This is a genomic window from Microseira wollei NIES-4236, from assembly GCF_020521235.1.
Classification (GTDB): Bacteria; Cyanobacteriota; Cyanobacteriia; order Cyanobacteriales; family Aerosakkonemataceae; genus Microseira; species Microseira wollei.
Genome location: NZ_BLAY01000085.1, coordinates 1 through 42949 on the forward strand (window position 1 = coordinate 1; position 42949 = coordinate 42949).

At 45.7% G+C, this 42949-nt stretch carries 42 protein-coding genes and 1 CRISPR repeat array; of the genes, 18 read left to right on the plus strand and 24 right to left on the minus strand.

Translation table 11 applies throughout. The features are described from left to right. The coding region (locus MiSe_RS25675; protein WP_226586035.1) for a hypothetical protein at nt 1–303 on the plus strand (303 nt) is incomplete at its 5' end. Nucleotides 304–462: 159 nt separating this feature from the next. Here the strand turns inward: MiSe_RS25675 and MiSe_RS25680 are convergent. The 4 genes from MiSe_RS25680 to MiSe_RS25695 form a co-directional block, all read right to left on the minus strand. After that, nucleotides 463–1146 carry a response regulator transcription factor gene (locus MiSe_RS25680; RefSeq protein WP_226586037.1) on the minus strand — a complete coding sequence of 228 codons (684 nt, stop codon included), beginning with the start codon at nt 1144–1146 and terminating at the stop codon, nt 463–465. A 136-nt stretch (nt 1147–1282) separates the two neighbouring features. Then, nucleotides 1283–1966 (minus strand): L,D-transpeptidase family protein, encoded by a 684-nt coding sequence (locus tag MiSe_RS25685; protein ID WP_226586040.1) that lies wholly within the window; start codon nt 1964–1966, stop codon nt 1283–1285. A gap of 178 nt (nt 1967–2144) precedes the next feature. Then, nucleotides 2145–3257: a phospho-N-acetylmuramoyl-pentapeptide-transferase gene (gene mraY, locus MiSe_RS25690; RefSeq protein WP_226586042.1), complete on the minus strand. Its 1113-nt coding sequence runs from the start codon at nt 3255–3257 to the stop codon at nt 2145–2147. 75 nt (nt 3258–3332) lie between these two features. Beyond that, complete coding sequence (locus MiSe_RS25695) at nt 3333–3584, minus strand: DUF3134 domain-containing protein (protein WP_226586044.1); 252 nt, start codon at nt 3582–3584, stop codon at nt 3333–3335. Nucleotides 3585–4212: 628 nt separating this feature from the next. Between MiSe_RS25695 and MiSe_RS25700 the strand changes: the two genes are divergently transcribed. Then, nucleotides 4213–4797 carry a PAP/fibrillin family protein gene (locus MiSe_RS25700; protein ID WP_226586045.1) on the plus strand — a complete coding sequence of 195 codons (585 nt, stop codon included), beginning with the start codon at nt 4213–4215 and terminating at the stop codon, nt 4795–4797. A 352-nt stretch (nt 4798–5149) separates the two neighbouring features. Here MiSe_RS25700 and MiSe_RS25705 read toward each other — a convergent pair whose 3' ends face one another. Further along, nucleotides 5150–5722 carry a Uma2 family endonuclease gene (locus MiSe_RS25705; protein WP_226586046.1) on the minus strand — a complete coding sequence of 191 codons (573 nt, stop codon included), beginning with the start codon at nt 5720–5722 and terminating at the stop codon, nt 5150–5152. A 182-nt stretch (nt 5723–5904) separates the two neighbouring features. On the opposite strand from MiSe_RS25705, the gene MiSe_RS25710 reads away from it, so the two are divergent. The 3 genes from MiSe_RS25710 (at nt 5905) to MiSe_RS25720 (ending at nt 8157) form a co-directional block, all read left to right on the plus strand. Next, nucleotides 5905–6570, plus strand: a complete 666-nt coding sequence (locus MiSe_RS25710; protein ID WP_226586047.1) for a GNAT family N-acetyltransferase — start codon at nt 5905–5907, stop codon at nt 6568–6570. A 53-nt stretch (nt 6571–6623) separates the two neighbouring features. Then, entirely contained in the window at nt 6624–6950 is a 327-nt protein-coding gene (locus MiSe_RS25715) for a hypothetical protein (protein WP_226586048.1), read from the plus strand. 82 nt (nt 6951–7032) lie between these two features. After that, nucleotides 7033–8157: an RpnC/YadD family protein gene (locus tag MiSe_RS25720; protein WP_226586049.1), complete on the plus strand. Its 1125-nt coding sequence runs from the start codon at nt 7033–7035 to the stop codon at nt 8155–8157. A gap of 39 nt (nt 8158–8196) precedes the next feature. On the opposite strand, the gene MiSe_RS25725 is transcribed toward MiSe_RS25720, so the two are convergent. The 6 genes from MiSe_RS25725 to MiSe_RS25750 form a co-directional block, all read right to left on the minus strand. Beyond that, nucleotides 8197–8493: a hypothetical protein gene (locus MiSe_RS25725; protein WP_226586050.1), complete on the minus strand. Its 297-nt coding sequence runs from the start codon at nt 8491–8493 to the stop codon at nt 8197–8199. A gap of 199 nt (nt 8494–8692) precedes the next feature. Then, a CRISPR array of direct repeats spans nt 8693–11641; the repeat unit is 37 nt; unit sequence GTTTCAATCCCTAATAGGGATTTAAGTATGTTGCAAC. A 58-nt stretch (nt 11642–11699) separates the two neighbouring features. Continuing rightward, nucleotides 11700–11876: a hypothetical protein gene (locus MiSe_RS25730; protein WP_226586052.1), complete on the minus strand. Its 177-nt coding sequence runs from the start codon at nt 11874–11876 to the stop codon at nt 11700–11702. A 24-nt stretch (nt 11877–11900) separates the two neighbouring features. After that, nucleotides 11901–12554, minus strand: coding sequence for a YdcF family protein (locus MiSe_RS25735; RefSeq protein WP_226586054.1), 654 nt, complete (start codon nt 12552–12554; stop codon nt 11901–11903). 60 nt (nt 12555–12614) lie between these two features. Then, nucleotides 12615–13127, minus strand: coding sequence for a MogA/MoaB family molybdenum cofactor biosynthesis protein (locus tag MiSe_RS25740; protein ID WP_226586056.1), 513 nt, complete (start codon nt 13125–13127; stop codon nt 12615–12617). A 152-nt stretch (nt 13128–13279) separates the two neighbouring features. Next, nucleotides 13280–13618, minus strand: coding sequence for a photosystem II reaction center protein Psb28 (psb28, locus tag MiSe_RS25745; RefSeq protein ID WP_226586058.1), 339 nt, complete (start codon nt 13616–13618; stop codon nt 13280–13282). Between the two features lie 33 nt (nt 13619–13651). Then, a complete protein-coding gene (locus MiSe_RS25750; RefSeq protein WP_226586061.1) occupies nt 13652–14323 on the minus strand; it encodes an iron-sulfur binding domain-containing protein in 672 nt (223 codons plus the stop codon). Nucleotides 14324–14482: 159 nt separating this feature from the next. Between MiSe_RS25750 and MiSe_RS25755 the strand changes: the two genes are divergently transcribed. Further along, complete coding sequence (locus MiSe_RS25755; RefSeq protein ID WP_226586063.1) at nt 14483–14644, plus strand: hypothetical protein; 162 nt, start codon at nt 14483–14485, stop codon at nt 14642–14644. 7 nt (nt 14645–14651) lie between these two features. Here the strand turns inward: MiSe_RS25755 and dtd are convergent, their stop codons facing one another. Further along, nucleotides 14652–15107, minus strand: a complete 456-nt coding sequence (gene dtd / locus MiSe_RS25760; protein ID WP_226586065.1) for a D-aminoacyl-tRNA deacylase — start codon at nt 15105–15107, stop codon at nt 14652–14654. Nucleotides 15108–15173: 66 nt separating this feature from the next. Further along, nucleotides 15174–16340 (minus strand): CobW family GTP-binding protein, encoded by a 1167-nt coding sequence (locus MiSe_RS25765; protein ID WP_226586067.1) that lies wholly within the window; start codon nt 16338–16340, stop codon nt 15174–15176. A 351-nt stretch (nt 16341–16691) separates the two neighbouring features. Between MiSe_RS25765 and cysS the strand changes: the two genes are divergently transcribed. The 5 genes from cysS to MiSe_RS25790 all read left to right on the plus strand — a co-directional run bounded on the left by cysS (nt 16692) and on the right by MiSe_RS25790 (nt 22738). Then, nucleotides 16692–18194: a cysteine--tRNA ligase gene (gene cysS, locus MiSe_RS25770; protein WP_226586068.1), complete on the plus strand. Its 1503-nt coding sequence runs from the start codon at nt 16692–16694 to the stop codon at nt 18192–18194. A 335-nt stretch (nt 18195–18529) separates the two neighbouring features. Next, nucleotides 18530–18892 (plus strand): hypothetical protein, encoded by a 363-nt coding sequence (locus tag MiSe_RS25775; protein ID WP_226586069.1) that lies wholly within the window; start codon nt 18530–18532, stop codon nt 18890–18892. Between the two features lie 429 nt (nt 18893–19321). Next, nucleotides 19322–20257 (plus strand): bestrophin family protein, encoded by a 936-nt coding sequence (locus MiSe_RS25780; RefSeq protein WP_226586070.1) that lies wholly within the window; start codon nt 19322–19324, stop codon nt 20255–20257. Between the two features lie 59 nt (nt 20258–20316). After that, nucleotides 20317–20511 carry a hypothetical protein gene (locus tag MiSe_RS25785; protein ID WP_226586071.1) on the plus strand — a complete coding sequence of 65 codons (195 nt, stop codon included), beginning with the start codon at nt 20317–20319 and terminating at the stop codon, nt 20509–20511. 322 nt (nt 20512–20833) lie between these two features. Beyond that, nucleotides 20834–22738, plus strand: coding sequence for a CASTOR/POLLUX-related putative ion channel (locus MiSe_RS25790; protein WP_226586072.1), 1905 nt, complete (start codon nt 20834–20836; stop codon nt 22736–22738). Between the two features lie 134 nt (nt 22739–22872). Here MiSe_RS25790 and MiSe_RS25795 read toward each other — a convergent pair whose 3' ends face one another. Beyond that, entirely contained in the window at nt 22873–23772 is a 900-nt protein-coding gene (locus MiSe_RS25795) for an ion transporter (protein WP_226586073.1), read from the minus strand. Nucleotides 23773–24254: 482 nt separating this feature from the next. Here MiSe_RS25795 and MiSe_RS25800 point away from each other — a divergent pair, with 482 nt between their 5' ends. Beyond that, nucleotides 24255–25445, plus strand: coding sequence for an AI-2E family transporter (locus MiSe_RS25800; protein WP_226586074.1), 1191 nt, complete (start codon nt 24255–24257; stop codon nt 25443–25445). Between the two features lie 166 nt (nt 25446–25611). Continuing rightward, entirely contained in the window at nt 25612–26811 is a 1200-nt protein-coding gene (locus MiSe_RS25805) for a homocysteine biosynthesis protein (protein ID WP_226586075.1), read from the plus strand. Between the two features lie 338 nt (nt 26812–27149). Here MiSe_RS25805 and MiSe_RS25810 read toward each other — a convergent pair whose 3' ends face one another. From MiSe_RS25810 to MiSe_RS25820, 3 genes are all read right to left on the minus strand, one after another. Next, nucleotides 27150–27371, minus strand: coding sequence for a hypothetical protein (locus tag MiSe_RS25810; protein ID WP_226586076.1), 222 nt, complete (start codon nt 27369–27371; stop codon nt 27150–27152). A gap of 236 nt (nt 27372–27607) precedes the next feature. Next, nucleotides 27608–27862, minus strand: a complete 255-nt coding sequence (locus MiSe_RS25815) for a hypothetical protein (protein ID WP_226586077.1) — start codon at nt 27860–27862, stop codon at nt 27608–27610. 175 nt (nt 27863–28037) lie between these two features. Next, nucleotides 28038–28220 carry a hypothetical protein gene (locus tag MiSe_RS25820; RefSeq protein WP_226586078.1) on the minus strand — a complete coding sequence of 61 codons (183 nt, stop codon included), beginning with the start codon at nt 28218–28220 and terminating at the stop codon, nt 28038–28040. A gap of 60 nt (nt 28221–28280) precedes the next feature. Between MiSe_RS25820 and MiSe_RS25825 the strand changes: the two genes are divergently transcribed. Then, the gene (locus MiSe_RS25825; protein WP_226586079.1) at nt 28281–29804 is read left to right on the plus strand and encodes a transposase; all 1524 of its coding nucleotides are present in this window, start codon (nt 28281–28283) and stop codon (nt 29802–29804) included. Here MiSe_RS25825 and MiSe_RS25830 read toward each other — a convergent pair. The 3 genes from MiSe_RS25830 to patR form a co-directional block, all read right to left on the minus strand. Beyond that, a complete protein-coding gene (locus tag MiSe_RS25830) occupies nt 29748–30497 on the minus strand; it encodes a hypothetical protein (protein ID WP_226586080.1) in 750 nt (249 codons plus the stop codon). The two genes, MiSe_RS25825 and MiSe_RS25830, sit on opposite strands and share 57 nt — an antisense overlap. Before the next feature lie 626 nt (nt 30498–31123). Next, a complete protein-coding gene (locus MiSe_RS25835; RefSeq protein ID WP_444980551.1) occupies nt 31124–31522 on the minus strand; it encodes a hypothetical protein in 399 nt (132 codons plus the stop codon). A gap of 99 nt (nt 31523–31621) precedes the next feature. Then, complete coding sequence (gene patR / locus MiSe_RS25840) at nt 31622–32722, minus strand: heterocyst master regulator PatR (protein ID WP_226586082.1); 1101 nt, start codon at nt 32720–32722, stop codon at nt 31622–31624. 363 nt (nt 32723–33085) lie between these two features. On the opposite strand from patR, the gene MiSe_RS25845 reads away from it, so the two are divergent. Both MiSe_RS25845 and MiSe_RS25850 read left to right on the plus strand, forming a co-directional pair. Next, entirely contained in the window at nt 33086–33943 is an 858-nt protein-coding gene (locus MiSe_RS25845; RefSeq protein ID WP_226586083.1) for a tetratricopeptide repeat protein, read from the plus strand. A 178-nt stretch (nt 33944–34121) separates the two neighbouring features. Further along, on the plus strand, nt 34122–35060 hold the full coding sequence (locus MiSe_RS25850; protein ID WP_226586084.1) for a tetratricopeptide repeat protein: 939 nt from the start codon (nt 34122–34124) through the stop codon (nt 35058–35060). 793 nt (nt 35061–35853) lie between these two features. On the opposite strand, the gene MiSe_RS25855 is transcribed toward MiSe_RS25850, so the two are convergent. Continuing rightward, entirely contained in the window at nt 35854–35994 is a 141-nt protein-coding gene (locus tag MiSe_RS25855; RefSeq protein ID WP_226586085.1) for a hypothetical protein, read from the minus strand. Nucleotides 35995–36032: 38 nt separating this feature from the next. Between MiSe_RS25855 and MiSe_RS25860 the strand changes: the two genes are divergently transcribed. Then, nucleotides 36033–38894, plus strand: a complete 2862-nt coding sequence (locus MiSe_RS25860; protein WP_226586086.1) for a Calx-beta domain-containing protein — start codon at nt 36033–36035, stop codon at nt 38892–38894. A gap of 300 nt (nt 38895–39194) precedes the next feature. On the opposite strand, the gene MiSe_RS25865 is transcribed toward MiSe_RS25860, so the two are convergent. Further along, nucleotides 39195–39809 carry a TMEM165/GDT1 family protein gene (locus MiSe_RS25865; RefSeq protein ID WP_226586087.1) on the minus strand — a complete coding sequence of 205 codons (615 nt, stop codon included), beginning with the start codon at nt 39807–39809 and terminating at the stop codon, nt 39195–39197. Nucleotides 39810–40258: 449 nt separating this feature from the next. Then, nucleotides 40259–41278, minus strand: coding sequence for a glycosyltransferase family 2 protein (locus MiSe_RS25870; protein WP_444980550.1), 1020 nt, complete (start codon nt 41276–41278; stop codon nt 40259–40261). A gap of 160 nt (nt 41279–41438) precedes the next feature. Between MiSe_RS25870 and MiSe_RS25875 the strand changes: the two genes are divergently transcribed. Continuing rightward, entirely contained in the window at nt 41439–42449 is a 1011-nt protein-coding gene (locus MiSe_RS25875) for a glycosyltransferase family 2 protein (RefSeq protein ID WP_226586090.1), read from the plus strand. A gap of 103 nt (nt 42450–42552) precedes the next feature. Here the strand turns inward: MiSe_RS25875 and MiSe_RS25880 are convergent. Beyond that, the coding region (locus MiSe_RS25880; RefSeq protein ID WP_226586089.1) for a hypothetical protein at nt 42553–42949 on the minus strand (397 nt) is incomplete at its 5' end.

Below are 42949 nucleotides of genomic sequence, written 5' to 3' on the forward strand. Positions count from 1 at the left end.
CCTGCCGTGCCCCTAGCAAACCGATGGTGCTGGATTGGCTTCGCTGGTGGCGGCACGGCAAGCATCAAATCTGCGCTTGTAGATCGTTTTCTCCTGCCGTGCCCCTACCAAACCGATGGTGCTGGATTGGTTGCACCTATTGCGAGCGTCAGATCTGGCGCGCGCAACTGCATGGCCTACCTTTTTTTGCTGGCGATTCTGCTTGAGAGACGCACTCGCGTGCAGCGAAGCTATCGCGGAGCGCGAATCGCGCTTGAATTCCAAACGCTCCGAGTCTGGCAAAGCAGTTACCCATACCTATAGGATACTGTTATTGATTGGCGGTCTGACCCTTCATCTTGGCTTTTTAAGTTAATCAAGCACTGATATACCGAACCTAAGACGCAGATGGAGAAGGTGAGGAAGATATTACTGCCTCACCTTTTCCATCTCCTCCGTCTCCCCCCAAGCGGATTCGGTTCATCAGTTAGTTAATCCGTGTTCCAGGGCGTAGCGTACTAACTCGGTGCGGCTGTTGGTGCCGGTTTTGCTGAACAAGCGGCTGACGTATTTTTCGACGTTGCGGACGCTGGTTTCTAGGCGACGGGCAATTTCTTTGTTCATTAACCCTTCTGCCACTAAATTGAGAACGCTTTGTTCTCTGGGTGTGAGGTCTATTTTTATCGGTGGGTTGGTTTGCGCGATCGCTGGTCTTTGTTGCAATTGTGCCTTAATTTCTGCCAGCTGACGCGCTATTTCTTCCAGGTTAGTACCTTCCCCTGTATTATCAGTACCAGATCGACGTTCGAGCAAGTTTTCTACAATCGCTACCAACTCATCAGGGTCAAACGGCTTGGATAGATAAGCATCGCATCCCGCGTTATACCCTTGAATGCGGTCTTTTGTCATGCCTCTAGCTGTTAAAAATACTACTGGCAGCGACTTGAAACGGGGATCTTCCCGCATTTGCTTGAGAAACTGATAGCCGTCCACTTGAGGCATCATGATGTCTGTAATCACCAATTCCGGCGTATTCTTTTGCAATTTATCCCAGCCTTCGTTGGCGTTACTAGCAACATCGACAGTAAAGCCGCTATCTTCCATATAAGCTTGGACGGCTTCCCGCAGTCCGGGTTCATCATCCACCACTAACAAATGTGCCGACATCTCTTGTCACCTTTCGATTTCACTACTACTTTTCAATGTAGCGAAATTTAACGACTGTCTAATGCTTCTGCGCGGCCTGGAAGGTTTATCTTCAAGACTGGTACAACTACCTACCTCTTGGATAATCGGGTTCTAACTAGGGAATGATTTCTACTTCTGTTCCTTTTTGCACGAATTGGTACAACTCATCCACATCTTTGTTTTTTAACGAAACGCACCCTAATGTCCAATTTGACTTCTTTTTTATCAATGCATCATCGGGTGTGCCGTGAATTCCGATTTCGCTGCCAATTGAGTCATTCCATTTTATTTTCCCATCTCCCTTGGCTTTGAAATGTTTCCTCCAAGAATATTTTGTCGGATAATCCAACCAGATAAACTTTGACCATGCGGCGTGGGGATAAAGGTCTTTTATTTTAAATTTCCCTTCGGGTGTTCTTTTATCTCCTGCTTTCAATTTATCGTCTACTGGATTTGATCCGAACACTACCGGATAGGATTTTATTGGCTTTTTATCGTAAAAAAATGTCAGTCTATACTTAGATTTTTCCACCAAGATTGAGCTTTTATTTTTATCTATTTTATCTGTACCTAAAATCTGTTTTATTGGCTTGTCATAATTTAAAAAAGAGCGGGGTGCAATGGTTGTAGAATCGTTATCGGTACAACCATTCAAGCACAGGACATCCCAGAGATCGGTTAAAGGTGGAAGATAGCCGATGCGGTAAAGTGGGAAGTACAGGCAACAGGTAGCGATCGCAAAAACGCCCAGGCCAATTAAATTGTTTTTAACCTGGCCTGGGCGTTTTTTGACATTCATTGCCATGAATCGGTTTCTTGTACAACAATCCCTAAATTAATTTTGCAGCTGTAGGGAACATTCTAGTTTCAAGAAACCCGGTTTTTTAGAAAAACCGGGTTTCTGGTCAATTAAAATTCTTCTACACCTTGCCCCTACTATGGGTTATTGTAGTTTTATTTTATACCAATTACTGCTTTCAACGCAGAACAAAACTGAGGAGCGCCAGCAGTCCGTTGATGGCGTAAAAGGTAGCAACGACTTTAATTTCTGACCAGCCGCTCAGTTCGAGATGGTGGTGGAGCGGTGCCATTTTAAACAGTCGCTTACCGATGCCGTTGCGGCGTTTGGTGGCTTTGTAGTAACTCACCTGTGCCATGACGGACAAGGTTTCTACAAAGAAGATACCGCTGAGGAGGAATAAGCTCCAAAGGCTGTTGCTGACTAAGGCGACGGATGCTAATGCGCCTCCCAGTGCTAAAGATCCGGTATCGCCCATAAATACTCTAGCCGGGTTGCGGTTATGGGCGAGGAAACCCAAGCAAGCACCGCTCATGCTGGCGCAGAATATCGTTAATCCGGGGTTGGTGGGAGCGACGATCGCACCGAGTCCTAAAAGAGCGATCGCGCTGGTTCCTCCTGCGAGTCCATCGACGCCGTCGGTGAGGTTGGTGGCATTACTTTCTGCTACTAGGACAAATGCAGCTAAAGGCCAAAACAGCAGCCCCAAGGGTAAAACCATCCCGAAAGGTAAGGCGATGTTTGCGATTGTTGGGGGTTGGCTAACTAGCAGCCACAAACAAAATAGCGCGCCAAACCCTATTTGCAATGCCAGTTTGGTGCGGGGCGAAATTCCTTTGTTCGATTTGCGGCGCAGGATTTGCCAGTCATCTATCCAGCCGATGAATCCATAACTTAAGGTCAAAACCGATACAGCCACTACGGGGGCGATGTTAGTGATGCCGAGGGTGAAAGCAGACCACACCAGGGCGATTGCTACCGCAGTTGGGATAAAAAAGACACCCCCCATTGTGGGAGTGCCTCCCTTTTTTAAGTGGGATTGGGGGCCATCTTCGCGAATAATTTGTTCGGCTTTGAGCCTCCGCAAGAAGGGCACCACTCGATAACCCAACCAGGCGGTTGTCACGGCAGAAACCAGCAAGGGTAAGGTGAGGGAAGCATCTTGCCACAAAGAGCGGCCGGCGATCAAATCGAGAATCAGAGCGACTACACTGAGTGCTACACAGAGCAATAGGGCTAATCCGGCTCCCGTCAGGTTAAAAGACCTACCAGACGATAATTTTGCATCCACGGTAATATTCCACTCCACACACCAGTTTTCACGCGCCCGACGACGGCATCGGTATAAAATTAACGCTGGCTGGGATTAGTCGTCATCCACGCCCGCATCGTCATCGAAGTCATCGTCGTCGTCGAAGCCAACATCGTCACCTCCCATCAGGTCTGAGATTTCCTCATCGGCTTCATCGAGATATCCTGCCTCAAGATGAGCTTCATCGCGAGCCAAGAGGCGACCTGTGGATTCTAACCAGTCGAGAATCGATGATTCGTGTTTCTGGGGAATCACGGCAGCTGGCTGATCTAGGGGTTGTTCCCGTAAGGAAGGATTTTTGTACATACTTAAGTAGCGTTGCAGCTGATCGTTTCCGCCGCATATTTATCGTTCACTAGAAGTGTACCAAAACTGTTTGCGATCGCAGTACTTATAAAGTAGAGTTATCCATCATGAAAACCCGCTCTTGACTCCCGCTATAAACGCTAGTTTTAGCGGGAGAGGAAAGCTCTGCGGGATGTCGCTTTCCTTGGAGGTTTGAAAACCCCTACCGCCTTGGATTTACTGACGACGTTCGACACGAGAGCATTTGCCTTTTGTCTGGACAGTTACAGACTCGTGTTTTCAACATGTACGGATATGGGCAACAGCTATTAGCTGCACACTTCCCAAAAGCGAGTAAGGTTTGCCTCGCCAATGTTAACGGTCGGTACTTTCCGAACAGCACTGACACTGACCCAACGCACCTGTTTAACCGTTCGGTTACAGAGCTACAGACGGGCACGCATCCGTAGGTGTGAACGTGAACACTTGCCGTTAACGTAGTCCGCGTAGGACTTAGGCTGGTCAACGTGGGCTATCTTTCAAGCCCTCAGCATAGTCAGAGACTTGCTGACGGGTTGTTGACACTTTTAGGTCATGCTGGCAAGGATTATCCTGGAATTGGGCTGCTTTTGTAAAGAGGTAATGGATCGTGATTGGCAAAAGTGAGTTATTGGAAGCGATCGCGGGCAAAAATCGCGGCTTATTGGCAACAGCCGCTGATAAACCAGCAATTTTGTCTCTTATCGCTCAATTAGAAGACCGCAACCCTACTCCACGTCCTACTGAAGCTGCGGATTTATTAGAAGGTGACTGGCGATTGCTCTACACTACGAGTCGCGGTATTTTAGGCATCGACCAACTGCCGTTATTCCAACTCGGTCAAGTTTATCAATGCATCCGTACTAAAGAAAGCAAGGTTTACAACATTGCCGAAATTTACGGACTGCCCTATTTAGAAGGTCTTGTGAGCGTTGCTGCCGAGTATGAGGCAGTTTCAGAACGCCGGGTCAAGGTTACATTTAAGCGCTCGCTCTCCGGTCTGCAACGCTTAATCGATTATCAATCCCCTAGTAATTTTATCGAGCAGATCGAATCAGGTAAAAAATTTACCGCCCTCGATTTTACCATCGAGAGTCGCGAGCAACGAGGTTGGCTGGATATCACCTATCTGGATGAAGACTTGCGAATCGGGCGGGGGAATGAGGGTAGTGTGTTCGTTTTGACTAAAGTTTAAATTGCTAATTGCTAATTGCTAATTGGTGATTAGTTATGGGAAGTATGAAGGATAAAAATGTGATACTTCATAGTTTTTGACAACAGGACTTACGCAAACACCAAAGTTTCTCTCGTAGCAAGAAACCGGGTTTCTCTGAAAAATCCTGGCTTTGAAACTAGAGATCGTAGCAAGAAACCGGGTTTCTCTGAAAAATCCTCGCTTTGGAATTAGAGATCGTAGCAAGAAACAAAGGTGATAGGTTCGTCGTGGGTAAGTCCTGGGCTAGAGAAAAGCGATCGCATACCATGTTACCTCCACAAACTCCAAAAGCGAGATGCCTACGGTACTAAGCGAACGCACATAATCTGATTCACCCCAGCGGTAAATTTAAAACAAATCCAGGTAACACATCTTCTCCCGATAAACTAACCGGAAACTGTAGAATTTCTACCTCGCGATCCGGGCGATAAATTTCCACCTGTTGCGCTTGTGGGTTAATTAACCAACCCAAGCGCAATCCGCTATTAAGATATTCCTGCATTTTCTCCTGAAGCGGTTTCAGTGCGTCTGTGCGCGAGGGCAATTCAATGACAAAATCGGGACAAAAAATTGGTGGAAATTCTGCTTTTTGTTGCTCGGTTAAAGCTTCCCATTTTTCTAAGCTAACCCAAGCAACATCGGGAGAGCGATCTCCGCCATTTGGTAAGCGAAAAATTGTCGAAGAACTAAATACTCTTCCCAGTTGTGTTTGATTATTCCACAACCAGACTAAGCTAATTAAATCGGCTTCTCGATTGCCGCTGACTCCTCCGACGGGTGACATAATAATTAGTTTTCCTTTAGCTGTCCGTTCAAATTGCCAATCTCGGTTTACCTGACACAGATGGTAAAACTGTTCGTCGGTCAAACCTACACTTGCCAAATTTAACACTACTGTTGTCATTGTCTCGACCTCCGCTATAGTCTATCGCTTTTTATTTTAGGCGCTTACTGCTGCGACTGTGCATAGTGTGGAGAGTGCCTTCGCGCCAGCGTTGCAAAGCAATATGGCATCATGTACAACCTGTAAATAACCAACTCTCAAAAACCAGATATCCTAAAAAAGGAAGTATTTGTTTAATTGTGATGACAAACGATACTAATGATGGGGATGTCCCCACAAACGTATATATCGACGTCCGCGAAATGGATATTGATGACCTTGCCCATGTCTATCACTTGGGAGAAGATGTATTTACCAGCGACTTGTATCCTTATATCTATCGCACTTGGGATGAGTGGGAGGTAATTGGACTTTACAATACCGATCCGGAATATTGCCTGGTTGCCGAAATAGATAATCAACTGGCAGGATTTATTTTGGGAACCGTCATCACCAAAGGAAACTGGACTTATGGTTATATTATGTGGTTAGGTGTCAATCCTAACTTTCAGCGTCGAGGTGTGGGAGATAAATTGGTAGATAAGCTAGTCGAACGCATGATTGAAGATGGTGTGCGTTTCATGATGGCTGATACCGATCCGGCGAATACTCCAGCGGTAAAGTTTTTTACGCGCAAGGGATTTGGCAATACTCGCCAGCATATTTTCTTGTCGATGAATTTGAGCAAGCACGAGTATTATGGTAGACTAATTGCTTACGAAAGGGAGAAAGTTGAACGGGCGGCTTATAAGCGATCGCGTCGTCGTCCCTCCGCCAATAAACCCCAAGAAATTGTCAGCGAAGCTGCTACTAAAGTCATCGGCACCGATACCGCATCTGAAAACTCGAATATACCGCCAATTTCCTGACAGATCCCCCCCTGCCCCCCTTGCCAAGGGGGGTGTTTAACAGCAAACATCATATGCCGAATCAACAATCCCAGTGGATACTTTCTCCAACCATTAAACCGCCAGAATGGTTTATTGCAGCTGTTAGACAACAAGCATCGGACTTATGTGGAAATTATGCCGCCCAACTTTTATGGCATCCCAATATTCAAGATGCTACCGGAAAAAAGTTACAATATATTAAGACTGAGTTTCACCTTTGGGATGAATCCTTAAAGATGGGGTTTCCCGGTACTTGGTGGATACAGTGCGATGCAATTGTAGAAATCGATTTTAATTCTGATGAAAAACCCTATAGCCCCTATCCGCGAAGAACAATTACGCAGTCAATTTTTCTCTGAAGTTCATGTGGCGAATATTCAATCGTGGTTTCAATCTCTGATCTAGTTTCAATCTTACAAAAAATATGGCGATCGCAGGAAAATGACCCGAATAATTTACGATCAATTTGCTAAAGATTATTTGTCGGAACTACTAGCGCCTTTAGGAACAGTTAGTTGCAATCGCAACGTCAGTTCAGAAGTGCGCGAAATAGATGTTTACTTCACCCCATCATCTCCGATACAGGATTACGCGAAAAGCTTGGGCATCTTGGGAAGAATGGCAGCTACAACTGCTCTGTTTGAACCGTTTCGCAATCCTGTTACCGTCGGCGAGGTTGGTAGTTGCTTGAGTAAATTATTAGATGTCAAAGGAGAATTAGAACGCAAAGCAAGAAGAGAAAATACTCGTCTTGAAGAATCAGAATTACCTAAGTTATGGATATTAACGCCAACGGCATCAAAAAAATTGCTCAATGGGTTTCGTACCATTCCAGATGAACAAACCTGGGGCAAGGGTATCTATTTTTTGGCGGAATATTTGCGGACAGCCATAGTAGTTATTCATCAATTGCCAAAAACTACCTCAACTTTGTGGCTGCGAATCTTAGGGAGGGGGCGGGTGCAACAGGAAGCGATCGCGCAGTTGACTGCTTTGTCAGTAGATAATCCAGTCCGCGAGATTACGCTAGAATTATTGTACGCGCTGCAATCTAACTTAGCAGTAAATCAAGAACAAGAATTAGATCTGGAAGATCGGGAGTTAGTTATGGCGATCGCACCCTTATTTAGACAGCAATTACAAGCCGCAGAACAACGAGGCATTCAAGAAGGTAGACAAGAAGGCAGACAAGAAGGACAGCGATCGCTATTAGAAAACTTCTTCCTTGTGAGGTTTGGTGAATTAGATGCAAAATTGTCTGCTTTTTTAGTCCCGGTGTCGGCTTTACCTAGTAGGGAATTTACTCTGTTAATCCTGCAATTATCTGCGCTAACGGTGGACTTTCAAGGAATAGAACAAGCCAGACGGTTAGTTGCAGAAAATGTTTTGAGAATGCGGTTTGGGCAATTAGGCGATAGGTGGGACGCCACCCTGGAAGAACGAATCCCTAATCTAGTAACAAATCTACTCGCATTATCACCCGAAGAATTAGCATTATTGCTGCAACAGTTGCCTCAATTATCTGATGAAGAACTCCTAGCCAGACTATCCAATGGCAATGGGTGATGAATTTAGTCATCAACTACTTTGGTTAGTCCCATTGTTTTACGCCTGGAGAGCCGATATTAACCGCTTCTTGATCTTTTCAACTAACAGGCTTTCTTTTGGGATATCGCCCTCATCAAAAGCGATTAGTTCCTCTAGTAGCTCCATGTCGCTATCATCCAAGATAACGGTTAGCATCCTCTTGACTTTCTCGTCACCACCTATAGGGTCTATCGCTAAGTCGATCAACTTCCAGCACTCTTTTTCTATAATCCAAGCCTTTTGTCTTGGTTCCTCAGCGATCCGGCTTCTTACGTGGTTAACCCATGTTCGGTATCTTTCTTCATTGGTGGGCATTTTAACCCTTCCCTTAGTTCCAGCTATCCATCCCCTTATTAAATGCTTTGTTTCATATCATGTCCGATCGATTACCTACGATCGTGAGCCGGGACACGGCACGATTAAAGTTATCTGTTTGTCCGAGATATCTCTGATGCCGTGTCCCTACGCAACTACGGGGTGAGGTTTTTTTATTATGGGCAATTAAACGGACATGATATCAATCCCTAATAGGGATTTAAGTATGTTGCAACGCGGCTCATCAATCGTCTCTTCGTCGTCTCCGGCGTTTCAATCCCTAATAGGGATTTAAGTATGTTGCAACGCAAATATTGCAGCAAAATGGATACCTCATCATCGTTTCAATCCCTAATAGGGATTTAAGTATGTTGCAACACGGGAAGCACTCCGTTGTTGATTCCTTGAAGGACTGTTTCAATCCCTAATAGGGATTTAAGTATGTTGCAACGCTTCTAATTCCATTCGTAACTGGAGCTTCTGTTGCTGTTTCAATCCCTAATAGGGATTTAAGTATGTTGCAACCCGGATATGAAACACTGGAAGTAGACAGTTTTGGCGTTTCAATCCCTAATAGGGATTTAAGTATGTTGCAACAAGCGCTTTCTATTTTCAATAGAAGCTTCTAGCGCGTTTCAATCCCTAATAGGGATTTAAGTATGTTGCAACGTTATATTTCCCGCGGATCCGCGGGAAAGACAGACGTTTCAATCCCTAATAGGGATTTAAGTATGTTGCAACGATTTCTATAGGCAAGGGTGCCTTAGAAAACATAGGTTTCAATCCCTAATAGGGATTTAAGTATGTTGCAACCAACGGGAATTGGTCGCGCTTTTTGTATGTTTATCGTTTCAATCCCTAATAGGGATTTAAGTATGTTGCAACAAGAGAAGTCGCTTGCCGCGACCCGAATCGCTTACGAAGCAAAGTTAGTTTCAATCCCTAATAGGGATTTAAGTATGTTGCAACCTGCTTCTGGGCAAGCGGTAGCAACTGGTATGGGTTTCAATCCCTAATAGGGATTTAAGTATGTTGCAACGTGGACTATGTCCCCATGGAGGGGTACACCGCGCAGGGTTTCAATCCCTAATAGGGATTTAAGTATGTTGCAACAAGTGGAATCACAGCGTCCGCAAACAAATTGGCTGCCGTTTCAATCCCTAATAGGGATTTAAGTATGTTGCAACTTAGCAAAGGAGGAAGCGCTTAATGCCGCAAAACTTCGTTTCAATCCCTAATAGGGATTTAAGTATGTTGCAACCTGAAAAAAGATTCGGAGTTACTTCAAAATCAGCCGTTTCAATCCCTAATAGGGATTTAAGTATGTTGCAACGAGTATTCCGTAGAATGGGTTATCGGTAAATTGTCGGTTTCAATCCCTAATAGGGATTTAAGTATGTTGCAACATTAGGTGAAGACGCTGACCTAGTCATTGTTCCGGGTTTCAATCCCTAATAGGGATTTAAGTATGTTGCAACCGTCAAGGCCACCTGTCGCACCTACTCCGCAATTAGTTTCAATCCCTAATAGGGATTTAAGTATGTTGCAACGTCGAGTTGCCGAAGGAGCCGGGACGTGGTCATGGTTTCAATCCCTAATAGGGATTTAAGTATGTTGCAACAGCCGGTCAGCATGTGTACAAAAGTACAATAAAAGGCGTTTCAATCCCTAATAGGGATTTAAGTATGTTGCAACCAATGTGAGCCATGCATCATCCAGAAAAGGGAAACGTTTCAATCCCTAATAGGGATTTAAGTATGTTGCAACGGGTGCAGGCAGTTAAGTTAGCAGCAACGGATTGAGCGTTTCAATCCCTAATAGGGATTTAAGTATGTTGCAACAAGCGGGAAGTGCCCGCAATAGTTGACAATTTTGGGTTTCAATCCCTAATAGGGATTTAAGTATGTTGCAACGTTCATCGGTAGGTTCCGAAAGCACATTGCTTTGAAGTTTCAATCCCTAATAGGGATTTAAGTATGTTGCAACGTTGAAGGGATTTAGCACCAATGAATGCAACAAAAGTTTCAATCCCTAATAGGGATTTAAGTATGTTGCAACACTGTTCCTTTTGGGGCAGTAGCCGACGAACTAGAGTTTCAATCCCTAATAGGGATTTAAGTATGTTGCAACATGAGCGCTTAGCTTGGATGCAGGCCAGGATGGAGTTTCAATCCCTAATAGGGATTTAAGTATGTTGCAACAAAGCGCCTTTTATGCCTGACTGGCAGTTGGGTAAGATGTTTCAATCCCTAATAGGGATTTAAGTATGTTGCAACTCTTCAAGGGTTGGAGCATCTTTTGTCGATTTTTGTGTTTCAATCCCTAATAGGGATTTAAGTATGTTGCAACCGTATCCATCAGGGGTTGCTCAATCTGTTGCCGCTGTTTCAATCCCTAATAGGGATTTAAGTATGTTGCAACAAGGATACAGCTTGGGCTTCCTCATCAAGTTGCCGGTTTCAATCCCTAATAGGGATTTAAGTATGTTGCAACATTTGCCATTCACTTGTCTCCTCTTTGTTTAGGTGTTTCAATCCCTAATAGGGATTTAAGTATGTTGCAACGCTAGACCCCTATGGAATGGCAGAGGTTATCGCAGTTTCAATCCCTAATAGGGATTTAAGTATGTTGCAACGTATATGGATTTGCGGAGCCTTTCCATATTCTGCAAGGTTTCAATCCCTAATAGGGATTTAAGTATGTTGCAACACAAGCAAGCAAGCAACGATCGATGCCTAATTTCCGGTTTCAATCCCTAATAGGGATTTAAGTATGTTGCAACTCACCAGTACTTAGTGACAGTACTGGTGACAGTGACAGTTTCAATCCCTAATAGGGATTTAAGTATGTTGCAACGAGAAGCGGATAGCCGCTGCACGCCAAACACTGGAAGTTTCAATCCCTAATAGGGATTTAAGTATGTTGCAACTGATAGTGCAAGTGGTACACTCCCAGCACTCTCCATCCATGTTTCAATCCCTAATAGGGATTTAAGTATGTTGCAACCTGTGTATGGGTTACAGGTGGGTGATAAGTTATGGTTTCAATCCCTAATAGGGATTTAAGTATGTTGCAACTGGTAATTTGCAAGATGTTGGTGAGGGTGATGGTGTTTCAATCCCTAATAGGGATTTAAGTATGTTGCAACCGCTTGTTCCTGAAACACTCTCTGTATGTAGTTTTCAAGGTTCGTTACCGGGAGACAATCATAAAAGTACCATTTCAGCGATCGCTCTGTCAACTCCATAGATTTTCACCCAGGCTAAAATCCAATCCCAGTAAGGGTTTGAGCGTTTCCGAGCGGCTATTTTTGTTCCCATAGGCATCAAAGGCTTATGGGGTAAGGGTTCCAGCCGAAAAATTTTACCCTGGTTTTCCAACACCTACCCTCTCCCGGAATTTTTGCTTCAATACCCAAGATTACCTTGGCGCTCGCACTTAAACCCTTTCGCCTTCCACTCTACCAAATTTACTTCAGACAGCGGCCTTACCTCGGTACAGTGGGGCGAGTAAAATTGACCGATAACCGCCCATAACAAACTGCGAGTGACATCAAACGCAGTGACGAAAGATTTTTCGCGATTCCCAGGAATTCCCTTTTCTTTGACGATATCTGTCTCTACCCAAATTCCCTTCGCACCTAAAATGATTTGAGCCATCCATTTAGCGCGGGGTAAATGGCTGGGTGAAGTGATTAATATTACCTTATGAGCTTGCCACTTTTCCAAAATCGGCAAGCTGTAATAGAAATTGCCAAATGTGGAATCGGCACACTTTTCTACCCAAACATTTTCTAGGGAAGTTTTCGCTCTTTGAAAAATGAGTAAAATACAAGGAGCTTGCGAACCTTTGGAAATCAAAATCGGTATTTTAGGATATTCTTTAGCTAACTCGGCGACGTGAATTTCCCTGGTGATGCTGCCTCCCAGTACGAATAAGGCATCGACTGGCTTTTTTGATGCTGCTTGCAAAGTCAGGGTGAGATTAAGCAGCCAAATTCCAATTATCAGGCAGAAACCAAGTATACCCGCTCTCAAAAATTTCTGGCGACGAGGTTTCATAATTGCTAATTGCTAATTGCTAATTGCTAATTGCAATAATCTGGGTTCTTTAATTATTCATTACTCATTACCCGTTCTTAATTGGGTGACTAGATGGACTAATTCTGGCAAAATTAACTGAGAGACGGCTAGTTTGACGGCGTTGCTCGAACCGGGGAGGCAAAATACCAGTTTACCTTGATAGACGCCCGCGATCGCTCTCGATGCGATCGCTCTCGAACCAATCTCCTGGTAACTCATGTAGCGGAACAATTCCCCAAAACCGGGTAAAGTTTTTTCTAGCAGGGATGCGATCGCATCATAAGTCGTATCTCGCGGCGCTATCCCCGTCCCCCCATTAAAAATTAAACCATCCAGATCGGGACGTTTTCCCCATATTTCCATCTGCGCCCGAATTTGTTCCGGTTCATCTTTAACTATTGTATAATCTCTTACTTCATGACCGGCATCTACGAGCAATTGCTTAATTATCTGACCGCTTTTATCTGTTTCCAGAGTGCGCGTATCGCTGACGGTAATAACAGCGCAATTTACGGTTATTTGAGTCGATTCGGGGTGAGGTTGGGGTGTCATAGCAGTGAATTTCAGATTTTAGATTTCAGATTTTAGATTTCAGATTTTAGATGATTGCAGATTTTATATTTTTCCATCTGGCATCTAAAATCTGCAATCTGCAATTACCTAAATCTGCCATCTAAAATCTGCAATCAGCAATTTACCATTACCTATTTAGACTTGCTGAACCCTAAACCATTTTCTTCGGCATAGCGTTCCATAAACCGCATAAAGCGATCCCATTCTGCGGGCGATCGCATGATGTAAAGTGCTTCTAATGCTTCAGGTTGACCGTTGATAAATTTGGCTTTTACTTCCCGCGTCAGCAATTCGCCTTCTTCATCAATTAGGTACATCCCGGTGATTTCCTCGGTACTGGTACTGCTAAGCGCTTTGGGTTTCTCAAAATAAAACGTAGCTGTGCCGGTGCTACCATCCTTGGCGCGGGTTAGGCGCACATCGGGAATTGCATCTTCATCGATACCTCTGGAAAACTGGATTTGAGCCATGAGAGCGGAACCGTTAAATTTTGTAAACGTTTATCATATTATCTTCTCATCAAATGCTGTTTTCTGGCATTTTTGTCGCAAAGGACACTCAGTACAGCGGGGGTTTCTGGCGGTGCAGACTGCGGCGCCAAAGTCCAACAGGGCTAAGTTCCAGGCGGAAACGTTGTTATCGGGGGCTACTTGGTCTGCGGCTTGTTGTAGGGGCTTAGAACGGGCTTTGACGCGATCGCTCGTAGAAAATCCAAAAAATCGCTCTAAAATCCGCGCCACGTTAGTATCGAGAACGGCTTTGGGCTGTCCAAAGGCATTGGCACAGATAGCGCGGGCGGTATAATTTCCAACTCCGGGTAATTCCAGCAACTGGGCTTCGGTTTTGGGGATATTTCCGGCATATTTTGATTGAATCATCCGGATTGACCGGCGCAACCGTTCGACGCGCAAGCCAAGTCCCAAAGGCTGCAAAATGCTGGTAATTTCTTCAAAAGGTGCAGCTGCTAAAGCATCCAGAGTGGGATATTTTTGCATAAACGCCTGGTAAATCGGAGCGACTAAAGCTGCATTGGTCTTTTGCAGCATTAATTCTGCCACAAAAATCCCGTAAGGGTCTGTGGTATTGCGCCAAGGGAAATTTCGCAAATGTTGCTGCGCCCAAGTTTTAATTTGCTGGCGAAACCATCTGAGTTTACCTTGATCGAGATGCTGCATAATGCTTCCTCCAACATAATTGTAGGTTGGGTTGAGGTAACGAAAGAATTTTGCTCAAAGGTTATCAGGGTGATATCATGTCCGGTCGATTACCCATAATCATCAGCCGGGACACGGCACGATTAACGTTATCTGTTTGTCCGAAATATCTATGATGCCGTGTCCCTACGCAACGACTCTGTAAGGTTTTTTTATTATGGGCAATTCAACGGACATCATATGATTGAATGTAGGGGCACGGCATCCGATAGCCTTGCCTATAAACCAACATTATTCTACGCCGTGCCCCTACTAATGCAGGATTTCACCCTACAAATCTAATACCAAATCAAGATGCATCTCGTTCCAATAGTAGGGTAACTGGGCCATCATTTTCAATCGAGACTTGCATCATCGCTCCAAATTCGCCGGTTTCCACTTTTAATCCACTTTGGCGCAACTTATCTACAAAGCGATCGTATAAGTTTTTTGCCGATTCTGGTGCGGCTGATTTATCAAAAGAGGGACGGCGACCTTTGCGACAGTCTCCATAGAGGGTAAATTGACTGATAACTAACAGTTCGCCGCCAATTTCTTGCACCGATTTTTCCCAGCGACCGCCATTATTTTCATCGGCTGGAAATAAGCGCAATTCCAAGCACTTGCGCGCCATCCAGTCAAGTTCTGCTTCAGTATCGGTGTTAGCAACACCGACAAGTAAATTCAGTCCTCGCCCAATTTTGCCCACAATGTTACCGTTAACCGTAACTTGAGAATATTTGACTCTTTGAACAATTACGCGCATGGGAATTTCAGATTTAAGATTGCAGATTGCCGATTAAATTTTAAATCTGCAATCTGCAATTGTTGGCTATTTGCCAAAACCTTTACCGCGATTGGTAGAAGGCAGACAGATGCAGTTTTCTAGCTGCGAGCGCAACTTCTCATGGTCTAAATTCTGCCCGATCAGTACCACTTGGTTTTTCGGTTGACCTTGCCATTCTTCATCTTCTAGGGTAAACCGCTTGCCGCACAGGTGGAAAATATGCCGCTTGGGACTTTCATCAAACCACATAATGCCTTTGGCTCGGAAGACATTTTCTGGTAGTTGATTATCTAAGAAATACTGGAACTTTTTGATCGAAAGCGGTTTGTCGCTTTGGAAAGATATGGAAGTAAATCCATCATTTTCCAAGTGATCGGAATGGTGGTGATGATGGTGGTCGTGGTCGTGATGGTCGTGATGGTGGTCGTGGTCGTGTTCGTGGTCGTGGGCGCAATGACCGTGGTCATGGTCGCACTCTGAATGGTCCTGTGCGTGTGCGTGGTCGTGGTCGTGGTCGTGGTCGTGGTGTTCGTGTTCGTGTTCTTCGGTGTCGAAATACCGATCCGACTCGAATAAACCGACGCTGAGAATTAAAGGAAGTGGAACTTGCGATCGCGTAGTCCTTAAAATTCTCGCTCCTTGTTTGATATCCCGAATCCGGATTTCCAATCTATCGAGCTCCGCTTCATCCACCAAATCGGCTTTATTGAGCAAAATAATATCGCCGTAAGCGATCTGACTGTAAGCTGCTTGAGAATTAAATAAATCCAGACTGAAATTCTCCGCATCTACTACAGTGATAATCGAATCCAAGCGAGTCATGTCTCGCAGTTCGGTTCCCAAAAATGTTAGCGCTACCGGCAGCGGATCGGCAATTCCCGTCGTCTCTACTACCAGATAGTCTACCTTGTCTTGGCGTTCTAAAACTTTGTAGACTGCATTCACCAGATCGTTATTAATGGTGCAGCAAATACAACCGTTACTTAGCTCCACCATATCATCTCCGGTCGTTACGATCAGCTCGTTGTCGATACCAACTTCGCCGAACTCATTCACCAAAACAGCAGTCTTCAAACCTTCCTGATTCTTCAGGATATGGTTGAGCAGAGTCGTCTTGCCGCTACCGAGAAAGCCGGTAATAATTGTAACCGGCATACCGTGCTTTGGGGCGTCGATTGTCTGGGATGAGTCGGAAGTAACAACGTTTTGCATAGCCTAATTGTCCAACAAGGTCAGATAATGAGTATTGAGGTCGATCTTTCTAATTTAGCTTAATAGGTTGATTGTAGAAGCTTCCGTTAGAGAGAAAAGCAAGCGATCGCTATGATATAGCGGATTGCAAATGATTGAGGTAGAGCATCTGTGGCGCTCGTTTGTGTAGCGGCAGGATTAAAGCAGATGGCAAATGAGTGAGGTACAGCTTTTTGCTTCGTTTGTGTAGCGGCAGGATTAATCCTGCCGCTACACAAACAAAGCCTTTTGGCTTTCCCCCACTCGCTATGATAGACCCAGCACAAATGTACAATAATTAAACACAAGCACTCTATTTTTTAACTTCTCAGAATGACCCTAACGCTCTACAATACCCTCACTCGTCGCAAAGAACCGTTTGAAACCATCGAACCGGGCAAAGTAAAAATGTACTGCTGCGGCGTGACGGTGTATGACTATTGCCATTTGGGTCATGCTCGCGCTTATATTGTCTGGGATACGGTGCGCCGCTATTTGCTGTGGCGGGGATACGATGTCCGCTACGTACAAAATTTTACCGATATTGACGATAAAATTCTCAACCGCGCCAGGGAAACCAACTCGACGATGGAAGCCGTCGCGGAACGCTTTATCAAGGAATATTTTACCGATATGGATCGGCTAAATGTCATGAGAGCCGATGAATATCCCCGCGCCACCCACTCGCTAGATGGCATTAAGCGACTGATTCACGAGTTGGAACACAAAGGTTATGCTTATCCATCAGCGGGTGATGTTTATTACACGGTGCGGCAGTTTCCTGAGTATGGCAAACTGTCTGGAAAGCGGTTAGACGATTTGCAGGCAGGGGCAAGCGGTAGAGTTGATACACAAGATACTGAGGCCGCTAAGAAACAAGACCCGTTTGATTTTGCCTTGTGGAAGGCGGCGAAACCAGGGGAACCGGCGTGGGAGTCGCCTTGGGGTCAAGGTCGTCCGGGGTGGCACATCGAATGTTCGGCGATGGTGCGCGATCGCTTGGGCGATACAATAGACATCCACTGCGGCGGTGAAGATTTGCAGTTTCCGCACCACGAAAATGAAATTGCCCAATCAGAAGCGGTGACTGGTAAACCTTTAGCCCGTTATTGGATGCATAACGGCTTTATCAACGTCGATGGCGAGAAAATGGCCAAATCTGTGGGCAATTTCACCACAATTCGCCAATTTCTCGATGCACCGAACGGACTCGCACCGATGGCGTTGCGCTTGTTTGTTCTGCAAGCCCATTACCGCAAACCAATTGATTTTACGCCGGATGCGATCGCTAGCGCCAAAAACAGCTGGGAAACCCTCAAAGAAGGCTTGCTTTTTGGCTATGAATGTGGTAATAAACTGGGCTGGAGAGTAGAAGAGACGCGGGGACGCCCCGACGCGGGGACGCGGGGAGAGGACAAGGGGGAATCGCCAATCGAAAATGCCTACGCGGAGCGTTTCCAAGCAGCGATGGATGATGATATTAATACCCCTGGTGGTTTGGCAGTGTTGTTCGAGTTAGCCAAAGAACTGCGTCGCGAAGCCAATATTCTGGTACACCAAGGGAAGACGGAAACACCGCCACAGGAATTAGAACAACAGTGGGGCACACTGGTTAGTCTCGCCGCTGTTTTGGGATTGGAAGTTGAACCAGAAGCGGAAACAATTGAGGAAACTGGTGGTTTAAGTGATGAGGAAATTGAAGCGTTGATTCAACAACGACAAGATGCCAGAAAAGCGAAGAACTTTGCAGAAAGCGATCGGATTCGCAACGAACTGCAAGCTCAAGGTATCGCGTTAATTGATACCCCACAAGGTACCCGCTGGCATCGCAACTAAACCAGGACTTATGCAAAGAAACCCGGTTTCTTTTCTCGTCGCGCGTAAGTTCTATAAACTATGCAAAGAAACCGGGTTTCTGACCAAGAAACCCGGTTTCTTTTCTCGTCGCGCGTAAGTCCTAAGCTGCTGGGCACCTAATTTGAGAGCCAAATTTTACCTTCTTCTTGTGGGGTGGGCATCTTGCCCGCCTCTTTATTGGATTTAAATGCGTAGCAGCTTATAAACCTCACCCCGTAGTGTGAAGCCTACCTCGATGTTGAGGTGTCAAGATAGATCTAGAGGACTATATCCAACGGTTGAAAGCCATCCGTTTTAGCGACGAGGAGGCAGCGATGACAGAACAATTAGATCAAGAAAAAGATATCAGACTTAAAGTTACCACGAGGATCTGGGGTTGTGCGGTGGGAATGTTGGGGATTTGCATTCCGCTGACAGCTATTACAAATAGCGGCCCAATTCTACCTTTAGGAGTGGTGGCGGGGGCAGCTGTTGGTACGGCTGTGGTTTGGCGTTCTTCAGATAAAAAATCCCAAACTGAATTAGCACCAAGTCAGTTGCAGCAAATCGAACAACGCCTTGCTAATTTAGAAACCATTTTGGGTAGCGATGACTTGGATATGCGGTTAAAAATCAAACAACTGGAATCAGGGGATTCTACTAAGTTGCCGCTAAGCGATCGCAACTTACCAGCTTAGTCACCCCAGGACTCACATTCACCCATCCGGGTTTCTCTGAAAATATTTGATTTGTCAATCAGATATCTAGCTTGAAACCCGGTTTATCACCTAGTCTTGCCTCAGTTCTCTTAACTCACATCTTGCGCCATTTTCCACCACCGCCAGAGAATTTATTCTCTGGCTAATAGCGAAAGTCCATTGAAATGGACTGAAATGCTATCAACACCAATTTCCCTTGATAATGCTACATATCAACATGTACGGATTTACGGTGTGGGTGTTACCAATAACATGCAGGCAATTTCAAACAGTTAAAGTAAACCCGCCGATGCCCCAAGTGTTGCCCATTGATAGGAAAACGGTATAATTGCACTCTATCGACCCTACAGATACAGTATTATGCTGTTTAAGAGAATCCGGTGTTGACTCAGGAGAGGTTAAGGTTGCATGAATACCGAAAGAATGCAATGGTTTAAAAGCGCTTTACGATGGCAAGGTTCGGTGATTCCATCGGTGCTGCCACGCGCCTTGGTCTGCGGGTTATTTGGCGTTTTGATCTCCCTCTTATATGGTTACGGATTTGCAGTGGCGTTGCCGTTTTTGGGGACTATTATTCCCAATGTAGTCTTGGGTTTATTATTGGTTTTTAGAACAAATACGGCTTATGAAAGATTCTGGGAAGGCAGGAAATTTTGGGGAATTATCAATAACAATATCCGCAACTTAGCTCGTCAGATATGGGTATCCGTGGATGAACGCGAACCAAGCGACCGAGAAAATAAAGTAGCAACATTGCGAGCGATCGTCGCTTTTGCTGTAGCTACAAAGTTACATTTAAGAGCAGAGGCAATCAACAGCGAGTTGGAAGATTTGCTATCACCAAAGCGGTATTATAAACTGAAAAACATGAACAATCCATCCCTAGAAATTGCCTTCTGGATCGGGGATTACATGCAACAACAATACGAGAGAAATCGCCTCAATATCTATCAGCTAACTTCCATGCAGGAATTACTCAACAATTTGGTAGATTGTTTAGGAGGCTGCGAAAGGATTCTCAAAACACCAATGCCCCTAGCCTATGCGATTCACCTCAAACAACTTTTACTGATTTATTGTTTTTCTTTGCCGTTTCAAATCGTCAAGGAGAGCGGTTGGTTTACCGGACCAATTGTCGTTTTAATTAGTTTTACATTACTGGGAATTGAAGCCATCGGTCTGGAAATTGAAAATCCCTTCGGTCACGATGCCAATGATTTGCCTTTAGATTCAATCTGTGCTAACATGCGGCGCAACATGGAAGATTTAATCACCCTAGCTCCTAGTGTCAGAGATTGGAAGACAACATCCGTAGAGCCACACTCATCAATGGTTAATAAATAATTTCTTCCTGAGTCATCTTTCCGCTTCACCAATTACCAATTACCAATTACCAATTACCAATGGAAAATCAAACTGGATTTATTTTTAAGGTACTGGTCATTTCAGCCGGATTATCGGTTTTAATTAAGTATGCTGGTCCAGCTTTGGAAGTAGGCGCAACGCCAGTCAACGCGCTGATACTTGTTTTTGTGCCTACTTTGATTGTAGCGATCGCTCTGTGGTGGCGCGCTCAGCAGCAAGGACAGCAAAACTGAAGCAGACTTTACCCTCCCCTGCTCCAGATCCTGTCTCAATCGTATCGTTCTCTGCAACAACTCTTGTGGGGTGGGCATCCTGCCTGCCCATGACTCTATTTTCTGGAGAAGTCTATTGCCTTGGCGATGCTGCCCCTTTTGCTCTTCACCCGCCCAGAATTAGGCAGAAGTATCCTTAACCTCCGGAAAATGTTATAAAATTTGAATATTCCCAATTTCTAGTAGAGGGTGGTAGAAAAGCTTGAGCGCCAACAGTAAGAAATATTCTCGACATCACGTCGCATATTGGAAAAAGCGCCTGCGGTACAAGTTCGACAATTTTATGTCGAAAGGGGGATTCTCCGTCTTTCTGGCATTATTAGCATTATTCCTTGGCGCTTTTATTGTCATGACAATTGTTCGGTACATTTCCGAGTGGATTTTTCCCAATCAAAATCCAGATCCGACGGATTTGTCCTGGGAAGTCTTCGTCCAGCTGATCGGGCTAAGAGACGCGGGAGACAATGTCAATTTGGCGACTAAGTTTATTGCTGTAATCACAATATTTATCGGCTTAGTTTTGTTTTCCAGCTTAGTTGCTTTCATTACCCAAGAATTTGAAGAAAGACTTAAATTGCTGCGGCGGGGGAAAAGCCTGGTAGTAGAAAAGAACCATACCTTAATTTTGGGATTCAGCGACAGAATTACAGATATTATTGAAGAGTTAGTAGTGGGTAATGCATCAGAATATGACGCAGCAGTTGTAATTTTGGCGCCAAAAGATAAAGAGGAGATGGATGATTTTATCCGGAATAATCTAGGAGAACTAAAAACAACCAGAGTAGTGACGCGCAACGGATCGATCGCTAATTTAAGCGACCTCAACATGGTGGGAGTAAAAGTAGCAAAATCCGTAATAGTTTTGAATGATGCCAAAGCCTCAGATAGCGATGAATTAAAAGCTTTATCCGATGCGCGAGTCGTCAAGGCAATCTTAGCAGTTGTCGCAGCGAATGAAGAAGAAACCTTGCCGCCAATTGTCGTAGAATTATACTCGGAACAATATCGCAAACTGGCAGAAAATATTGCTCCTGGAGCCGTCACCACTCTAAATGAGGCCGATATTTTGGCTCGGATTTTAGTTCAGACATCCCGCAGTGTAGGACTGGCGACAGTCTATTTAAACATGGTGGGTTTTGAAGGCAATGAATTCTATTTCTATAGAAATAAGTTAGGCTGGTACAATCTAACTTTCTCTGAATTGCCATTTCATTTCTCTAATGGGATGCCACTAGGCGTGCGTCAGGCAGATGGCACCTTGACAATAAAACCACCCAGAGATTACAAGCTGGCTGACGATGATGAAGTTATTATCCTAGCAGAAGATGACTCAACCATAAAATTTAATCCTATACCTGTAGTGCAGGGTAAAATTAAAGGCTATACTGAATACCGAAAAACCTTAGAGCGACAAATAGAAAAGTACCTGATTATCGGTTGGAACAGTAAAGCCCCAATTGTCCTCACAGAATATGCCAAATACATAGTCGAAGGTTCGCAGGTTAACCAAGCGGTAGAGAATTTAACTGATGAGGTGAAAGCTAAATTTGACAAGATTGCCAAAGCATATCCACATATCAAAATGGAGGCTATAGAAGTAAATTTGGCCTCATTCGATCGCCTGGTGACTCTGAAACCCTATGAATTTGACAGTATATCAATTTTGGCAGGTAGCGGGGAAAAAGCTGAGGAAATTGATGCTAAAACCCTCACCATTTTGTTGGAAATGCGGCAAATTTTCAAAGACTATACTGCTACAACTGGAAACGAAGTCAGCACCGAATTGATTGCAGAGATAATTGACTCGCAAGAGACGGATTTGGCGATCAAAGCTGGTGTGAAAGACTTTCTCCTCACCAATCAATTTGTGTCGAAAATTTTAGCCCAGGTTTCCCAAGAACCTGATGTAATGTCAATCTATGACGATCTGTTTTCGTCGGCAGGGAGCGAACTTTATATCAAGCCAATCTGGCTTTACTTCCCACCGAAAAAGATTGGCAAGCTAACGTTTGCTGATTGCGTACTTGCTGCACAAAACCGCGATGAATTGTGCATCGGAGTAAGAATTAACGCTCTGGCGCAGGATAAAAACAACAACTTTGGCATTGACTTAGCACCGAGTTTGGATAAGCAGCTAAATCTGACGGTGAATGATGCGCTGATTACTTTAGCCGAGGATGAAACATAAAAGCGCGATCCCTGAATTTAAATTTGCGGGTTGTCGCTGGCAAAATCAAAGACGAGAAAAGAAACCGGGTTTCTTTTCTCGTCTTGCGTCAGTACTGTTTTCCTCAACCCAGTACGGCGCGGTAGTTGATCTTTCTACTTATTTTCAGCTGCTTGACTAATTTTCTCTAGACTTGCTTGCATCTGATACAACTGGTTTTGAATTTGTTCTAGCTTCTTTTCCAGGGTTTTTTCGTTTTGTTCAATTTGATGGCTGATTACTTCATCCTTTTCTTGCAGTTGTTCCTGATGTGCTTCTTCCAAACTCGAGATCATCACACCAACCAATAAATTGATAATAATCATTGCTCCCAACATGACAAAACTGACAAAGAATAAAGGACTTAAGGGTTGAGCAGAAGGATTCTTACACAAATCTTCCATGCCACTATATCCATACCGATCGCACCCGTAAATTTGGGTGTACATCATATCTGGCCAACCTTCTAGCGTGGCAACTTGAAACAAAGACAGCATTGAGCGAGGCAAAGTACCAAAACGAATGGGATCGTTTTTGGAAAATATGAACGTTGCCACTACTCCATACATATAGAACAGCAGCATTAGCAATAAACAAACGTAACCCATTGAAGGGAGGCTTTTCAGCAGCGCCGATACCAGAATCTGCAATCTAGGTAAAGCGCGTAACAATTTGAGCAGGCGCAGAATTCTAACCATCCGCATGACTAGGATGTAGTCAACATCAACTGGCAAAAAGAACGCCACAATAATCAAGAAATCAAATATATTCCACCCATCAAAAAAGTAGCGCCACCACCGGGGATATTCCGCTGTAATTTTCAACAAAAATTCGCCGATAAAAATCCAGATGATAATGCTATCAATAATTTTCAGTAGCGTAGTGTGTTTGGCTGCAAATTCGGGATATGTTTCTATACCAACCAAAACCCCCGACATCACAATCGCTACCATAATTATGATCTGAAAAGTGTTGGAATTCACAGTTTTCACAATCATTCTGTGTGGTGCTTGCATTCAACAATCCCCTAGCTCGAGCTGACTAATCTGAATAATAAGTCAAAAGATGCTTCTCTGTTTGCAGTTTATCGATTTGCCATCATTGGTTTTCAGCCTGGAATCAAGATTAGCTTGATTTCCAGCTATCACGTGCAAATTAGCAACCACTCAGGAGTAAACTGGCAGAGCGACAAAAGATGACTAATATCATGTCGGGTAGCAACGGTTGTGTAACTGCTAATAGCTAATCGCTAATGGCTCTGGAGGCAATTGACAATTAGCAAGCGAGCAATTAGCAATTAGCCATCCATACACTACCGATACCACCGGACATGATATAACATGATGGTGATTAAAGTTATCTTGGCGTTATAATCTCATAGTTTTCTGACTTTTCCTAGTTGCCTGCGGTTCTAGCAAAACTGTAAAGGTAAGATAGACCCCGCTCCTGGCTATAATGGGCATCTCCCCTCTAGTTAGCCAAACAGGGAGTCATTACCGTGAATCTGGGTCAACTCATCGGCCTATTAGTCCTAGGGATATGTTTGTATATTTTGTGGCAAATCCGGGAAGTGCTGTTGCTGGTATTTGCCGCAGTCGTTTTGGCAACCGCCTTAAACCGACTGGCAAGACGCCTGCAACAGTCAGGGTTGGCGCGCGGATGGTCTGTAACGCTTTCAGTTGGGATTTTACTAACCGTCCTGATCGGCTTCTTCTGGCTGATCGTACCGCCGTTTGCCTCCGAGTTTCGACAACTGGCAGAATTGTTGCCCAAAGCGATCGATCAGTTGAATCCTTGGATAAAGCAGGTACAATCAAACATTCCCAGCCAGTTGGCTCCCTATCTGGTGCCCCAGAAACCTGGTGGGGGAAATACTTTAAGCCAACAACTCCAGCAACAATTGCAGCCGTTCATCACTCAGCTATTGGGCGGTGCGGGTGCGTTTGTCTCGAACACGCTAGGAGGGCTTTTGAGCTTTCTGCTGGTGCTGGTTTTGACGCTGATGATGTTAGCTCAGCCCAGACCTTACCGCAAAGTATTTGTCAGACTGTTTCCCTCTTTTTATCGGCGGCGGGTAGAAGGAATTTTAGATGAATGCGAGGTAGCACTTGGTAGGTGGATTATCGGCGCTTTGATTAGCATGAGCGTGGTGGCGATGCTGTCGCTGATTGGGTTGTCGATTTTACGAGTAAGGTTGGCGCTGGCTCAAGGAATTTTAGCAGGATTGCTCAACTTGATTCCCAATATTGGCCCCACTTTGAGTGTCGTGTTACCGATGATGATCGCCCTATTGGATGGGGTTTGGTGGAAATCGGTTGCCGTCTTAATTTTGTATTTCGTTATTCAGCAGTTTGAAAGTAACTTTTTGACACCTTACGTGATGGCGCAACAGGTATCGTTGTTACCAGCGATCACGTTAATGTCCCAAGTATTTTTCGCTACGTTTTTTGGATTCTTGGGGCTGATTTTGGCGCTGCCTCTCACAGTCGTCCTTAAAGTTTGGCTCACAGAAGTGTTGATTAAAGATGTGTTGGATCTGTGGCACAGCGATCGCGAAGCCGAGTTTAACGCAGCAGGGGAAGCCGAATCCCAAAAAGTCGCCCAAGTGGATCAAAACGCTCCCATCTTGCCCGACAAAACCCCAAAAACTCCAGACTCTTCAAGTGACGAGCCTGGTAATGGAGAATAGGTAATTGCAGATTGCAGATTTAAGATGGCAGATTTAGCAATAATTGCCGATGGCAAATTTAATATTTCCGATTAAAAAATGTTATAATTTTAGGTTAAAATCTGATATAATTAAATATAAATTAAAATAAAATCTGCAATCAACAATCTAAAATCTGAAATAAAATATGCGTACTATTGCTGAAATTAACGACAAAATAAACCAAAAATCTGCGGTAGTTTGGACAGTCGAAGAATTAAAAGCGCGGGTGGCAGAAATTGGCGTTTCTGAGGCAGCTAAGCAAGTAGATGTCATTACCACCGGCACGTTTGAGCCGATGGAATCAACGGGGGCAATTATTAATTTGGGGCATACCGATCCGCCGATTAAAATTCGCTCTTGCTGGATAGATGGGGTGTTAGCTTATTCTGGGTTTGGTGCGGTAGATTTGTTTTTAGGAGCCGCTCAAGGGGTTGATTATCCTAGCACGGGTGAGATAACCGATGGGGAAGAATCTAAAGAACGAGGCGGCGGTCATGTAATCGAAGATTTAATTGCGGGTAAACCCGTGCAATTGCGAGCGATCGGACAGGCGACGGACTGCTACCCCAGAGCGACTTTTGAAACCACGATTACCCGCGATACGATTAACCAGTTTTATTTATACAATCCGCGCAACCTGTATCAGAATTTTATTGTGGGGGTGAACGGAGGCGATCGCGCGCTGTTCACCTACCTGGGTACGCTACAACCGCGTCTGGGAAACGCGGTATATTCTAATCCGGGTGCGATCGCTCCCTTACTCAACGACCCAGATTTAGAAATTATCGGCATCGGTACCCGCATTTTTCTAGGCGGCGGTATTGGTTACGTCGCCTGGGAAGGTACCCAACACTTCCCCTTACAAAAGCGCCTACCCAATCGCACGCCGATTGGTCCTGCTGCTACCCTCGCCTTGATTGGAGATGCCAAACAAATGGATAGGCGGTGGGTACGGGGTTGTTACTTTAAAAATTATGGCGCTTCCATCATGCTGGGTGTCGGCATTCCCATCCCGGTTTTGCACGAAGAAGTCGTTGCCAAATGTGCGGTGCAAGACAAGGATTTAGTCGCACCAGTAGTAGATTTTTCCATTCCCCGCCGCGTCCGTCCCACGTTTGGATTAGTTAGTTACGCTCAATTAAAATCCGGTCGGATGACGATTGAAGGTAAATCGGTGAGGGTTGCTCCCCTGGCTAGTATTTATCTGTCTCGGCAAGTTGCATTAGAGTTAAAACAATGGATCGAGGAAGGGAAATTTACCCTCACCGAACGAGTTGCTTCCATTCCAATGGATCGGGTTTTTTTACCCCAAGATCGCTGGGGCGCGACCATTGCACTAGAATGAGTGACACTCCTACACTCTTCCAGACTGAAATTACCTTGTTGCCAACTCAGCAAACCGCTTCAAAACCTTTAGAACAGGCTATAGCTCATTCTCCGCTCGCTCGACGGACAATCCATACTGGGGTGGCTCACTTGGTACGAGTTTAAGCTGTGAGTTTCCCTCTCTCAGGACTTACGCAAAGAAACAAAGGTGAGCCGAAAAATCGTCGGTCTGGTAACCAGAGATTGACGAAGAAACCGGGTTTCTGGCCTCCTCGTGCGTCAGTCCTGTCTCTAACACAAATGCGTGCAGGGAGGCTATTGCTTAACGAAATTTATTTTCTTTCGCCATCCATCATTTTAGTTTCCTGTTAAGAATCCTGCATTCCCGATCACCTGCCAAAAGGACTTTCCTCCATTTTCCTTATATTCTGTGTAGGATTTTTCCAGCTTATCTTGCTGTTGACGAGAGCGGAGTTTGTGTTTTATCGTATTCCGCTGATTTTCCCGATTTTCTTGCTGTTCACAATCTTTCTCTCTCACTACTTGCTGTTCTTTTTGTTTCTTACTATTGCCCGTCATATCTAGCTACCTTTCTGCAATACTACCTAACGCAAGTTGCTAGTTATAAACAAGGGGGTTGCTAATGGCTAATTGCTAATTGCTAATCTTGGATTTTTACCAATCTCGCCAGCCATTAGCCATTAGCCGCTCCCAGAGAGATAACTAGCAACTTGAGTTACCTATTCTTATATTATATTACTTTCTCATGTTATTTGCCTGCTCTAACTACCTCTCGAGTATTAAATTTTCCTCTTCTAAGAGGCATTCGTATAATTATTTGGGAATTCTATACTTGTGACAATAACTTTGTTTGGAGTTGGTATATCCGAACTTGTTGCATTATATTCAACAATTTTACCACTTTCAATTTTATAGTAGACTTCTAAATTTGTCTCCAAATCCGCTACGACACAGTTCTGACCATCATCACGATCAAAAAAGTAAGCAGGGTCTTCTGAATCGTATGGTTTATCGGGATTAAACGATATATCTTTAACAAGTTGAGCCAAGCTCCCTATCTCGTCCTTCGTTCTGTAACGCTTTTGAGCCTTGAGTTCCTTTTCAACACTGGGAGACAGTTTAACAATTGTTAAAGGAAATAAAAAACAATCACCATCCTTTCTAAGGGTTTTCTGCTCTACAAGTTTATTCAGTGCTGTGTTTATGGCTTCCTTTTTAGCGGTTTTAACCGCATTCCCTCCGAATCAACATCTCTAAGTACTCACTACAAGATGTTTGATTTCTTACTGCTGTTTCTTGCAACATTCCCCAAGCGGTATCGGTGATCCAGACACCTCTTTTCTTCTTTAGTTCGTCGTGTAAAACAGGCTGATTTTTTAGCCTTTTGCGCCCTTTTTCGGTTGACATTGTAAGCACCGTAATCTATACTAAGCGATATAATAACAATACTTAGGAGGTGAGTCTAGGGTGGCTCGAAGCAAAACTAGCTCATTTATTACCGAGATTCCACTAATTGTAGATAGCCAGCAAGAAAAAGAGTTGTTGTCTCGCTTTCAAGCAGGAAGGCAACTTTATAATGCTTGCTTAAACGAAGCGGAAGTAAGAATGAATCTAGTTCGCAATTCTGAAGCCTACCAAGAAGCAAAAAAAATTCCTATAACCCAAAAGAAGAAAAGAACTGAAGCGTTCGCTGTGGCACGTCAAGCTTATCGATTTTCCGAGTATGAGTTGCACGCATTTGCAACTATCACCAGTAACAACTCAAAATGGATAGCCAAGAAAATTGACTCCAATACCCAGCAAGCTATTGCGACTCGTGCTTTTAAAGCCGTCGAAAAAGTGCTATTTGGGAAGGCAAAGAAAGTCCGATACAAAGTACCCAGTAGATTCAGGTCTTTAGAAGGGAAAACCAACTTTCAAGGAATCCGATGGAAAGAAGACCAGTTTGTTTGGTGCGACCTAGTAATTAAACCGTTAATTGATTGGATGAATCCAGTTATCCTGCATGGCTTAAACTCTCGCATCAAATACGTTCGGATATTGTGGAGAGAAATTAACGGAGTACGGCGCTGGTATGCTCAATTAGTTAATGAAGGCATTCCTTTCCAGAAACCGAAAAACTACATTTATGATGGTGTTGTTGGGATAGACTTAAACATCTCAAATATCGCCTTTGTTGCTGACAGCGAAGCGGGATTATTGCCCAATGCCTGCGGAGTTCCCACCTTTGAGAAGGAGATAAAAACCTTGCAGCGTCAGATGGATAGGTCTAGGAGAGCAAACAATCCAGATAACTACCATCCAGACTTTGAAGGCAAGAAGGGACGTAAAACTATCCGCAAAAAGGGAACATCCAAGAAGGGTAGGAGGAAGTGGAATAACTCCAAAAGATATCTGAAACTATCTCAAAACCGACGAGAATTAGAGCGTCGTAAAACTACTTATGCTAAGTCTCAAAACCGGAAGATTGTCAATGAGATTTTGCGGCATGGTAAGCATATTAAAACTGAGAATGTTTCAGTGAAAGGATGGCAGAAGCGATACGGTAAAGCTATTGCTGCTAAGTCACCAAGTTTTGTGCAATCTGAATTGAAACGCAAAGCCGAAAATGCTGGCGGTTCGTTCACCAAGTTTTCTACTCAAAAAACCGCCTTGTCTCAGATTCATTTGAGTGGGAATCGCATCAAGAAAACCCTATCTCAAAGAGTTCATCATGATGAGACAGGAATTGTGATGCACCGAGACTTATTCAGTGCATATTTGAGTAGATATGTTAATGACGATGTGCTTTCATTGCAGGATGCTGTCGAACAGTATCCAGGGGCGGAGCCGTTCCTTGAGGAGGCGTGGAAGCGATATCAGCAAACCGCGAAACGAGTAGGCGAGTCCGAAAGTGGGCAGTGTCATTCTCCCCTAGAGCGGTTTTCCCAAAAGCTAGGAACAGTTAACCAGATAGCTATCGACGGGCGAAAATTTAACTTTAATTCCTAGCCTGAATCCCCGTCTCTTCAGAACGGGGTGTGGCTCAAGACTCATGTATTGGGAGAGTGCGTCTAGTGGCAAGATATGAATGTCAAAAATACTTAGTAACCGACTGAAAACAGCTAGCAAGGGTAGAATCAGCCAAGCAATCAATGATATCCCAAATAAAATAACTCTTTCTAAAATCGTTACTTTAGTATTAGTAATATTATTACCCTGATTTCGTTCTTTTTGGGGCAGCCTCACTTTGTTGTGCAAGCGGTCGATAGGGTGTTCAAAATATCCACGAATTGTCCAAAGAGAAAGTCCCCAGTACCAGAAAGCCCATAGTGTCCCTAGAGTAGTTGGCTCTCCCAAATCCGCCCACCAAACCTCATGAAACTCCAGTTGGGTAATGTCACCTAGCTGATCTTTGACAGTAACAACTACTGGTGCTTTGGTATCAGCTGCCCATGTCTTCTGAGCGGCACCAAAGGCAGCATTAGCGCAGGTCCGTATCGTCATCTGAACATCGAGAGAACCCTGAGAATTGTCATTTTTAAGAGCCTGAGCAATATTTCTGACTATACAGATCAAATGTTCAAACTGTTTTTGTTTGCCTATCCCATGTACTACTAGAACACCTACTCGGGTAATTTTACCTTCCTGAAAATTCTGTTTAGAGCTATCCTGCGTCATTTGCTTACAACTTAAGTAATACATCTTATATGATGTCCGGCTTTTCACCCATAATTAAAACTCAGAGCGTCAGATTTTCCAGTGCGTCAGAGCGGAGCGTCGTAACTATGGGTAATCAAACGGACCTGATATTACTCTCTCCACTTTATTCTATTGCAATCCGCGTGTCACACCTAAAAATTGCGTCAGCTAGTAGCCCCGTCAATTTATTGCGGGGCTACTAGCTGACGCGCGCCAATTTATTCACTGTCACAATTATTAAGTTTTCTATCTAAAAACTTGCACCAAACATGGTTTTATAGTAGGTTGTTTTTTGTGTTGCATAATGCACTAAAAAATTAACGCCAAAAAACAAACTTCTTCTATAGCTGAAATTGCGGAGAAGGTGGCAAAATAATGTCGATTCATACCAGAAACGAATCGACTGCCGTAATCAGGATGGTCTTTTTACGGAATGTCAACAACATTCAGGGACGGAGCAGTTCCGGCGGGCGGTAAAAAGACAGAATCATCATCCTTTCGCAAGCAAGTAAGCGCGTCCTCAAGCAGGTGGCTGATTCCTCCTGGTGAGCGGTTGTACTCTCGTAAGATCGCACCCTACATTTAGATCCTTTGCGTAATTACTGAATTAGCAATTAGCAATTAGCAGCTTACTGATTCCGAATTCGTTCTTCGATGTCTTCCAAAGTTTGGATAACCAATCGTTTGGCCTGTAATTTCCACCCCCACTGTTGAATTTTTATGGCAAGAAATCCGCCGCCTAAAGTAGCGATAAAGTCTAGGGGTTGATTTAAGGAAATTCCAAACAATAAACCTAGTCCGGCAATGCCCCAAAAGGGAAGCGAAACAGTCTGACGCTGCTGTTCGACTAACTGACTTAACCAATCTTTTGGCATTTCTGCTAACAACGCTTCTTTGACCTTTTTTTGTTCGGCTGCGCTGACCGATAAACCAATTTTTTGTCTCAGTTTTTCAATTTTGCGGGCATCGGTGCTGTACTGGGTTAGTTCATCCTCTGCCATCAATATCAAACGTTCGTACTGCCCCACTAAATTACCCTCAAATAATCGAAGATTTGCCAGGGCGAAGCATTTGGGAGATAAATTATTGGTTTTCACCCAATGCTTCGCCCCTCTTAGAGGATGGTACTACTTTTTAGCTTCGCCACTGCCCGGTTGCTGGCGTTTGACGGGACGAGGGATGGGCTTTTCTGTCGTCGTCGGCGTCGTCGGCGGCGGCGATTTAGTGGTTGGACGAGGCGAGAAGCGTCCCTTTCCTTGTCCTTGTCCTTGTCCTTGTCCTGGTCCTTGTCCTTGTCCGGGTCCGGGTTTTCTGGGCCATCGACCGCCACCTGGTCCCGGTTTTTTTGGACGCGGCTTGGACGGTTTTTTGGGGCGTATTAGTCCGATGTCTTCAGCCTGCTGAATCACTAAAGCTTCCGCTTGTCGCTTCACCTGGAAGTCCCAGAAGTGACCCACAGCTTTCTTTTCCAGAACGCCTTTGAGTGTCAGCTTGAAATATTTGGCCTCTTCTTGATCGGATTTGGGTGTTTGCCTGATCTTGACAACAATCTGTTCGTTGTCCTGAGCTTGAAAAATCACCTCACCGCGGATGGAAAAATAACCATCTTCAATTTTGGCATCCTCAGAAACCTCAACGGTTGGTTCTGGGGTTGTTTCGTCAGCGGGCTGTGCAGTTTTGTTCAGGTTTTCTGGCTCCCAAACCCCAACAATTTGCATGTGCAAATTATTGTCTAGTTGTCGCGTCCGGGGATAGACCACCCACAGGTGTTCGGTTGCCAAATCCAAGTGATTCTTCACCAAACTCATAACGCGACCGAGTAACACGGCATCGATCGCTTGTCCATCGCTGACAATTAGGTTACCGCGCGTGAATTGTTCGTCACTGGGGGCGTATTGTCCCCGGACTAAACCAATGGCTCGATACTGCATTGGTTCCGAGGGAGCAGGAATCGGGCCATGCCGCTGTTTTTCTTCTAAGCTGGGCGATGTGGCTTCAGTTGCAGATGCGGGGGCAGGTTCGGGGGCAGGTTCGGGGGCAGGTTCGGGGGCAGGTTTGGGGGCAGGTTCGGGGGCAGGTTCGGGGGCGCTAGCTACGGGGGCTTTTGCATTTGGCGGATCCTTGGGCCGACGAACGACGGGTTCGGGGGTTTGAGCTTTGTTAGCTTCAGAAGACTGAGGGATTTTATTGGGAGGGGGACTCATAAACACTCCTTGCAGCGGAGACACATTTTTTTTTGCTTGTTGGAGAAACTGGCAGGTTTTAGGCGCGGCTTAAAAATGCCCGGTTGTCTCGCCGGGATATTTTTGCGATCGCCCATACCAGTCACCAAGCCTTGCCCTGTATCTACTACTCTATTCGCTTTGGAGTTGATAGGGGATTTGCTCAAACGGCGGCAGGTCGCTTCAGCAAAAAGCCCCTATTGCCAAAGGTTACTCCTGTTAGTGATAGCAGACTGATGGCTATATCAGCCAGCCTCTTGTCATTTATGCAGCTAGATCCGGCTCTTATCCGTAAAGTTTTGTCGGTTTTCACGTCTTGGGAGCGGTGCAAAGGTAGCCGATAATAGGATCGGCGTTCAATGTAATCCCGTGTCTGAAAAGCTGCGTCGCTGGTTAATTGCTGGGGTAATGGTTTTAGGCATCATCCCCTTTGTGTGGACTTCGATTGTGCCTCTGTTGGGCAGTGTCGAGACGGGGCAAACTTCTGCCCAGGAAACGGCAACACCGACACCAACCTCTACAACTCAACCCGTGCAAGTATCCCAGGAGGCTAGGCAAGAAGAACTCAAACAAAGGCTCTTAGGTCAAGTGCGGGGTTACGAAGCCATTTTGCAGACCGAACCAGAAAATCAGACGGCTTTGCTGGCACTGTTCGAGACGCGCAAAGAACTGGTGCAGTTAGGTGCGGCGGATATTAAGCAGACGATTGAACCTTTAGAAACACTGATCCGGCTCAATCCGAACGATATCGTGTTCCAGTTAGAGTTGGGCAGCATTTACGCCCAACAGCAGCGTCTCGATGATGCGATCGCTATCTACGATAAAGCGACCAAAATCGACCCCCAAGACTATCGACCCCTTTTAGCTAAAGGTATCGTGCTGCAATTGCAAGGCAAAAAGGAAGAAGCTAAGCCTTTATTTAACCGCGCCACCGAAATCGCCCCAGCAGCTTTCAAACAGCAAGTTCAGGCTCAAATCCAGCAAATCGAAATCCTCACCTCCGCACCGAAGGCTTCTCCCACCCCAGGACAACCCGTTGCACCCACTCCCGCTACTGTGCCCAAGAGCGACACCCAAACCCAACCCGTTGCACCCGCTGCTGCGCCCAAGAGCGACCCCCAAACCCAACCCGTTGCACCCGCTCCCGCAACAACTCCTGAAAATAACTTGACAAATCCGAATAATGGTGATATAATAAACCCGCCAGAAGCAACGCCGAGTCCATAAGAGCGTGCAGGTGGGCAGTTGTGCAGAGGGGCTCCAGGGGCTCCAGGAGCTCCAGGGGAATTTGAATGTACATTCTCCCCATCTCCCCATCTCCCCATCTCCCCTGCTCCCCATCTCACCTGCTCGGTTTTCGCCATTAGCATTCATAATGAATGTCGTGAGAGTTCAAAGTAGTCCTGTGTCCCGAAAACGCGATCGCAAAAGGTTTGGCGCAGCTAAGCAACACCGGAGAATTACTACAGGGTTGATCCTCGTCTGCATCGTCGTTGGTGGATTTTTCCTGGGGAGGTCAACCTTATCTCCCCTGTTTGGTAGTATCTTCAAGCAACAGCAACCCGCCGGACAGAATGCAGCAACGCCTGTGGTAGACTCAACCACCGCAGCTAAGCAAACCGAACTGGAAACCCAGGCTAAAGGTTTCCTTGCGGTTTTGCAACGCCAACCAGAAGATAGAACCGCACTGACAGAACTGGTCAATACTAGGGTAGAACTGGCTCGCATCGGTGCGGGTAGCCTTCGGGATACGATAGAACCGCTGGAAAAACTGGCGAAGCTCAATCCTGAGGACAATCGCTACTCGATTCTGTTAGCCCAAACTAAGCAGCATACTGGAGATTTGGAAGGAGCAGCAACGGTTTATCGTTCAATGTTAGAGGCTAAACCGGGCAATATGGAGGCGATGGAAGGACTCGTAACCTTGCTGATGGCACAAAAACGCCCGGAAGCTGCAATTGGTTTGTTGCAAGATACCCTGGATACTGCCCCCAAGCTGAATAAAATTCAGCCAAAGACGGTGGATGAAACTTCTGTAAAATTGCTGTTGGCTAGCGTTTACGCCGATCAGCAGCGCTATAAAGAAGCGATCGCTATCTACGACGATACAATCAAAACTAATAAAGATGATTTTCGCCCACTGTGGGGTAAGGCGGCTGTGCTGCAATTGCAGGACAAAACCGACGAAGCGAAGTCTTTGTTTAATGCTGCTACTGAGTTAGCGCCTGCTAAGTATAAAGATCAAATTAAGGCGAGAATTAAACAGCTAAAAGCGGAAACGCCCCCACCAGATAATTCTGCTAATGAATCTTCCCCAGATGATGGCGAGTCTGCTTCTCCGTGACATCCTCGAGGCGCTGACACCTGCGTGTACAGCGCTGGCTTCCTAACCTCGCGATTAGGCATTCCTAGTTACTTCCATTTCTGGTTTTTCGCCAGTTATCTAGAGCAGGCCCATGACGAAGCTGCCCGACAGATCGACTGCATAGGCGTTTTGCTTCCCCAGGGTCCAAAGGTACTAGCTGCCAATTTATATTGCCAGACAAGTAAACAAGTTAGTTTATCACCGGGCATAGTGATAATTTCCCATATTTTATAGCGGATTGCAAGCTCGTCTAGGGAAAGCGAAATCGCGCTCGTTTGTCAAGCGCGCAGCAAAAATGGCAGCGCGCTTGACAAACTCAGGTGTACCTCATACGGCTGCAATCCGCTGTAATAATTATTGACGCTAATTTCACCCATCTTAATAATTATTGACGCTCAGTTAACCGAATATCCATCCGGCTTGATAGCTTTTGCCATATCTGGAAAAATAGCGGGAAATGTTCCGGATGAAATTTGATTCGGATGAAAGTAGGGGTAGACATCTCGATTATCAAGTCCGATCCTGAATCATTTTGTTGTGATACCGAATCCAGTTTGACAACCCCCTTGCTCGTGCATAAGAAGTTTAAAGGCAGATGCAACGAATAAAAGAGGTATACAAGGTGGATTTGGTATAAAAGCAACACCAGAGGACTTGTATCAGGTGCAATTCTTATCTGGGATGCAGCTTCACTTGGAAATTGACTGTAAAACTGAGGGCTTAAGCAAAATTTGGCTGTTTCCACTACCTGTAGGGGTAGGGTGGGCATTGCTCACCCTAAATTACCTGTAAGGGTAAAGTGGGCATTGCTCACCCTACATATAGAGATTCTGCGGAAGTCCTGAAACTGACGAAATTTGTCGTGGAGTGATTGATCGCTATAAGGAAAGCCAAACCACAGGTTTTCAATCACTTTTAATCCTCAATTACTAATCCTCAAAAGGAGAAGCTATGGCTAATTCCCTGTTTGGTTTTTTGGGTCAAACCAATAATTACAGCAGCGTCAATGACCTAATAACAAAATGGCCTACGGCTGCCCAGAACCAAGGCATCAAACTGTTTGGGATAGCTTTTGATGGCGTGGAAACTGACTACCTTAACCCTACAGTCATCAGCAACCTCACCTTAGCAACGAACCAAAATCCTAAAAGCTGGTTGAGTTACGGCAGTAGCGCTGGTATTGGTGTCCCATCTTCTTATGAAGGTTGGTTCACCGCTCCAACTAAAGTGCGGGCGGAAATCAACCATAATCCCAATACCAATCAGTCCCAGGTGCTGAAGCTCAAATGGGCAGATAACCAAGACATCAGTAGCGCAACGATTGACCTAAGTGCATTGAGTCCCAAAACAAGTCCGGGACTGGGCGATCAAGGCAATGAAGTTGGTTTCCTACAAATCTTCAATAATGGGGTTTTGGTACCGACCAGCAATTTTACTATCACTCGCGTCAACGCTCCGATCGCTCCAAAACCCATCACCGTATCTTCAGATGGAGTGACTTTCATTGGCGATCGCACCGATGGCAGTTTCAAATTCAAGATAGAAGCAAACCCCCTCAGCGGCATTACTTTTGACGAACTGCGGTTCTCTGCCAAACCCTACGATAGCCCCACCGCTGCCTACCTCGCCGACCCCTTCAAAGAAGATGGTTCGGATTACCTGCTGCGGAACATTGAATATCAAGGGACTGAAGATCCGATTACCCTTCAGTTTAGTAACCCCACCTTCAGCGTTAACGAAAATGGTACGCCGATTGCCGCCGTGACAGTCACTCGCATTGGCAGCAGCGTCGGCACCGCCTCAGCTACCGTTAACCTCAGTAATGGAACTGCTATTGCCCCTGGTGACTACATCGGTACTCCCATCGGTGTCAATTTTGCCAATGGGGACACCGCAGCCAAGACCATCACCATTCCCATTATCGATGACACTTTGGTTGAGGGTAACGAAACTGTCAACTTAAGTTTGACCAACCCCACCGGCACCAGCCATGTCACCTTGGGAACGCAAAGCAGCGCCAGTTTGACCATTGTGGACAATGACACTCTCCCTGCTGGCACCCTGCAATTTAGTTCCCCCACCTTTAGCGTCAACGAAGATGGGACACCGATTGCAGCCGTAACGGTTACGCGCACGGGTGGCAGCGTTGGTGCTGTGTCAGCCACGGTGAACTTGAGCGATGGTACTGCTACAGCCCTCACTGACTATAACAATGCTCCCATCGCGGTCAATTTTGCCAATGGGGACACCGCAGCCAAAACTGTCACCATTCCCATCGTTAACGACTTCCTGATCGAGGGTAACGAAACTGTCAACTTAAGTTTGGGCAGTCCTACAGGCGGTGCAACGATTGGGACGCAGAATGCTGCCACTTTGACCATTGTGGACGATGATGTTGCTGGTTCAAAACCACTCGTTTCCGTTAATTCTCTTCTTGACCCAATCGCTGGGGAACCTTTTAATCCGGAAGGGGAGGGTCTATTTCAGTTCACTCGCACCGGGGGCGATCTCAGCCAGCCACTCACCATCCGTTACACCGTCACGGGTACAGCTACCCCTGACGTGGACTACGCAGCGTTGCTCGGTACGGTCACTATCGCTGCTGGTGAATTTGCTTCCGATCCTGTCGCAGTGAGTACCTTGCCCGATGTCCTGAATGAACCAACTGAATCAGTGATTGTGAAGGTGGCTGAAGATCCGGCTTACCAGGTGAACCGGGTGGGTTCAGCCGACACTGCCTCCGTGAGTATCTTGGACGACAATCCATTGACGGTGACTGGTCCTAGTCCCGTCCTCCTGTATAACTCCAGTGGAGTTTTCATCGATGGTTTCTCCAACATCACAGATGCTGTTGCAGCCGCTATCCCTAACAACATCATCGTTGCACAAGCAGGGACGTATAATGAACCGGGCCCTATTCTGATCAACCAGCCCTTAACCCTGCGCGGGCCGAATGCGGGTCTTAGCCCCAGTGGTACGCGACTTCCCGAAGCGGTTGTTCGGACTACTCTGGGTCAGCCAGTTTTCCGGATCAACAGTAGTGATGTCACAATTGAGGGATTGACGATTCAGATGAATCGCGGCAACGCTATCCAACAGTTAGGCGCAGGTACTGATGTCGTCATTCGTCAAAATACTTTTACCGGCACTGGACCTAATTCTGGCAGCGTCATCTCGTTGGTTCCTGGTATAGCTAGCGGATCGGCGCAGGTCATAGATAACTTAATCAACAGCGTGACTACGACTGCTGGCAGTAACACCAGCGGCATCCAGGCATCTCAGTTCGATACTGTCAGGATTACAGACAATCAGATCGCTAACTTAACCGGAGCAGGTGTTGTTGCTGATTCAATTACTAACGTTGCCAGTGTGATTAACAACAAAGTCACCAATGTCAGGCAAGATGGGATTCGCTTGCAGGGTGGCAATGGCGAGATTGACAACAACGATATCACCAACGCTAATACCAGCGGTGCCCTGACCAGGGGTGGTATCCGGCTACAGGATTCCAGCTTGTTTGGTGGTCCGGCGCTGGGAACAGTGGATGTGCTGAGCAATGTCATCACCAACTCTGTCAACGGGGTGGCGATCGCTAGCGGCATAGGTGTCCCTAACGTCAGGATTAATTACAATGACTTAGTTGGCAACTCCCGTGCTGGTTTGTTACACAATCGTACTGTGACAGTCGATGCCACTGAGAACTGGTGGGATTCAGCCACAGGGCCAGTTGTCGGCGGCACTGGCCCGAATCGCATTGCTGGGGTGGGTGCTAGCTTGGTCACCGCCAACCCATTTGCTACTTCGGTCTTATAACTAACTCAAGTTGCTAGTTATCAGTTGTGACATTGGTAATTGGTAATTGGTAATTGGTAATTGGATGCTTGACTCAGTTTACTCTTGACAATTACCCATTACCTATTAGCCCAAGTTGCTAGTGATAAAACCGATCCTGCCAAACCCCGGAGAAAAAAAGCGATCCCCCTCACATCCCCCTTTTTAAGGGAAGAGGGGGATGCTAAGGGGGGCCCAAGAGAGCTGAACCGAGATAGATCAATCCGCCTCGGCTTTATGGGATAGCGATGCAACCGGACATGATATAACTAGCAACTTGCGTTATTTACCAATTGCGGCGACGAGGGCGAAAATTAAAAACAGCAATCCTCCTAATGCCGTCATCGTTCTTTCTGAGATGCGTTGGGCAATTAGGCGTCCGCAGATGACTGCGATCGCAGCACAAATACCATGTCCTAAAATTGCCCCCGTGGTCACTCCAATCGGATTATTCCCAGCTGCGAGGGTGATGGTGGCAAATTGCGTCCGATCGCCCCATTCTGCCATAAAGGTCATGAGAAATGTTTGCACTAATACCGCCAGCGGGGTGATTTTCCGCCCCAGTTTCGCCTCAGCTTGATCAACTGTTGCTAGTGCTTCTTTTGCTTCATGACACCCGGAATCAGCAGGCATAAGGCTTGCGTCGTACAATAACTTCAAGCCAAAGCCAATAAACAAAGCTATTTCGGCGTAATTGATATAGTGCTGAGGTAGCAACGATGCGGCTTTTCCGACTAAAACAGATAGAATTGTCATCGCTGCCAATGCTGCGATCGCGCCTGTAAATACCAATCGCCGCGAGTGGCGCATCGATAAAACAACGGCAATAAAAAAGGTTTTATCGCCTAATTCCGAAACTGTAATCAGTAATAAACCGGCGGTAAAAGCTGTTAACACTTTCTCAAACTCCTCAGAATTTTCTCGTGAACTTCTTATCTGAGTGAAGCTTGATGAAAGCGGCAAAACTTCACCAAGATCACATCAGATTGATGTCAAACATCAATGTGAACTTAGTGAAGGTCTCGCTTCCAAGTGTTTAAGGTTTAAAACTTGTCACCTGAACCAGGCTCGTCGCCAGCATGTTGATTCAGATGGGCTAGTTAAATTTTTAAGTTAAATTTTTAACTAGCAGCTACTCCCCTTCTTGTATAGGTAATTATACATCTATCTTGTGCTGGATGACAAGACTTTAAGACCGTTTATTTTTATCATTATTTATTCATTTTTTGGGTTGGACTTATGAGGATGTAACGATAAACCTCCGGGGGTTGGAGAGCAACCGCGTTCCGGGGGATCAAACACAATAGGGGGATTTTAATCGCCGTCAACCAAACGAGCGCTGTAAGTTAAGTTGCGGGTGCTTGAGGAGCTTTGTACTCAATAATTTGATGCTGTTTAGTAATCAGGCTGACACGGAGGTACTGGACAACACCGAGTACCTGGGGAAATGCTGACATGGCACAAGATACACCCCAAGCAAAACCGTCAGCCCAAGAAAATCCTCGTTTTTTTGTCTTGTAAGCCACCTTGAGAGCCGTCAGGGGATAGCGAGCCAAGATAATTAACGACAGTCCACCAGTCGGAAGCATCAGGATCAATGCGACCAAGGGCATAATAAACCCCCAAAGCCAAGTTTGCCGAATATCCTTGACAAATTTGCGCTCAGGAGGCGCTCCGTGCAGGTGGGAAACCTGGGCAAATGCATAGCCGCAGCGTTTGGCTCGTTGCCACCACTGCCACAGTCGGTCCATGTCAACTTCGTGCAGAACGCTGTCTCGGTCAAGGCGTAGCAGTTTACCCCCAGCTTGACGCAAGCGCACGCCCAATTCGTCATCCTCGGCGGCGATGACGCTGGGGTTAAAGCCGCCGACTGCTGCCAGTGCGTCGGCGCGAATCATCACGTTACCGCCAAAGTTGGATATCTCTCCGACTGGCCCCATATGCCACTCAATGTTACAGATCCGAGTGTAGATATTGCGTTCCGGGTAACGCTCGCATGTCCACCCGCACACAGCGACCACGTCGGGGTTAGCCTCGAGTGTTTCGGCACCAGCTATAAGCCACCCCTCAATCACCTCGCAGTCTCCATCGATAAACTGAACGTACTCTGCTGTCGGATGCAACTGGCGCAGGCGCTCAAAGCCAGCATTGCGCGCTCTAGCAGCAGTGAAAGGGATCGACATGTCTAGCTCAACAACTTCTACACCGCACGACCGTGCAAAAGCGCAACTAGAATCAGTGGAACCGGAGTCTACGTATACGACTCTTCGCGATTCACCTACAACCGAGTTGAGGCTGCGGACTAAGCGCGAGCCTTCGTTTCGTCCGATAACGACGATGCCGATTTTGTTGGACAAGCCGATCATCTAAATGTGCCTCAGTTTGATTGTCCTTATGATAGAAGATTCAGAAAATAAGGGGAGGGGTTGATGCGATCGCGAACGCGAGTGCGTGCCTTTGGCATATCGCTAACCAATGATTGACCAAACCGAGGAATATACTACTGTACAGGAGGATAATTATATCATGTCCCACGAAATTGAGCCAAATACATCTTTAACGCTACTAATTGTGATCCTGAACTACCGAACGCCCAATCTAACTATCGACTGTTTGCGCTCTCTAGTAGATCAGGTTCAGTCGCTACCAGGTATCCGCGTTGTAGTTTCTGATAACGCTTCTGGGGACGGATCGGTCGAGCAAATTGACAGGGCGATTAAAACCGAAGGTTGGCATGAGTGGGTATCGCTGATGCCGTTGGAACGCAATGGTGGATTTGCTTTCGGCAATAATGCACCCGTCCGCAAGGCACTGGCGTCAACTAATCCCCCCCGTTATATTTTGTTACTCAACCCAGACACAATTGTTCATCCTGGGGCTATCGGTGCGCTGGTAGAATTTATGGACTCTCATCCCAGGGTGGGAATTGCCGGTAGTCGCTTGGAAAACCCAGATGGTACGCCGCAAAGGTCGGCTTTTCGCTTTCATACAGTGTTAAGCGAATTGGACGGTGGCTTGCGTTTGGGTATCGTCTCGCAACTGTTAGAAAAATGGGTGGTTGCGCCACCTGTTCCCGAAGCATCAACGCAGACTGATTGGGTATCTGGAGCTAGCATAATTGTCCGTCGGGAAGTGTTTGAGCAGGTGGGTTTGCTGGATGAAGAATATTTTATGTATTACGAGGAAACAGACTTTTGCTGGCGAGCTTTAACAGCGGGTTGGAGTTGCTGGTATGTGCCTCAAAGTCGCATTATCCATTTTGTTGGACAAAGTTCGGGGGTACACGCTCCGAATATTGCACCTAAGCGTTTGCCCCAATATTGGTTTGATTCCAGGCGCAGGTATTTTCTGAAAAACTATGGTTGGTTGAGTGCATTTTTTGCCGATACAGCCTGGATTTTGGGATATCTTTTATGGCTTTTGCGTCGGGTTGTTCAAGGTAAACCGGATAACGATCCGCCGTATTTATTACAAGATTTTCTGCGTAATAGTGTATTTCTAGGAAATGGATTAACCTCTAATTTCCTCAAGGGTTAGCACGGGAGCGCTCTAATTCCAAGATGGCTAGCGCTCCCTGGAGCGAAAAATGCGACATCAAAGCGGTTACCCTGGTCTTTAGACACAGGGTTTTCCCTTGCTTTTACGATCGGGCGGGCGGGACGCCCACCCCACAAGAACAAGAAAGCGCAGGTGCGTTTGATGTAGGGGCACGGCAGGCGAAATATTGTGGCAGATAGAGATAGCTTAAAGGTGCCGTGCCCCTACAAAATGGCGGAACTGTAGGGGCACGGCATTCAAAATATTGTGGCAGAAATAGATAGCTTAAAGATGCCGTGCCCCTACTACAAAATGGCGGAACTGTAGGGGCACGGCATTCAAAATATTGTGGCAGAAATAGATAGCTTAAAGATGCCGTGCCCCTACAAAATGGCGGAACTGTAGGGGCACGGCATTCAAAATATTGTGGCAGAAATAGATAGCTTAAAGATGCCGTGCCCCTACAAAATGGCGGAACTGTAGGGGCACGGCATTCAAAA

What these genes read in the sequence shown, in the direction of transcription:
- MiSe_RS25680 (WP_226586037.1), bottom strand. Translation starts at nt 1,146, where the DNA reads ATGTCGGCACATTTGTTAGTGGTGGATGATGAACCCGGACTGCGGGAA.
- MiSe_RS25685 (WP_226586040.1), bottom strand. Translation starts at nt 1,966, where the DNA reads ATGAATGTCAAAAAACGCCCAGGCCAGGTTAAAAACAATTTAATTGGC.
- MiSe_RS25695 (WP_226586044.1), bottom strand. Translation starts at nt 3,584, where the DNA reads ATGTACAAAAATCCTTCCTTACGGGAACAACCCCTAGATCAGCCAGCT.
- MiSe_RS25705 (WP_226586046.1), bottom strand. Translation starts at nt 5,722, where the DNA reads ATGACAACAGTAGTGTTAAATTTGGCAAGTGTAGGTTTGACCGACGAA.
- MiSe_RS25710 (WP_226586047.1), top strand. Translation starts at nt 5,905, where the DNA reads ATGACAAACGATACTAATGATGGGGATGTCCCCACAAACGTATATATC.
- MiSe_RS25715 (WP_226586048.1), top strand. Translation starts at nt 6,624, where the DNA reads ATGCCGAATCAACAATCCCAGTGGATACTTTCTCCAACCATTAAACCG.
- MiSe_RS25720 (WP_226586049.1), top strand. Translation starts at nt 7,033, where the DNA reads ATGACCCGAATAATTTACGATCAATTTGCTAAAGATTATTTGTCGGAA.
- MiSe_RS25725 (WP_226586050.1), bottom strand. Translation starts at nt 8,493, where the DNA reads ATGCCCACCAATGAAGAAAGATACCGAACATGGGTTAACCACGTAAGA.
- MiSe_RS25735 (WP_226586054.1), bottom strand. Translation starts at nt 12,554, where the DNA reads ATGAAACCTCGTCGCCAGAAATTTTTGAGAGCGGGTATACTTGGTTTC.
- MiSe_RS25740 (WP_226586056.1), bottom strand. Translation starts at nt 13,127, where the DNA reads ATGACACCCCAACCTCACCCCGAATCGACTCAAATAACCGTAAATTGC.
- psb28 (WP_226586058.1), bottom strand. Translation starts at nt 13,618, where the DNA reads ATGGCTCAAATCCAGTTTTCCAGAGGTATCGATGAAGATGCAATTCCC.
- MiSe_RS25750 (WP_226586061.1), bottom strand. Translation starts at nt 14,323, where the DNA reads ATGCAGCATCTCGATCAAGGTAAACTCAGATGGTTTCGCCAGCAAATT.
- dtd (WP_226586065.1), bottom strand. Translation starts at nt 15,107, where the DNA reads ATGCGCGTAATTGTTCAAAGAGTCAAATATTCTCAAGTTACGGTTAAC.
- MiSe_RS25765 (WP_226586067.1), bottom strand. Translation starts at nt 16,340, where the DNA reads ATGCAAAACGTTGTTACTTCCGACTCATCCCAGACAATCGACGCCCCA.
- cysS (WP_226586068.1), top strand. Translation starts at nt 16,692, where the DNA reads ATGACCCTAACGCTCTACAATACCCTCACTCGTCGCAAAGAACCGTTT.
- MiSe_RS25775 (WP_226586069.1), top strand. Translation starts at nt 18,530, where the DNA reads ATGACAGAACAATTAGATCAAGAAAAAGATATCAGACTTAAAGTTACC.
- MiSe_RS25780 (WP_226586070.1), top strand. Translation starts at nt 19,322, where the DNA reads ATGAATACCGAAAGAATGCAATGGTTTAAAAGCGCTTTACGATGGCAA.
- MiSe_RS25785 (WP_226586071.1), top strand. Translation starts at nt 20,317, where the DNA reads ATGGAAAATCAAACTGGATTTATTTTTAAGGTACTGGTCATTTCAGCC.
- MiSe_RS25790 (WP_226586072.1), top strand. Translation starts at nt 20,834, where the DNA reads ATGTCGAAAGGGGGATTCTCCGTCTTTCTGGCATTATTAGCATTATTC.
- MiSe_RS25795 (WP_226586073.1), bottom strand. Translation starts at nt 23,772, where the DNA reads ATGCAAGCACCACACAGAATGATTGTGAAAACTGTGAATTCCAACACT.
- MiSe_RS25805 (WP_226586075.1), top strand. Translation starts at nt 25,612, where the DNA reads ATGCGTACTATTGCTGAAATTAACGACAAAATAAACCAAAAATCTGCG.
- MiSe_RS25810 (WP_226586076.1), bottom strand. Translation starts at nt 27,371, where the DNA reads ATGACGGGCAATAGTAAGAAACAAAAAGAACAGCAAGTAGTGAGAGAG.
- MiSe_RS25820 (WP_226586078.1), bottom strand. Translation starts at nt 28,220, where the DNA reads ATGTCAACCGAAAAAGGGCGCAAAAGGCTAAAAAATCAGCCTGTTTTA.
- MiSe_RS25830 (WP_226586080.1), bottom strand. Translation starts at nt 30,497, where the DNA reads ATGTATTACTTAAGTTGTAAGCAAATGACGCAGGATAGCTCTAAACAG.
- MiSe_RS25860 (WP_226586086.1), top strand. Translation starts at nt 36,033, where the DNA reads ATGGCTAATTCCCTGTTTGGTTTTTTGGGTCAAACCAATAATTACAGC.
- MiSe_RS25870 (WP_444980550.1), bottom strand. Translation starts at nt 41,278, where the DNA reads ATGATCGGCTTGTCCAACAAAATCGGCATCGTCGTTATCGGACGAAAC.
- MiSe_RS25875 (WP_226586090.1), top strand. Translation starts at nt 41,439, where the DNA reads ATGTCCCACGAAATTGAGCCAAATACATCTTTAACGCTACTAATTGTG.